The sequence below is a fragment of the Bradyrhizobium sp. SZCCHNRI20481 genome (assembly GCF_032485055.1).
In the GTDB taxonomy this organism is placed as follows: domain Bacteria; phylum Pseudomonadota; class Alphaproteobacteria; order Rhizobiales; family Xanthobacteraceae; genus Bradyrhizobium.
Genome location: NZ_JAUEUE010000001.1, coordinates 335170 through 392840 on the forward strand (window position 1 = coordinate 335170; position 57671 = coordinate 392840).

The 57671-nt window shown below is 65.5% G+C and carries 52 protein-coding genes (2 of these 52 only partly in view); 26 read left to right on the forward strand and 26 right to left on the reverse strand.

Annotated features, from left to right (window positions below):
- From QX132_RS01670 to fabD, 6 genes are all read right to left on the reverse strand, one after another.
- Positions 1–856, reverse strand: partial view of a YicC/YloC family endoribonuclease gene (locus tag QX132_RS01670; RefSeq protein WP_315755823.1) — the 5' portion only. Its footprint begins 32 nt before the window's first position; only the first 856 of its 888 coding nucleotides appear in the window; its start codon is at positions 854–856; the stop codon falls past the left edge of the window.
- A gap of 124 nt (positions 857–980) precedes the next feature.
- The gene (mltG, locus tag QX132_RS01675) at positions 981–2273 is read right to left on the reverse strand and encodes an endolytic transglycosylase MltG (protein ID WP_315755743.1); all 1293 of its coding nucleotides are present in this window, start codon (positions 2271–2273) and stop codon (positions 981–983) included.
- 278 nt (positions 2274–2551) lie between these two features.
- Positions 2552–3817: a beta-ketoacyl-ACP synthase II gene (gene fabF / locus QX132_RS01680; protein WP_316159920.1), complete on the reverse strand. Its 1266-nt coding sequence runs from the start codon at positions 3815–3817 to the stop codon at positions 2552–2554.
- Positions 3818–4037: 220 nt separating this feature from the next.
- On the reverse strand, positions 4038–4277 hold the full coding sequence (locus tag QX132_RS01685) for an acyl carrier protein (RefSeq protein WP_006610957.1): 240 nt from the start codon (positions 4275–4277) through the stop codon (positions 4038–4040).
- A gap of 436 nt (positions 4278–4713) precedes the next feature.
- Positions 4714–5451 carry a 3-oxoacyl-[acyl-carrier-protein] reductase gene (gene fabG / locus QX132_RS01690; protein WP_315739398.1) on the reverse strand — a complete coding sequence of 246 codons (738 nt, stop codon included), beginning with the start codon at positions 5449–5451 and terminating at the stop codon, positions 4714–4716.
- A 33-nt stretch (positions 5452–5484) separates the two neighbouring features.
- Positions 5485–6444 carry an ACP S-malonyltransferase gene (gene fabD / locus QX132_RS01695; protein WP_315777482.1) on the reverse strand — a complete coding sequence of 320 codons (960 nt, stop codon included), beginning with the start codon at positions 6442–6444 and terminating at the stop codon, positions 5485–5487.
- A gap of 372 nt (positions 6445–6816) precedes the next feature.
- Between fabD and rpsF the strand changes: the two genes are divergently transcribed.
- From rpsF to rplI, 4 genes are all read left to right on the forward strand, one after another.
- The gene (gene rpsF / locus QX132_RS01700) at positions 6817–7281 is read left to right on the forward strand and encodes a 30S ribosomal protein S6 (RefSeq protein ID WP_315739396.1); all 465 of its coding nucleotides are present in this window, start codon (positions 6817–6819) and stop codon (positions 7279–7281) included.
- A gap of 5 nt (positions 7282–7286) precedes the next feature.
- Positions 7287–7526, forward strand: a complete 240-nt coding sequence (rpsR, locus tag QX132_RS01705) for a 30S ribosomal protein S18 (protein ID WP_008963441.1) — start codon at positions 7287–7289, stop codon at positions 7524–7526.
- A 132-nt stretch (positions 7527–7658) separates the two neighbouring features.
- Entirely contained in the window at positions 7659–8609 is a 951-nt protein-coding gene (locus tag QX132_RS01710; protein WP_316159921.1) for a hypothetical protein, read from the forward strand.
- Positions 8610–8659: 50 nt separating this feature from the next.
- Positions 8660–9253 (forward strand): 50S ribosomal protein L9, encoded by a 594-nt coding sequence (rplI, locus tag QX132_RS01715; RefSeq protein ID WP_315739393.1) that lies wholly within the window; start codon positions 8660–8662, stop codon positions 9251–9253.
- Between the two features lie 69 nt (positions 9254–9322).
- Here the strand turns inward: rplI and QX132_RS01720 are convergent, their stop codons facing one another.
- Positions 9323–10108, reverse strand: a complete 786-nt coding sequence (locus QX132_RS01720) for a hypothetical protein (RefSeq protein ID WP_315780458.1) — start codon at positions 10106–10108, stop codon at positions 9323–9325.
- A 422-nt stretch (positions 10109–10530) separates the two neighbouring features.
- Here QX132_RS01720 and QX132_RS01725 point away from each other — a divergent pair, with 422 nt between their 5' ends.
- The 4 genes from QX132_RS01725 (at position 10531) to QX132_RS01740 (ending at position 20027) form a co-directional block, all read left to right on the forward strand.
- Positions 10531–11781 (forward strand): cyclopropane-fatty-acyl-phospholipid synthase family protein, encoded by a 1251-nt coding sequence (locus QX132_RS01725; RefSeq protein ID WP_316159922.1) that lies wholly within the window; start codon positions 10531–10533, stop codon positions 11779–11781.
- Positions 11782–12422: 641 nt separating this feature from the next.
- Positions 12423–13931, forward strand: coding sequence for a replicative DNA helicase (locus QX132_RS01730; RefSeq protein WP_315739390.1), 1509 nt, complete (start codon positions 12423–12425; stop codon positions 13929–13931).
- Positions 13932–13976: 45 nt separating this feature from the next.
- Positions 13977–15167, forward strand: coding sequence for an alanine racemase (alr, locus tag QX132_RS01735; RefSeq protein WP_315813224.1), 1191 nt, complete (start codon positions 13977–13979; stop codon positions 15165–15167).
- A gap of 1614 nt (positions 15168–16781) precedes the next feature.
- Positions 16782–20027, forward strand: a complete 3246-nt coding sequence (locus QX132_RS01740; RefSeq protein ID WP_316159923.1) for a hypothetical protein — start codon at positions 16782–16784, stop codon at positions 20025–20027.
- Positions 20028–20362: 335 nt separating this feature from the next.
- Here the strand turns inward: QX132_RS01740 and QX132_RS01745 are convergent, their stop codons facing one another.
- Entirely contained in the window at positions 20363–21253 is an 891-nt protein-coding gene (locus tag QX132_RS01745) for an SDR family oxidoreductase (protein ID WP_316159924.1), read from the reverse strand.
- Positions 21254–21344: 91 nt separating this feature from the next.
- Here QX132_RS01745 and QX132_RS01750 point away from each other — a divergent pair, with 91 nt between their 5' ends.
- The gene (locus QX132_RS01750; RefSeq protein ID WP_315780445.1) at positions 21345–22172 is read left to right on the forward strand and encodes a helix-turn-helix transcriptional regulator; all 828 of its coding nucleotides are present in this window, start codon (positions 21345–21347) and stop codon (positions 22170–22172) included.
- A gap of 79 nt (positions 22173–22251) precedes the next feature.
- Here QX132_RS01750 and QX132_RS01755 read toward each other — a convergent pair whose 3' ends face one another.
- Positions 22252–22485, reverse strand: coding sequence for a cysteine rich repeat-containing protein (locus QX132_RS01755; RefSeq protein ID WP_315798791.1), 234 nt, complete (start codon positions 22483–22485; stop codon positions 22252–22254).
- Between the two features lie 29 nt (positions 22486–22514).
- Here QX132_RS01755 and xth point away from each other — a divergent pair, with 29 nt between their 5' ends.
- Positions 22515–23285 carry an exodeoxyribonuclease III gene (gene xth / locus QX132_RS01760; RefSeq protein WP_315798790.1) on the forward strand — a complete coding sequence of 257 codons (771 nt, stop codon included), beginning with the start codon at positions 22515–22517 and terminating at the stop codon, positions 23283–23285.
- Between the two features lie 245 nt (positions 23286–23530).
- Here xth and QX132_RS01765 read toward each other — a convergent pair whose 3' ends face one another.
- Positions 23531–23824 carry a GlsB/YeaQ/YmgE family stress response membrane protein gene (locus QX132_RS01765; RefSeq protein WP_315712445.1) on the reverse strand — a complete coding sequence of 98 codons (294 nt, stop codon included), beginning with the start codon at positions 23822–23824 and terminating at the stop codon, positions 23531–23533.
- Positions 23825–24172: 348 nt separating this feature from the next.
- Between QX132_RS01765 and QX132_RS01770 the strand changes: the two genes are divergently transcribed.
- From QX132_RS01770 to QX132_RS01790, 5 genes are all read left to right on the forward strand, one after another.
- Positions 24173–25957: an amidohydrolase gene (locus QX132_RS01770; RefSeq protein WP_316159925.1), complete on the forward strand. Its 1785-nt coding sequence runs from the start codon at positions 24173–24175 to the stop codon at positions 25955–25957.
- Between the two features lie 79 nt (positions 25958–26036).
- The gene (locus QX132_RS01775; RefSeq protein ID WP_315777472.1) at positions 26037–27533 is read left to right on the forward strand and encodes an amidase; all 1497 of its coding nucleotides are present in this window, start codon (positions 26037–26039) and stop codon (positions 27531–27533) included.
- A 73-nt stretch (positions 27534–27606) separates the two neighbouring features.
- Positions 27607–27960, forward strand: coding sequence for a hypothetical protein (locus QX132_RS01780; RefSeq protein ID WP_315777471.1), 354 nt, complete (start codon positions 27607–27609; stop codon positions 27958–27960).
- A gap of 317 nt (positions 27961–28277) precedes the next feature.
- On the forward strand, positions 28278–30086 hold the full coding sequence (locus QX132_RS01785; protein ID WP_315777470.1) for an amidohydrolase: 1809 nt from the start codon (positions 28278–28280) through the stop codon (positions 30084–30086).
- Positions 30087–30158: 72 nt separating this feature from the next.
- Positions 30159–31664, forward strand: coding sequence for an MFS transporter (locus QX132_RS01790; RefSeq protein ID WP_315777469.1), 1506 nt, complete (start codon positions 30159–30161; stop codon positions 31662–31664).
- Here the strand turns inward: QX132_RS01790 and QX132_RS01795 are convergent.
- Both QX132_RS01795 and QX132_RS01800 read right to left on the reverse strand, forming a co-directional pair.
- Entirely contained in the window at positions 31661–32449 is a 789-nt protein-coding gene (locus QX132_RS01795; protein WP_410052842.1) for an LssY C-terminal domain-containing protein, read from the reverse strand. The genes QX132_RS01790 and QX132_RS01795 overlap by 4 nt on opposite strands.
- Positions 32450–32729: 280 nt before the next feature.
- A complete protein-coding gene (locus QX132_RS01800; protein WP_315777467.1) occupies positions 32730–33032 on the reverse strand; it encodes a hypothetical protein in 303 nt (100 codons plus the stop codon).
- 252 nt (positions 33033–33284) lie between these two features.
- Between QX132_RS01800 and QX132_RS01805 the strand changes: the two genes are divergently transcribed.
- The 5 genes from QX132_RS01805 (at position 33285) to QX132_RS01825 (ending at position 38903) form a co-directional block, all read left to right on the forward strand.
- Positions 33285–34010, forward strand: a complete 726-nt coding sequence (locus tag QX132_RS01805; protein ID WP_315777466.1) for a sulfite exporter TauE/SafE family protein — start codon at positions 33285–33287, stop codon at positions 34008–34010.
- Positions 34011–34029: 19 nt separating this feature from the next.
- Complete coding sequence (radA, locus tag QX132_RS01810; protein ID WP_315777465.1) at positions 34030–35520, forward strand: DNA repair protein RadA; 1491 nt, start codon at positions 34030–34032, stop codon at positions 35518–35520.
- A gap of 173 nt (positions 35521–35693) precedes the next feature.
- Positions 35694–36320: a CvpA family protein gene (locus QX132_RS01815; protein WP_315739453.1), complete on the forward strand. Its 627-nt coding sequence runs from the start codon at positions 35694–35696 to the stop codon at positions 36318–36320.
- A gap of 59 nt (positions 36321–36379) precedes the next feature.
- Positions 36380–37876, forward strand: a complete 1497-nt coding sequence (purF, locus tag QX132_RS01820) for an amidophosphoribosyltransferase (RefSeq protein WP_315739370.1) — start codon at positions 36380–36382, stop codon at positions 37874–37876.
- Between the two features lie 283 nt (positions 37877–38159).
- Positions 38160–38903, forward strand: coding sequence for an SDR family NAD(P)-dependent oxidoreductase (locus tag QX132_RS01825; RefSeq protein WP_315777464.1), 744 nt, complete (start codon positions 38160–38162; stop codon positions 38901–38903).
- Positions 38904–38964: 61 nt separating this feature from the next.
- Here QX132_RS01825 and QX132_RS01830 read toward each other — a convergent pair whose 3' ends face one another.
- The 3 genes from QX132_RS01830 to QX132_RS01840 are packed head-to-tail and all read right to left on the reverse strand — an operon-like array spanning position 38965 to position 41458.
- On the reverse strand, positions 38965–39267 hold the full coding sequence (locus QX132_RS01830; RefSeq protein WP_316159926.1) for a hypothetical protein: 303 nt from the start codon (positions 39265–39267) through the stop codon (positions 38965–38967).
- A gap of 35 nt (positions 39268–39302) precedes the next feature.
- A complete protein-coding gene (locus tag QX132_RS01835; RefSeq protein ID WP_315755771.1) occupies positions 39303–40544 on the reverse strand; it encodes a patatin-like phospholipase family protein in 1242 nt (413 codons plus the stop codon).
- The gene (locus QX132_RS01840) at positions 40541–41458 is read right to left on the reverse strand and encodes a DUF3313 family protein (protein ID WP_316159927.1); all 918 of its coding nucleotides are present in this window, start codon (positions 41456–41458) and stop codon (positions 40541–40543) included. Before QX132_RS01840 ends, QX132_RS01835 begins: the two co-directional genes overlap by 4 nt.
- A 161-nt stretch (positions 41459–41619) precedes the next feature.
- On the opposite strand from QX132_RS01840, the gene QX132_RS01845 reads away from it, so the two are divergent.
- The 3 genes from QX132_RS01845 (at position 41620) to QX132_RS01855 (ending at position 44870) form a co-directional block, all read left to right on the forward strand.
- A complete protein-coding gene (locus QX132_RS01845) occupies positions 41620–42258 on the forward strand; it encodes a TetR/AcrR family transcriptional regulator (RefSeq protein ID WP_316159928.1) in 639 nt (212 codons plus the stop codon).
- Positions 42259–42359: 101 nt separating this feature from the next.
- Complete coding sequence (locus QX132_RS01850) at positions 42360–43499, forward strand: hypothetical protein (RefSeq protein WP_315777461.1); 1140 nt, start codon at positions 42360–42362, stop codon at positions 43497–43499.
- 144 nt (positions 43500–43643) lie between these two features.
- Positions 43644–44870: an ABC transporter substrate-binding protein gene (locus QX132_RS01855; protein WP_315777460.1), complete on the forward strand. Its 1227-nt coding sequence runs from the start codon at positions 43644–43646 to the stop codon at positions 44868–44870.
- 99 nt (positions 44871–44969) lie between these two features.
- Here QX132_RS01855 and QX132_RS01860 read toward each other — a convergent pair whose 3' ends face one another.
- The 9 genes from QX132_RS01860 to QX132_RS01900 all read right to left on the reverse strand — a co-directional run bounded on the left by QX132_RS01860 (position 44970) and on the right by QX132_RS01900 (position 54544).
- Complete coding sequence (locus QX132_RS01860; protein WP_316159929.1) at positions 44970–46190, reverse strand: PLP-dependent aminotransferase family protein; 1221 nt, start codon at positions 46188–46190, stop codon at positions 44970–44972.
- 136 nt (positions 46191–46326) lie between these two features.
- On the reverse strand, positions 46327–47580 hold the full coding sequence (locus QX132_RS01865; RefSeq protein WP_316159930.1) for a TCR/Tet family MFS transporter: 1254 nt from the start codon (positions 47578–47580) through the stop codon (positions 46327–46329).
- A 29-nt stretch (positions 47581–47609) separates the two neighbouring features.
- Positions 47610–48980, reverse strand: a complete 1371-nt coding sequence (der, locus tag QX132_RS01870; RefSeq protein ID WP_316159931.1) for a ribosome biogenesis GTPase Der — start codon at positions 48978–48980, stop codon at positions 47610–47612.
- An 82-nt stretch (positions 48981–49062) separates the two neighbouring features.
- Positions 49063–49593 carry a hypothetical protein gene (locus QX132_RS01875; RefSeq protein ID WP_316159932.1) on the reverse strand — a complete coding sequence of 177 codons (531 nt, stop codon included), beginning with the start codon at positions 49591–49593 and terminating at the stop codon, positions 49063–49065.
- Positions 49594–49639: 46 nt separating this feature from the next.
- Complete coding sequence (locus QX132_RS01880) at positions 49640–50293, reverse strand: tetratricopeptide repeat protein (protein WP_315739356.1); 654 nt, start codon at positions 50291–50293, stop codon at positions 49640–49642.
- 177 nt (positions 50294–50470) lie between these two features.
- Complete coding sequence (locus tag QX132_RS01885) at positions 50471–52063, reverse strand: class I adenylate-forming enzyme family protein (protein WP_316159933.1); 1593 nt, start codon at positions 52061–52063, stop codon at positions 50471–50473.
- 167 nt (positions 52064–52230) lie between these two features.
- Positions 52231–53055: a 3-methyl-2-oxobutanoate hydroxymethyltransferase gene (gene panB / locus QX132_RS01890; RefSeq protein ID WP_316159934.1), complete on the reverse strand. Its 825-nt coding sequence runs from the start codon at positions 53053–53055 to the stop codon at positions 52231–52233.
- Positions 53056–53057: 2 nt separating this feature from the next.
- Complete coding sequence (locus QX132_RS01895; protein ID WP_315739353.1) at positions 53058–53645, reverse strand: NnrU family protein; 588 nt, start codon at positions 53643–53645, stop codon at positions 53058–53060.
- 302 nt (positions 53646–53947) lie between these two features.
- Positions 53948–54544: a hypothetical protein gene (locus QX132_RS01900; RefSeq protein ID WP_315799121.1), complete on the reverse strand. Its 597-nt coding sequence runs from the start codon at positions 54542–54544 to the stop codon at positions 53948–53950.
- Positions 54545–54707: 163 nt separating this feature from the next.
- Between QX132_RS01900 and QX132_RS01905 the strand changes: the two genes are divergently transcribed.
- The 3 genes from QX132_RS01905 to QX132_RS01915 all read left to right on the forward strand — a co-directional run bounded on the left by QX132_RS01905 (position 54708) and on the right by QX132_RS01915 (position 56804).
- Positions 54708–55436, forward strand: a complete 729-nt coding sequence (locus QX132_RS01905) for an aspartate/glutamate racemase family protein (protein ID WP_315777452.1) — start codon at positions 54708–54710, stop codon at positions 55434–55436.
- A 97-nt stretch (positions 55437–55533) separates the two neighbouring features.
- The gene (locus QX132_RS01910; protein ID WP_316159935.1) at positions 55534–56400 is read left to right on the forward strand and encodes a S1C family serine protease; all 867 of its coding nucleotides are present in this window, start codon (positions 55534–55536) and stop codon (positions 56398–56400) included.
- A complete protein-coding gene (locus QX132_RS01915) occupies positions 56397–56804 on the forward strand; it encodes a helix-turn-helix transcriptional regulator (RefSeq protein WP_315755785.1) in 408 nt (135 codons plus the stop codon). Before QX132_RS01910 ends, QX132_RS01915 begins: the two co-directional genes overlap by 4 nt.
- 42 nt (positions 56805–56846) lie before the next feature.
- Here the strand turns inward: QX132_RS01915 and QX132_RS01920 are convergent, their stop codons facing one another.
- Positions 56847–57341, reverse strand: coding sequence for a GDSL-type esterase/lipase family protein (locus QX132_RS01920; protein ID WP_316159936.1), 495 nt, complete (start codon positions 57339–57341; stop codon positions 56847–56849).
- A 291-nt stretch (positions 57342–57632) separates the two neighbouring features.
- A protein-coding gene (locus QX132_RS01925) for a peptide chain release factor 3 (protein WP_316159937.1) crosses the window boundary here: on the reverse strand, positions 57633–57671 show its end. The gene runs 1581 nt beyond the window's last position; 39 of the gene's 1620 nt are visible here — the last part of the coding sequence; the start codon falls outside the window, past its right edge — the gene reads right to left on this strand; it ends in the stop codon at positions 57633–57635.

The following is a 57671-nucleotide window of genomic DNA, read 5'->3' on the forward strand; positions in this document are numbered from 1 at the left end:
GCTCGACCACGGTCTTCATCTCGAGGCCGATGTTCGTCAGCTCGATGTCGTTCGACTTCGAGCAGGTGGTGTTGACCTCGCGATGGAATTCCTGGGCGAGGAAGTCGAGCCGGCGGCCGACAGGCCCGCCCTTGCCGAGCATCTCGCGCGCCTGCGCGATGTGCGAGGCAATGCGATCGAGCTCCTCGCGCACGTCGGCCTTGGCCGCGATCAGCAGCGCCTCCTGCGCCAGGCGATCGGGATCGAAACGATCGGAGGTCTCGAGCAGGGCTGCCACCTGCTCGGCCAGCCGCGCCTTGATCGCCTCGGGCTTGCGGCCCGGCGATGCCTCCGCCTTTTTCGCCAGCGCCTCGATCTCGTCGACGCGCTGATTGAGGATTTGTCCGAGTGTGTCGCCCTCGCGCCGGCGCATCTCGACGAGATGCTTCAGCGCGGTCTCGAACGCCGCGATCGCCGCCTCCTTGGCGGCCTTGTCCTCGGCCTCGTCACTCTCCGGCTCCGCCACCTCGATCACGCCCTTGATCGACAACAACCCATCGATGCTCGGTGCGACCGCGTCGATCCGGCCCGCAAGCGAGCTCGCCATCTTCACCACCGCAGCCAACACGTCCTCGTTGATTCGCACCGTCGACCCGGTCTCGGTGCGCTTGACCGTGAGATTCGCATAGACGGTGCCGCGCGACAGGACTTCCGTTGCGCGCTTCTTGGCGAAGGCCTCGACCTCGTCCCAGCCCTGCGGCAACCGCACCCGGATGTCCAATCCCTTGGCGTTGACCGACTTCAACTCCCACTCGAACGAGTAGGGACCGCTTGCTCCGTGGCTACGGGCAAAGCCGGTCATGCTCGACAGCGCCATTTCGTCCATGTCTCCGGCACATTGGGAACGAGGACAGACTCAGCCCCCGCCAAAAGTGCGCGAACCTTACGGCCTTTTGGGCAAATGTTAAGCCCGGTTCTGCGCGGCCGACATGCGTGGGAAATTATTGCTGAACGACCGGCGGGCTCGGCTGCGCCGCCCCCTGACGGGCGCCATTGCCAGGTGCGGCCCCCGGTGCAACTCCGCCGGTGGCGCGGTTGGCCGGCGGCTTCTTTGCCGCTGCGGGAGCCCGTGGGGCCGCCGCTCCGGCCGCCGGATCGGCCGCGCCGCCCGCGACGGCAGGCGGCGCCTCGTCGGGCTCGACCGTGTCGTTCTGGGTCTGCCGCTCCATCGCCCTGAGCTTGGCGACGTTCTTCTGGTGCAGGTCGTAGGTTTCAGTGAACGCATGGCCGCCGGTGCCGTCGGCGACGAAATAGAGATCGCGCGTGCGCGCCGGATTGGCCGTCGCTTCCAGCGAGGCGCGGCCGGGGTTGGAGATCGGTCCCGGCGGCAGGCCCTCGATCACGTAGGTGTTGTAGGGCGACGGCTGGGTGATCTCGCTGCGCTTGATCGGACGGCCCAGCGTGCCCTTGCCGCCAACCAGACCATAGATGATGGTCGGATCGGACTGCAGCTTGATCCTCTGCTTCAGCCGGTTGACGAATACGGCGGCCACCCGGCTGCGCTCGTCGGGCTTGCCGGTCTCCTTTTCGACGATCGAAGCCAGCGTCACCAGCTGCTCCGGCGTCCTGACCGGCAGATCCGGACTACGCCGTTCCCAGATCTCGGCCAACACCCGCTTCTGCGCCTGCTGCATGCGCTGCACGACCTGATCGCGGCTGGTGCCGCGCGGGAACTTGTAGGTCTCCGGCAACAACGTGCCTTCGCGCGGAATCTCGCGGACGCTGCCGGTGAAGATCTCGTTTTCGGACAGGCGGGCCACGATCTGCTCTGACGTCAGGCCCTCGGGCACGGTCACCGAATGCTGCACGACCTTGCCTTCGACGATGACGCCGATCACGTCGCGCAACGACGCATTCTTCTGGAACGCATACTCGCCCGGCTTGAGGTCGGAACTGGCCTTCAGGGCATAGACCCCACCAATGAAGATCCACGGATTGACGTCGATCACGCCTTCACGCGCGAGCACGTCGGCAATATCGCGTTTGCCCGCGCGCTGCGGGATATTGACGATCTTGTCCTCCTGCAGCGGTCCTGCCGCTTCGAGGATCTGCCGTCCATAATAGTAGGCCGCGCCCACGCCGAGCATGGCCAGGATGAGCAAGGTGATGATCGCATTGCCGACCACCACGAACGGATTGCGGGCGCGGTCGGAGCGGCGCGGCGGCGGCGGCACGCGTTCCGGCTCCAGCGCTGCGCGCGGGCTGCGGGGTGAGATGGGCGGCCGTTCACTCATCGATGCAACCTTCAGTCCTGTCGCTCTCGTCGTGGCCGTGCGCTCCCCAACGCAAGCGACCTGAAGTCCACGCCCAATTTAACGATTCGTCATGTCGTCATCGAATACGGCGAAAAGGTGTTTTCGCCGGGCCTCACCGCCATGCGCATCCACTTACCGCATCGGCGCCGAAGGCCGACCTGCGAAGGACACGCGAAGTCTTGGGTTCTAGTGTGGCTGCAGTCGGATATCCACGTGACCAAGCGACAATCGGCCCGAGCGGCATCCGTCCTTCCGCACTAGTTCGCCACGCGCCGCAAAACCACCGACGCGTTGGTGCCGCCGAAACCAAACGAGTTCGACAGCGCCACGTTGATCTCGCGTTTGCGAGGCGCATGCGGCACGAGGTCGATCGCGGTCTCCACCGACGGGTTCTCCAGGTTGATCGTCGGCGGAGCGATGTTATCCCGAATCGCGAGAATGCTGAAGATCGCTTCGACGGCGCCCGCAGCTCCCAGGAGATGACCGATCGACGATTTGGTCGAGGACATCGAGATCTTCGACGCGGAATTGCCGAGCAGACGCTCGACGGCGCCGAGCTCGATCTCGTCGCCGACCTGCGTCGAGGTGCCGTGGGCGTTGATGTAGTCGAGATCGGCTGCCGTGATGCCGGCACGCTTCAAGGCGGCACTCATGCTGCGAAAGCCGCCGTCGCCGTCCGGAGATGGCGAGGTGATGTGATAGGCATCTCCGGACAGTCCGTAGCCGGAGACTTCGGCGTAGATCCGCGCGCCGCGTGCCTTGGCGTGCTCATACTCCTCGAGCACGACCACACCGGCGCCCTCGCCCATCACGAAGCCGTCGCGGTCCTTGTCGTAAGGGCGCGATGCCCGCTCGGGCGTCTCGTTGAATCCGGTCGACAGCGTGCGCGCCGCGCAGAACCCGGCCATGCCGATTCGGCAAATCGGCGATTCGGTGCCGCCGGCGACCATGACATCGGCATCGCCGAGCGCGATCAGTCGGCTGGCGTCGCCGATCGCATGCGCGCCGGTCGAGCAGGCGGTGACTACCGAATGATTGGGGCCCTTGAGCCCGTGCTCGATCGAGACATAGCCCGAGGCGAGGTTGATCAGACGTCCGGGAATGAAGAAGGGCGACACTTTGCGCGGACCACGCTCCTTCAGGAGGATCGCGGTGTCGGCAATGCCCGAGAGGCCACCGATGCCGGACCCGATCAACGTGCCGGTGGCGCAGCGGTCCTCTTCCGTTGCCGGATGCCAGTTGGCGTCATCGAGCGCCTGACGCGCCGCAGCCATCGCGAAAATGATGAAATCGTCGACCTTGCGCTGGTCCTTCGGCTCCATCCACCGGTCGGCATTGAAGGTGCCGTCGGAGCCATCGCCGCGCGGCACCTGACAGGCCACCTTGGCGGGAAGATCGGAGACATCGAACGACTCGATCAAGCGCGCACCGCTCTTGCCCTGAAGGATGCGCTGCCAGGTCGTTTCCACACCACAGCCAAGCGGCGAAACCATGCCAAGGCCAGTGACGACAACCCGCCTCATGTTCGTTTCTCCAGACCCGACCTTGAGCGCTTGTGGATCGGCTGACTGCCGTCGCCGCACCTCGGGTCAATTGTTCGAGTAACACGTTCTGGCCAGGCAGCGCGTCCGAATCGTCCGTCGCCGGCCGCCAGATGACGGCTCATCGCGACGCCGCCAACAGCAAGAAACCGGTCGACCGCACAAGACGGATCGGCCGGTTTCGCGCAACTTCGCTAGAGCGTCAGCTCTTGGCGTTCTTCTCGAGGAACTTGGTGGCGTCGCCGACAGTCAGGATCGTCTCCGCGGCGTCGTCCGGAATCTCGCAACCGAACTCTTCCTCGAAGGCCATGACGAGCTCGACCGTGTCGAGGCTGTCAGCACCGAGGTCGTCAATGAAGCTCGCGTTGTCGACCACTTTCTCGGGCTCGACACCAAGGTGTTCGACCACGATCTTCTTAACCCGCTCGCCAATCTCACTCATCGTTCAACCTCGTGCTTGTTCCTTTAAGACCCGACCCCCGGATGATCCGCATCACCCCGGCCGCTAAACTTCCTTCGCGATCGCGCAAAACCAGATTTGCCCCGCAGCGCCCCTTTACCGAAATTTGGCGGACGACTTGCGGTCCGAAAACTTCGGAAACGGGGCCACTCACAAACTCCAATCCACACTCTCCATGAGGCCGGTACGCCTCCGATCCAGAGCGCTCAAACAGAAACCCGGATCAGCAGCACCAGTCGACGGAGGCCCGGCGAACGATGGTAGCTCGCCCCGCCAATATACAGGGTTTGGAAATCCTGCAATGGCGTTCTTCGTGCCCCCATCAGCCGCCCGGTTACCATACACGCGAATCATTGACCACACGGCCCGGTATGGTGGTCGCGACGTCTTTTCGCCGCATTCCGAGCCGCGGCAGAGCCTAGATCATGGCCATGCCGCCATTGACGTGGATGGTCTGGCCCGTGACATAGGCCGCCTCGTTTGAGGCGAGGTACACCGCAGCTGCAGCAATGTCCTCGGGCGTGCCCAACCGCGCCGCCGGCACCTTGGCGAGGATCGACTCGCGCTGCTTCTCGTTCAACGCGTCGGTCATCGGTGTCTTGATGAAGCCCGGGGCGATGCAGTTGGCGGTCACGCCGCGCTTGGCATATTCGGCACCGAGCGTCTTGATCATGCCGATGATGCCGGCCTTGGACGCCGTGTAATTGCCCTGCCCCGGATTGCCGGTGACGCCGACGATCGAGGTGATCGCGATGATGCGGCCGAAGCGCTTGCGCATCATCAGCTTGGTGGCGGCACGCGAGAGGCGGAATGTCGCGGTCAGGTTGACCTTGATCACTTCGTCCCAATCCTCGTCGCGCAGCTGCACGAACAGGTTGTCGCGGGTGATGCCGGCGTTGGCGACGAGAATGTCGACCTGCCCCATGGCCTGTTCGGCGGCCGGTACCAGCGCCTCGACCTCGGCCGTATCCGACAGATTGCAGGGCAGCACGTGCACGCGGCTGCCCAGCTCGCCCGCGAGGGTCTCGAGCACCTCGCGCCGGGTGCCGGAAACGGCCACGGTCGCTCCCTGGGCATGCAATGCCTTGGCGATCGCATTGCCGATGCCGCCGGTCGCGCCGGTGACCAGCGCGGTCCTGCCACTCAGATCGAACATCAAACTCTCCTCAATGCCGCTGCACGCAGCCCCTTACGACGTTTTGGCCGCCGCCAAGGCATCCTTGGCGGCCGCAATGTCCGCCGGTCCGCCGACGGCGACACCGACCGCACCGTCCGCGATCCGCTTGACCAGGCCGCTCAGCACCTTGCCGGCGCCGATTTCGAAAAACCGCGTCACGCCCTGGCTCGCCATATAGGCGATCGATTCGCGCCAGCGCACCGTACCCGTGACCTGCTCGACCAGGCGACGGCGAATCTCGTCGGGATCACTGATCGGCGCCGCGAGCACGTTCGAGACCAGCGGCGCGGCCGGCGCCTTGATGGTGACCCTGGACAGCGCCTCCGCCATGACGTCCGCCGCCGGCTGCATGAGCTTGCAATGGAACGGCGCGGAGACCGGCAGCAGCATGGCGCGCTTGGCGCCCTTGCCGCGCGCGATCTCGACCGCGCGGTCGACGGCGGCCTTGTTGCCGGACACCACCACCTGCCCTCCGCCATTGTCGTTGGCGGCCTGGCAGACCTCGCCCTGGGCCGCCTCGTCGGCGACAGCCACGGCGGCTTCGTAATCCATCCCGAGCAGCGCGGCCATGGCGCCGACGCCCACCGGAACGGCCTTCTGCATGGCGAGACCGCGCGTCCGCAGCAGGCGGGCGGTGTCGGCGATGGTCAGGCTGCCGGCAGCCGCGAGTGCCGAATATTCGCCGAGGGAGTGGCCGGCGACGAAGGCCGCATCACGCCCGACCGAGAACCCCGCCTCGGCCTCCAGCACCCGCAAGGTTGCCATCGAAACCGCCATCAGGGCGGGCTGGGCGTTCTCGGTCAATTGCAGGGTTTCGGCCGGGCCTTCCCAGATGAGGGCGGTCAGCTTCTCGCCGAGGGCGGCGTCGACCTCCTCGAACACGGAGCGGGCGACCGGGAAGGCGTCCGCGAGCGCCTTGCCCATGCCGACGGCCTGGGACCCCTGCCCCGGAAAAGTGAATGCTGCCGTCATGGCCGACCCCTGAACGTTCCAAAATCCCTGGAATTGAGTAGCTTTGGCCGGAAAGACACTGGCAAAGGCCGGGATGTCAAGCGCGTGACGGGCGCAATTCGACCACTTTCCCTTGCCTTGGCGCCGAAAATCGGTATAAGGTCCGCCATCCGTGGATCCCGAGCCGGGAGCTGAACGGACGGTCCCAGCAAATTAACCTTGCTCGATCCTGGGGATGTATCTCCTCCAGGATGTCCAGGCGACTTTGATGGGGCAGGGCCAGTCGGCCCGTCGTCCCGTGTTCCCGCCTTCTGAGCTGACGTCTGCGAGTCCTTTCCACAAGGGCTCGAAGGGCTTGACGCCGAGATCTGCGCCAACATGGAAAGGACAGCCATGCCTCTTTATGAGCATGTTTTTCTCGCGCGTCAGGACGCGAGCACCCAGCAGGTGGAAGAACTGACAGCCCAGATGACCGGCATCGTCGAAGGTCTCGGCGGCAAGATCACCAAGACCGAGAATTGGGGCGTTCGCTCCCTCACCTACCGCATGAACAAGAACCGCAAGGCGCACTTCGTGCTGCTCAACATCGACGCGCCTTCGGCGGCGATCGCCGAGATCGAGCGTCAGGAGCGGATCAGCGAGGACGTGATCCGTTACCTGAGCGTCCGCGTCGACGAGCTCGAGGAAGGTCCGTCGGCGATGATGCGCAAGGCCGATCGCGACCGTGAGCGCGACGACCGTGGCGGCGGCTTTCGCGGTGAGCGCGATGGCGGCGGTTTCCGCGGTGATCGTGGCGACCGTGGTGATCGCGGTCCCCCGCGCCGTCCCCGTGACGAAGAAACTGCGGACGAGGAGTAAGATCAATGGCTGAAGCCCCCGCACGTCGCCCGTTCTTCCGCCGCCGCAAGACCTGCCCGTTCTCCGGGCCGAACGCGCCGAAGATCGACTACAAGGACTCCAAGCTGCTGATGCGCTACGTGTCCGAGCGCGGCAAGATCGTGCCGAGCCGCATTACGGCCGTCTCGGCAAAGAAGCAGCGCGAGCTCGCGCGCGCCATCAAGCGCGCCCGCTTCCTCGGCCTGCTGCCCTACGTCATCCGCTGATTGCGGACCTCGGACCGGCGGCCCCGCGCCGCCGGCTCCTCTCGTTGAATTCTCATAAGGCTTCCGGGTCGTCCGGTCGCCGATGGTTGGGGCCATCACGCCTCTAACCGCTCGAAGGGAGCGGGACAGCTGATGATCGGAACGCTTCTCATCGCGCTCGCGGCAGGCGCTGCCTCCGCGGTCATGTTCGCCTCGACCGGGTCGGGCGTGATGACGGCGCTCGTGCTTGCGCTGCTCGCGCCCGTGCCGCTGCTGGTCGCCGCAATCGCCTGGGGCCGGATTTGCGCTGTCATCGGCGGTCTCGTAGCAACCGCTTGCGTGCTGGCCATCTTCGGCTTCGATCGCGCTCTCGCCTTTGCCGTCTCCGTGACGCTGCCGGCCTGGTGGCTCGGCCACCTCGTCCTGCTCGGCCGTCCGACGACCAGCCCGTCCGGCCAGGATGGCATCGAATGGTATCCGCCCGGCCATATCCTGCTGTGGATCGCGGTGATCGCGGCGCTGATCGCCGCGTTCTCCTTCGGCACCGACATGACGGCCACCAATCAGGGTCTCAGGCGGCTGCTGTCGCGCGTGCTCGGCAATACCGTCACGTCGACCGACGCGGTCGACATTCCCCGGCTGATCGAGCTCTTGGTCTTCATGGCGCCGCCCATGGCCGCGATGATCATGACCACGATCCTGTCGCTCAACGTTCTGGCAGCCGCAAAGATCACGGCGATCTCCGGCCGGCTGATGCGCCCATGGCCGCGCCTGCGCGATACCAAGCTACCGCTGATGACGCTTCCGGCGCTGTTTGCGATCATCGCCTTCTGCTTCCCAGGCGGACTGATCGGCATGTTGGCGCGGATCGCCGCCGCAGCGCTGCTGACCGCCTATGCGCTGACCGGCTTCGCGGTCCTGCATACGCTGACCTTGCCACTGCGCACCCGGCCGCTCTGGCTCGGCCTCGCCTACGCGCTGATGCTGACCTTCATCTGGCCGATCCCCATGCTGGCGATGATCGTCCTCGGCCTCGCCGACGCCGCCTTCGACCTCCGCCACCGTTTCGGCCCGCGGCAGCCGCCGCCTTTGCCGGTGCCGTAAAAGGTTCAACCTCACACCAACCGCTTCCGAACATTACAAGGAGAACATCGATGGAAGTCATTCTGCTGGAACGTGTCGCCAAGCTCGGCCAGATGGGCGAGATCGTGAAGGTCAAGGACGGGTTCGCCCGCAACTTCCTGCTGAAGCGCAAGAAGGCGCTGCGGGCGACGGCCGAGAACAAGGCCAAGTACGAGGGCATGAAGGCCGATCTCGAGGCCAACAACATCAAGGCCAAGGGCGAGGCGGCCAAGGTCGCCGAGAAGATCGACGGCCGCGACATCGTCATCATCCGCCAGGCCTCCGAATCCGGCCAGCTGTTCGGCTCGGTCTCGGTGCGTGACATCGTCGCCGCGCTGGCCGCCGACGGCATCACCGTCAGCCGGCCGCAGGTCTGGCTCGACGCCCCGATCAAGACGATCGGCAAGCAAACGATCACCATCGCGATCCACCCGGAGGTCGAGACCTCGGTGACCGTGACGGTCGCCCGCAGCGCCGACGAGGCCGAGCGCATCAAGCGCGGCGAGGACATCTCGACCCGCCAGGAGGACCGCGACGCCGCCGCCGAAGCGATTGCCGCCGCCGGCGAGTTCTTCGATCCGGAGGCCCAGGACGAGGGCGCTGCCGGCGAGCCCGCGCAGCAGTAAGCGCGCTCAGCCCATTTGCGGAAAAGCCCGGCTCAACGAGCCGGGCTTTTTCATTTTTTCATTGTCGTCTCACCGCGAGGGCGAGGACGGAACCGAGGGATCCGACGGCACCGACTGGGTCGTGGCCGGCGCCGGCGTCACCGGTGGGACCGGATCGGCCCGCAGCGCCGGGGCGGCGTCGCTCGATCTCGCCGGCTCGACCCGCGGCGGCTCGGAGCCGGCGGCGCTGTCCTCGCGCGACGGCGACGGCCGGGTCGCACCGGTCGGCTCGCCGCGCGTCTCCTCCGCAGCCGAGCCCTCCTGGGCCGGCTTCTTGCGCTTGCCGAGCCTGCCCTTCTTCGCGGGCGCGCTGCCCTCGCCATCGGCCGGCGCAGCGGTTGGATCCGCTGCCGCGTCGGGCTTCGCCTCGGCCGGCGCGGAGCGCTTGGAGTGATGACCCGAACGGCGGCGCGGCTCGCCTGGGCTGGCAGCAGCATCTGCGGCGGCTGGCTTCGCCTCCGACGGCTCGGTGGCGGCCGACCGGGCGCGGCGCTCGGACCGCGTCTCCTTGCCGTCCTTGGCCGAATGGCCCGTGTAGCGCGCATCCGCAGCGCCGTTCGCAATCAGGTAGTTGGCGAGCACGCCGGCCATCTCGGGGCTCGTCGTATAATGCTGGCGCAGAAACCCGGGCAGCGAGCCGGCCGAGGTGTTCTTGACCAGGCCGCGCGGCGACTTGTGGCAGACCACGCAGGTCCCGTTGTAGATCTGCGCAGGACTCTTGCCCGCATCGAGATTTTCCTGCGCAACGGCGGCCCCCGCAAAGCCCAAGCAGAACACCGCCACCACCGTCGCCAAATTGAGCGCTCGGCCCACCATTCTCATTCTCCAGCTATGGTTTCGCCCACACGGCGCCGCCCCCGCGCGACATCCGCTGCCGTGTTTCCTCTCGCTATCAGCCGAACGTGACAGCGGACGTTGCGGTCGCTCCACGCCCTCGATGGCGATTCCTTCAGACCTCGTCCGGCGGTCAGATGCCGGACACCGGCCAAAAGGCCGGCGGCCGCGGCCTTTTTAACGGATTGCGGAGCGAATGAAAGCGCACAGATGTTCCTGCGCTGAGATGTCCATCGATCAATGACATGACGGAATATCGGCGTTGTGTTCATGGCAGTGGCGTCGGCTTGTGCCCGCTGGGTAACATAACAAGGTGATGATAGGGAACCAATCGGTTCTCGATGCGTCGAGTGCGACGGCCGGGAAAGTCAACAACTCACGGGATGGCTCGTTGGGTGGTGTGGATGGACCGTTTGCTGCGAAGTCTGTTGAGTAGCTTCATTTGCCGTGGGTCGATCAGCTTTACGACCGCCAGCGGCACGACGTTCAGCTGCGGGGATGGAACCGGTGTTCCCGTGGCGGCCCGATTCCTGACCCATGAAGCCGAGCGCCGGCTTCTGGCCAATCCCGAGCTCGCGCTCGGCGAGATCTATATGGACGGCTCGTTCGTGGTCGAACGGGGATCGATCGCGGATCTGCTGTCGATCGTGATGAGCCAGCCGGCCGTGGTGCCCGACTGGGCAAAACCGCAATGGTGGCTGCGCTACCTGGCCCGCCATCTGCGCCAGCTCAACGTCAGGGGACGCGCGCGCCGCAACGTCGCCCATCATTACGATCTCGACGGCCGGCTGTATTCGCTGTTCCTCGATGCCGACCGGCAATATTCCTGCGCCTATTTCGAGACGCCGGACGCGACGCTGGACGACGCCCAGCTCGCCAAGAAACGTCATCTCGCAGCCAAGCTGCTGATCGGCCGCCGCCATCGCATCCTCGACATCGGCTGCGGCTGGGGCGGGCTTGGACTTTACCTGGCCGAGATGTGTGATGCCGACGTGACCGGCGTGACGTTGTCGGCCGAGCAGTTGCAGGTCGCCGAAGCCCGCGCGGCCGAACGTAGCCTCTCCGCCTCCGCCCGCTTCCTGCTGCAGGATTATCGCGACGTGCCCGGCACCTTCGACCGCATCGTCTCGGTCGGCATGTTCGAGCATGTCGGGGTCGCCTTCTACGACACCTTCTTTCGCCGCTGCGCCGAGCTGCTCGCGGACGACGGCGTCATGCTGCTGCATTCGATCGGACGCTCCGGGGGGCCGGATGCGACCAATCCATGGATCGCCAAATACATCTTCCCCGGCGGTTACATCCCAGCCCTCTCGGAGGTGCTGCCGGCGATCGAGCGCGCCGGGCTGCTCGTCTGCGACATCGAGATCCTGCGGCTGCACTACGCGGAGACCCTGAAGGCGTGGCGCGAACGCTTCATGGCCCGGCGCGACGAGGCCGTGCAGCTCTATGACGAGCGCTTCGCGCGGATGTGGGAGTTCTACCTGGCGATATCGGAGATGGCGTTCTGCAAGCAGAACCTGATGAATGTCCAGATCCAGCTGACGAAGCGCCAGGGCATCGTGCCGATGACGCGCGACTACATTCCCCGTGAGGAGACGCGGCTGCGGGCGCGCGAGCGCGGCAGCCGTCCGGCGCTGCGGATGGCAGGGGAGTAGCGCGCGCGGCCCGGGACGACAGCGGAGGGCGGCGTCAGTGCGATGGTCTTGCAGAGACGGATGCCCGCATTCGCTCGGCAGCGCCCCGCCGGGCTCGGGTTCAATTTTGAGACGCGCGGTGGACAGGTTGCGTCTCGCGCGCGAGATCATGCCCATCCGACTCAAATTTTCAAACAAATCGTGCGGTCTGTGAACTGGCTCACAGACCCCGGGAAAGCCTGGCCGTAGTGTCCCCGCATGTCCCAGAGCCCCACCAGAGCCATGTTGGAACCGCAGACCGACTTCAGCACCGACTACGCGCTGATTGCCGCCGGCGTGGGTGCCTCCCTCCTCGCCCTCCTCTATCTGCTGCTGGTCTGACGTCCCGCGCGGATCCGCTGGCGGCCGTGGCGCGCCTGGGCGTGCCGGCTCCCGTTCCCATATCGCAGAACTGTCGAACGATCGCGTTCCCTGATTGCAGCGGCGCGTCGCTCCCGCCTGCGCGGCGTTGAGTCCCGCCGGTTCCGTCAAGCGCGACATCTGGCGAGTCCGGATTCATCCACCAGATTTACCGGACGGTGAATAGCGCTCAGCTTTCGCTTCCGCTTCGCGCGCGACTGGCGCTTTATCCCCTCCTCTTCAAAGCTGCTAAACACGCGGTCATGGCACTCACCGATTCGAACGTTCACAAGCTGGCGCCGACTGACGCAGCAACGCCGGCCTATCGCAGCGCTCCTCACAACATCGAGGCGGAACAGGGTCTGCTCGGCGCGATCCTGGTCAACAACGACGCGTTCTATCGCGTGTCGGACTTCCTCGAGCCGAAGCATTTCTTCGAGCCGCTGCACCAGACCGTGTTCGAGACCGCGTCCAGCCTGATCCGGATGGGCAAGGTCGCGACGCCGGTGACCTTGAAGACGTTCCTGCCCGCCGACGTCGACATCGGCGGCATGACCGTCGGGCAGTATCTGGCGCGGCTCGCGGCCGAAGCGACCACGATCATCAACGCCCAGGACTATGGCCGCACCATCTACGACCTGTCGTTGCGCCGCGATCTGATCGGCATCGGCGAGGACATGGTCAACGTCGCCTATGACGCGCCGGTCGACTTCGCGCCGCGCAACCAGATCGAGGACGCCGAGCGCCGGCTGTACGAGCTCGCCGAGTCCGGACGCTACGACGGCGGGTTCCAGAAATTCTCCCAGGCGCTGACGACCGCGCTCGACATGGCCGCCAAGGCGTTCCAGCGCGACGGCAAGCTGTCCGGCATCTCGACGGGCCTGCGCGATCTCGACGCCAAGATGGGCGGCCTGCAGCATTCGGACTTGATCATCCTCGCCGGCCGTCCCGGCATGGGCAAGACCTCGCTCGCCACCAACATCGCCTACAACGTCGCCCAGGCCTATGTTCCCGAATTGCAGCCCGACGGCACCTATCGGGCCGCCCAGGGCGGCGTGGTCGGGTTCTTCTCGTGCGAAATGAGCGGCGAGCAGCTCGCCACCCGTATCATCGCCGAGCGCAGCGGCATTCCGTCGAGCCACATCCGCCGCGGCGGCATCACCGAGGCCGATTTCGAGAAGCTGCGCGAGTGCTCGATCGAGCTGCAGTCGCTGCCGTTCTATGTCGACGAGACCGGCGGCATCTCGATCGCCCAGGTGATGGCGCGCGCCCGCCGCCTGAAGCGCCAGAAGGGCCTCGACCTCCTGGTGATCGACTACATCCAGCTGCTGTCGGGCTCGGGCAAGCGCGGCAACGACAACCGCGTGCAGGAAATCACCGAGATCACCACCAGCCTGAAGGCGCTGGCCAAGGAGCTCAGCGTTCCCATCATCGCGCTGTCGCAGCTGTCGCGTCAGGTCGAGAATCGCGAGGACAAGCGGCCGCAGCTGTCGGACCTGCGTGAATCCGGCTCGATCGAGCAGGACGCCGACGTGGTGCTGTTCGTGTATCGCGGCGAGTACTACCTCGCCGCCAAGGAGCCACGCCCCGGCACCGAGGAGCACCAGAAGTGGCAGATGGAAATGGATCTGGCGCTCGGCAAGGCCGAGGTGATCATCGGCAAGCAGCGCCACGGTCCGACCGGCACGGTTGAATTGCACTTCGACGCCTCGGTCACGCGCTTCGGCGACCTCGCCCATGACGGCCTGCCGCCGCAGCATCACGACTATTGACCGTGTGCTGTTGAACCGGGACGCTGCACCGCGTAAAAGCGCGACATGAGCGTTCCCGATCTGAAACCCGCCGCTGATCAGCCCGCCCCCGGTCCTGAGGAGGTCCAGGTGCCCGCCAGCGCCACCGGCGTGCTGACGATCGATCTCGACGCGCTCGCCGCCAATTGGCGCAAGCTGGAAAAGACCGCGGTGCCGGCCGAATGCGCCGGCGTGATCAAGGCCGACGCCTATGGCTGCGGCATCCCGCAGGTGGCGCGCACGCTCGCGGCCGCCGGCTGCAAGACCTTCTTCGTCGCGACGCTCGCCGAGGCCAAGGTCGCCCGCGCGGCCCTGCCCGACACGGCCGCGCTCTACGTGCTTGACGGCTTCTTCCAGAACACCGGCGACGACTACGCTGCGATCAACTGCCGCCCGGTCATCGGCGAGCTCAACGAGCTCGCCGAATGGGACATCTTCTGCCGCCGCACCGGCTGGAAGGGCGGCGCCGCCGTTCATGTCGACACCGGCATGAACCGGCTCGGCCTCACCCCGATCGATGCGCAGGGCATGATCCCGCGCATCCAGAGCGGCGACCACGGCATCACGCTGGTGATGAGCCATCTGGCCTCGGCCGAGCAGATCAACAGCCCGTCGAATGCGCGCCAGCTCGCGACGTTCCGCGAGGTCGCCAGCGTCTTCACCGGCGTGCCCGCCGCGCTTGCCGCCTCCTCCGGCATCTTCCTCGGCGCCTCGTTCCAGTTCGACATGGTCCGCCCGGGTGCAGCGCTCTACGGCGTCAACCCGACGCCGGAGGCCGACAATCCGATGCAGCCGGTGGCCGAGATCAAGGCGCGCATCGTACAGTTGCGCGACCTCGCCCGTGGCGACACGGTCGGCTATGGCGGCACCTGGACGGCGCGCCGCCCGACAAAGATCGCGATCCTCTCCGCCGGCTATGCCGACGGCTATTTCCGCGCGGCGAGCTCCAACGACGGCACCCGCGGCGCTGACGTCATCATTGCCGGCCAACGCTGCCCGATCGCAGGGCGCATCTCGATGGACCTGATCGCGGTGGATGTCACCGACCTGCCGCCGAAGGCCGCCCGCCGCGGTCACTTCGCCACGCTGCTCGGCGAGGGCATCACGGTCGACGAGCTCGCGCATCATTTCGGCACCATCGGCTACGAAGTCCTGACCAATCTCGGCCGGCGCTATCATCGCATCTACAAGGGCGGCGCGGCGACAGCGGAAAGCTGATCGCGCGCAGCAACGCTCTCTGTCTGACGTGCACCCAGCTGCTGCCACATCGTCATTGCGAGCGCAGCGACTTGTCCGCCGTAGCTCGAAGAGCGAAGGCGGAAGCAATCCAGAGTCCCGCACACCACCCTGGATTGCTTCGCTGCGCTCGCAATGACGGTGAACTGACATGAGCCATCGTTCTCGCGGCATGTAACGCCCGAGGCTTGCATCTCGATGTCACCCTCTTGCAGAACGAGGGCGCAGGGAATGCCGGGTGCTGGCCGCAACCCATGGCCCGCCTGCAGAAAAAAGCAGGCGGCAGTCACCACAGGTCCAGCCGGTCAACCGGCATTCCCTGCGCGATGGCTTTACGTCTTATGACGTACTCTCCCCGGGGACCGGGCTGTCTTGCCCCCGTGACCGGCGGATCATCATCACCACCGGCGTAGCATCAGCGTCGGGATGCCAGGACCATACGTTTTCGACGTGCGCCTCGTGTCGTTCGTCCGCACGGCCAAGCCATGCTGCGACCCAAAGCGCCCACCGCATCCCACCCCGCGTGCCGTGACGATCGCGATACGCCCCTCGTGCCGAGGCGGGACGGCGACAGAGAAACACGATTTCTGCAAAAACGAAAGAAAAATATCTTCTGCGAAAGGACTGGACAGGGCGAGTCGCGTTGAAATTGCAGGGAAATCTGACGTACCGGAGCACGGAGATTAGCGGTCGGAAGTTCCGCTGACGCATTGAGCAGGTATCTCCGGCGTCGAACAACAATGCCCACATTTTCTTGCAGCGCACCCATGCTAGCGTCTTACCTAGACTACCCGAGTCTTGATATTGACGCATACTAAGGCAGGCGGCAGTTTTCTGTTTTGTCTGAAGATCGCTTTTATTTAGGTGTAAACAATGCGCCGGCTTTTACGCGCTTGGACGATTGGCTCCTTGCTGACCTTTGGATGCGGACTCGTTGGAAGTTCGTCCTTCGCCCAAGGCTCCCGAGACTTCATGAATATGTTTGGCGCGATTATGCAGTCGGCGATCGCCCAAGCGACTCAGGCAGAGTGGAGGAAACTTCCACCAACCACCCTGACATGCGTAGATGAGACCCTCCGTCAGCGCGGCATTAGCGTCCAGGTGCTAGCAAACAACGGCGTATCTCCATCCGACACGAGACTCTACGACGTATTGACGACCTGCCGCTCTCAAAGTGATCTGCGACAAGCAAACACCCGCTGGCAGCCGGCACCAGAGCCAGGTCGGATCAATCCGGACCCGACGCAATCAGCACCGTCCGCGGGACTTCCATCAAAGTACAGGGTTGACAAGATCCCGTTGGGGAGCACCATTTCGTCTGACTCGGCCTTCTATAAGGAATACCAGTGTCGGCCGAGCGACCAGTTTTCTGGTTTCACGTGGTGTCAAAAGCAGCGAACCGAGCGCGCCCCGCGAGGAGAGTATCTCTCGTCGTACAGTATGTTGCACACCGAAAACGGACGAGTTTACTACCTTAATCGCTCTCTGGATCCTGCCTTCTTTGACCCCGGAGAGGTCAGCAGCGACATCGAGCGGTTGTCGCGGACCTACGGCGAGCAACCGCGGATCCTTCCCAGGCCTCAGCATACCGTTGGAGTGAGCGGCGTCATCGCCTATTGGGGCAATGTCATTCTTGAGCCGCTGAATGCTACCGCCATTGCGACGGTTGCTTCGGGACGCAGTCCCGGTGGCATGCTCGTGGATTTCGCCGGCAACTACCAGGAATCCATACGTCAAGATCTTCCAATATATAGGGTCGCCGGCGGACCCGGCTTTGTCTGGGCAGAAAGCCATGATGCCAATGGGCGTGGACGGCTCCGCTTTTTTGCAATCGATGCGTCCACTCTGTCCGCGCCATCGACCAAGAGTCCACAGGCCAATGCTGACCCGTCGCCTACGCCCGATCCATGGAAGGATTGCCAGTCTTCCGACACCGAGACGCGCCTCGCAGGCTGCACCAGGGTGATCGACGCAAAAGGTCCCGACCGGGTCCGCCTTGCGGACGCCTTCGATGGCCGCTGTTCCGCCTACAACCAAAAGCAGGCTTTTCAACCCGCGCTGTCCGACTGCAAGACTGCCATCGATCTCAATCCGAAATACTCTTACGCCTACGCCAATCTTGGCGCGGCATATCTGGGCCTCAATGACTCTGCTGGCGCTCTCTCGGCCTTGAACAAGGCGATCGCGCTGAAGACAAACTTCATTTGGTCTCGCCTCAGCCGAGCAAAGGCACTCGAGGCCTCCGGTGCGAACACCGAAGACGCACTCAGAGACTATCAGTACGCCCTGCTGATAGATCCGACAAATCAGGTCGCCAAAGACGGCGTGGCAAGACTGATGGCGGACCCGACATCATCAAAAGATGACGCCGAGTCCTGTTTTGGCGCCCCGAACGAACGACCAGTTTACATCGCCGCGAGCGCAGCCGCCTCGTCTGCAACGACGCTGGAAATGGCTATCTCGGCCATCTCTTCGAGCACCCAAACCTATCGTGCCAAACTGGACGCCCAACTGCTCAAAATCGACCGGCTGACCCGAGACGTCGAGGCAGCCGATAGACAACAGTCGGTTCTCACAGGGCCGCCCGACGAACGCAGGAAGATTGTGAATGACGTCCAAAGGCTCAGTGATTCCGTCAGCGAAAGCCAAGCCCGGCTGAATGCCCTATCCGGAAAGATTTCCGAGCGCGAGGGCGAGCTCAAGACGGGGCCGTCCAAAGCGCGGCAAAAGGAAATCACTCGGGAACTGGCGAAGCTGCGGTCCACGTTGGCGGCCGCTGAGCAGGAACTGAATCAAAAGACTTCGGAGCGTGACGACGCATCTGTACGGGCTCAGCAGCGAGGCGCCGACATCGCCAAGGCTCTGGTGCGGTTGGAGGCGATCCGCGCCACCAAAGACGGCGCCGAAAGCTGCGCACGCCAAATCAAGGCCGGCATCGACGTGCTCGACCAAAAGGCAGACGAGATCCGACAGAAGCAAAGGGAGGAGACCGCAAAAGCTCTGCAGGTCAGCGCTGAAAGTCTGCTGAGCGATCTATCCGAGTTCGCGAAAAAGAATGCCAGTCTCGTGCCTCTTGAAGTCGGGCCGCTCGTCGCGGCATTGAAAGGAGCGCTCAGCACCAGGGATCCAGTCAAAACTTCGGACGCGTTTTCCACCTTGCAACGCCGCCTCGACGAAATTCCGGAGTTCAAGCCTTTTCGAACGTCTAGGGACGAGGCACGCGAGGAAGCTGCGAGGGCGGAACTGGATCAACTTTCGGATACGACGCGAACCATGGCGGACTTTGTTGAGAGCTACGCAAAACGAAATATCACGTCGGATAACGCGCAGGATCTCATCAAGCTGAAGGGCCGCCTTTCGGAAGCACTCGTCAGGCCGGAGACGGACGCCCTCAAGCAGACTATTTCAGATTCCGAGCAAGAGTTGGGGCGACTGCACCTCGAACAGGAATACCGCGACTATCGCACCAAACATCCAATTCAGAGCCGGAGCTCCATCCCAGCGGCAACCGGCCGAAACCGGCTTCTCGTCGAGGGACCTCTCGATGAAACGTTGATCCTCGTGAACGAAAGCGGCCAAGCGGGCGTCGTGCGAAACATGCGAGGCGACCTTGTGTTCGATCGAGGTAGCGCAACATTGTGCTTCCTTCACGAGAACAACCTGGACGCCTTCGGCATGTCGGAGCTGAAGGGTAAGGTTGTCGAAAAAGGTGCCCGTACCGTCGGCGTCTCAGCTTCCCCATGTGAGGCGGATAGCCTGGGGCGCTACGATCTGGTCGCGGTCAACCGGGGCCTCTTTGCGACTCTCCCGGCCAAGGTCGCCAGCGCCGTTCTAAAGGCAGTGGACAGGGGTGCTTTCGCGCTGCTTGGCAGTGTCAGCGAGCGCGAGTTGCAGAACGCGAGGAACGCAGACAGCATCAAGAGCCTGCAATTGGAGAACGATCTGCAAAGAAAGGCGATCGACGGCTTCGGTCTTGTCTCCATTGCGAACGGAACGTCGGTCGTATGTCAAACGGTCGCTGATCGGGAGAAAGCTCATGAGAGTCTCATCGAACGCGCATCCGATCGACTGCAGGTTGAGCTAGGGTCCTCCCCAAAGGTGATCTCCACGTCGATCGAGAGCGCCTTTGTATCGGCGAAGCGCGGTCAGTGTGGAGCGATCTACGGCGCATCCAAGGATCTGCGAGAGTTGATTGCGGGCTTGCAGCGGGACAAGCTCAACTATCACGTTCTGCCGATCTGGTTGACGCCCGCCGACGTCGAGGCCGAGGCGAAAAACGTCGCAGAAGCCGAAGCCAGATCATTGCGCGAAAAGCGACAGTTGGAGCAGAAGAAAAAGGACGACCAGTACCGTGAAGAACTCCAGAGTAGACAGTCTGACGCCGAAAAGCGCGACCGCCAGGAAAGGCTTCAGAAGGAGAGCGGAGCGTTAGCACGAGGACTGCAAGAGCTCATCACGGATCATGTCAAGGAATTCGCAGCACAGGGCAGCGAACGCGATGACAAGACCTATGTGAGGCAATGGTGGCCCGCACTGGCAACGTGGTATCGGGAAAGGATCGCGGGCAAGTGGGAATTGGAGGACGTCTCAAGTGAGTTGCGCGACTACGGAACCGTAAAGTGGAAGAATCGGATTCTTGAGGCCGGATTTGTCGCGCTCACATTCAAGATGAAGAACAGGGGACTCGGTGAGCATGAGCAGAAGTGTTTCACCGTCGGATATGTGGCGGACCGCGAATTTGAAGTGGCGCGAGACCCCATTGCTGTCCCCTGTGAAGACGAAGGTGCAGTCAGCAGGTATAAGCTCGCGCTCGAATTCTCAAGTAAGTGGCTTGCCAACTGAGCCAAAGCTCCCTCGCGGCTTTCAGCCGGGCGTTATCCGTGCTGGAGCGAACTCCGCCCGCTCCAGCACCAGATCGTAGCCGGGTTATTGGCCGAGGCCGCCAGGCTCGACGTTGCCTGGCGATGAACGCGCCTGGATCGCTGTCTCTTCCTGGCTTGTCGGGCAAGAGCATCGTTGTCCACTCTGGGACGTCCGTGACGCAACGACTACACGACTCAACGTCGGGTGCTGGGCTTTTCAATCTCAGATTGGCAAAGAACTCTTAACGGCCAACAGCCGGCAGCCGCACAGATCGTGGCGGAGCGCGAACGCGCGCCGACAGTCGCGGCCGGCGCTCACGGCTTGAAATAACCCGGCTGGCCGATGTCGGCGATCAGGCCGATGCCCTCGGGCGTCCAGCCCAGGCGCTGCTGTGTCAGGATGCTGGAGGCCGGCATGTCCAGGCCCGCGAACATCGCCAGCGGTCCGTAATAATCGCCCGCCTCGTCCTGCCTGATCGAAACGACCGCCACGTTCAGCGCGCGGCCGATCACCTCGATGACCTCGCGCATCGGGACGCCTTCCTCGCCGACGGCGTGGTAGATCGCGTCTGCAATGCCCTTCTCCAGGGCGAGCCGGTAGATGCGGGCGACATCCGATCGGTGCGCCGCGGCCCAGCGCTCGGTGCCTTCGCCGACATAGGCTGCGCGGCCCTTCTGCCTCGCGAGCTCCACCAGATAGGAGATCAGCCCGGCCTTTCCGGGCGCGCCGTGCACCTGCGGCAGGCGGATCGCCATCGCGCGCACGCCACGCGATGCATAGGCCAGGCCGGCCTGCTCGGACACGCGCGGGACATGCGCTGACGACTCGCGCCGCATGTCTTCGGTGACCACCACGTTGGCCGCAACGAGCCCCGTTCCAGAGGTGACGATGAACGGCTTGTTCGTACCGGCCAGCACGTCGCCCATGGCTTCGATCGCCGCCTTGTCGATCGCGCCGTTCTCCGCGAATTTGGCGAAGTCGTGGATGAAGGCGAGATGGATCACGCCGTCGGCATCCGTCGCGCCGCGCTTCAGGCTGTCGAGGTCCTGCAGCGAGCCGCGATGAACCTGCGCGCCCAGTTGCTCGAGCGTGCGGACGTTCTCGGCGGAGCGCGCGAGGCCGATGACCTGATGCCCGCCGGCGATCAGCTCCTTCGTGGTTTCGGAGCCGATGAATCCGGCGGCGCCGGTGACGAATACGCGCATGAGACACACTCCCTGTTCAGACCGCCGGGATATTGCTAGGCTGCTCATGCGGGTAAAGTCGTGACTTTATACGGGTATAATCGCTAACAGGATGACGGACGCTAACCCTCTCGGGACCTATCTCAGGGATCGCCGCGCCAAGCTCGATCCGACCGCCTTCGGCCTGCCGCTGCAGCGGCGGCGAACGCCGGGGCTTCGGCGCGAAGAGGTGGCGCAACGCGCCAATGTGAGCGCCACCTGGTACACCTGGCTCGAGCAAGGGCGCGGCGGCGCGCCCTCCGCCGACGTGCTGGACCGCATCGCTCGCGCCATGATGCTGACCGACGCCGAGCGCGAGCATCTGTTCCTGCTCGGTCTCGGCCGGCCACCCGAAGCCCGCTATCACGCGATCGACGGCATCTCACCCCGTCTCCAACGCGTGCTCGACACGCTGGAATACAGTCCCGCCTTCGTTCGCACGGCGACATGGGACATCCTCGCCTGGAACAGGGCGGCTGCGGCTGTCCTCACCGACTACAGCACCCTGCCGGAGGACCAGCGCAATGTTCTGCGCATGATGTTCCACGACAGCCGTGTCCGCGCAGCACAGCCCAACTGGCAGGCCGTGGCGCGCTATGTGGTCGCGTCCTTCCGCGCCGACGTGGCGCGCGCCGGTGCGGCCCGCAATGTCCAGTCGCTGGTCGATGAGCTCTGCGCGACGAGCCCGGAATTTGCGGCGATGTGGCGCGACAACGACGTGCAGGGACGGCATGGCGATGGCGTGAAGGTCCTGCAGCATCCCATCGCCGGATCGCTCTCGCTGGAATTTTCGGGCTTCGCCGTCGATGGCCGGCCCGACCTCACCATGGTGATCTACAATCCCGCGACGCCGGCGGATGCGGACAAGATCCGCGCGCTCGTGACGTCACGACCGAAATAGCCACACAACCGCACTCGGCTCGCGCGCCTCGCTCGCCAGCGTCGACCGGGGGATGCGCGGAAGCGCGACGTCCCCGCGGCTAGTCCTTCTTCGCGGCGTCGAGCACCTTCTTGCAGGCGTCGGCGAGCTGGGCATAGTTGCGCGTCAGGCAGGCGATGATGCGGCCGCCGCCGGGGAGCACATCGCTGCAGAACCTCGCGTAGTCGACCTGACACGCGGCGCGCTGCTCGTCGGTCGGCAGCAGCTGCGCGCGGGCCGCATCCGCAAGGCCCAGCAACAGCGTGAACAAAATGGCGATTGCGAGCTTGGACATCAGGCCTTCCCCTCAATGCAACGGGCATCATGAAGATCGCGACCTTCAACATCAACAATGTCCGGCGGCGTCTCCCCAACCTGCTGCGCTGGCTGGGCGCGGCCAGGCCCGACGTCGTCTGCCTGCAGGAGCTGAAATGCACCCAGGCCGATTTCCCCGTCGATGAGATCGCCAAGGCCGGCTACAGCGCGGTGTGGCAGGGGCAGAAGACCTGGAATGGGGTCGCGATCCTCGCCCGCAAGGCCGAGCCGGTGCTGACGCGCACTGCCCTGCCCGGCGATATCAGGGATCGCGAGGCGCGCTACATCGAGGCCGCCGTGCGCGGCATCGTCGTCGGCTGCATCTACTTGCCGAACGGCAATCCGCAGCCGGGACCGAAATTCGACCACAAGCTCGCCTGGTTCAAGCGGCTGCACAAGCACGCGGCTGATTTCATCAAGGACGACCTTCCGGTCGTGCTCGCCGGCGACTACAATGTCGCGCCTGATACGCTCGACATCTACCCGACGAAGTCATGGGACAAGGATGCGCTGGTTCAGCCGAAGAGCCGCGCCGCCTACAAGACGCTGGTCGATCAAGGCTGGTGCGACGCGATCCGCACCCTGCATCCGGAGGCGCCGATGTTCACCTTCTGGGACTACAAGCGCAACCGCTGGCCGCGCGACGCCGGCCTGCGGCTCGATCACCTGCTGCTGAGCCCGAAACTCGCGCCGCGCCTTAGCAAGGCCGGCGTCGACCGCTTCATCCGCGGCGAGGACGGCGCCAGCGATCACGCGCCGGCCTGGATCGTGCTGAAATAGTCCGAAGGTCGAGAAGGGTACCCCGCCGAGCTGCGTTCATCGGAGATCACTCTGGCCGATCGCGCCCCGGTGAATGTGACGTCGACTGGGAGCGTTACGCCGCGCGCCGTCAGGCCCGTCCCGCATCCATGATCGCGTGCGCGAGCCGCGCCGGATCGGAGAAGCACAGCTCATGGGCTTCGGCATCCGCCCGCGCGACTGGCGGGCGGAGACCGCGCGTCACTCCGGCTGTCGACCGCCTGCGGTCAGCGCGGACTCCGTTCGCGAGCCGCGCCCCACAACCAGATTGCCGCCAGCAGGACAAGCGAGCCGACGAACGCCGCGACGACGTCGCGCAGCGAAATGACGATGCTGCCCATGCCTGGAAACAGCCCAAACAGGTTGAACAGGACACCACCAATGAGGGCGCCGACGCATCCCAATCCGATGTTGGTCAGAAGCCCGAAACCTGCTCGGCGGCGCTTCACCAGGATTCCGGCAAGGCCGCCGCCAATCAAGCCGACGACGAGCCAAGTCCCTGCATGTGCCAGTGTGAACATTCTTCACTCCGTCGGTCTGCCGTCGCCCCTCAGTTGGAGCATCACGGCCAGAATCGTGCACTTGCAGGTTACATCGATTTCGTTGCCATCAACTGAACTCTGCAGCTCGGATGAGTTCGTAACCCAATCGCAAGCTGGTCGATGCGCAGGCCGGCGTCCACCGAAATGATAGTCATTCGAATCCAATCGTCTCGAACACGCGCGGCTGATGCGAACGCTTCGCACGCAAAGGGCTACGTAGTTCCCCCGAGTTCATACAATCCTCGGAATCGGGAAGAATGCGTTTCCCGCAGAGCGTGCAAGGGTGAATGTATGTGCATCGCATGCAACTGGGCAAGATTTCGTGGTTTGCTCAAGCCTGATTTTGACACCGTCAACGAGGCCGAGCCGTCACGACGCCGGTTCCTACAGACAGGCGCGGCGTTCGCTGCGGCCGGCGTTGCCTCGGTGTCCGCTCCGGCGAACGCCGAGGCACGAACCATCGGCGGCAAGGCCGACATCGTGTTTCGCAACGGCCCGGTCTACACCGTGAACGGCGGCCGGGAATGGGCCCGCGCGGTCGCCGTCAAGCAACAACACATCGTCTATGTCGGCGATGACGCGGGCGTCCGGTCCTTCATCGGCCCAAAGACCCGCGTCGTCGATCTCGCCGGCAGGATGCTGCTGCCCGGTTTCGTGGAAGGACACATCCATCCGATAGCGGGCGCTGTCGTGACTCGGGGTGTCGATCTTCAATACGACACAAGGGAGGAGATGCTCGACGCCCTGAAGGCCTATCGCGCCAAGCTGGGCCAGGCCGGCATCGTCCGCGGCTTCGGCTGGCGCTATAACGCCTTTCCGCCGACCGGCCCGCGCAAGGAGGATCTCGATCAGATCTGGCCGGACACGCCGGTCTTTCTCGTCGGGATCGATGGCCATTCAGCCTGGGTCAATTCCAAGACGCTGGCGATTGCCAAGGTGACCAAGGCGACCAAGGATCCGTTGCCCGGCTACAGCTACTTCGAGCGGGACCCGGCCTCGGGAGAGCCGACCGGCTATCTGGTCGAGCCACCGGCGATGTTTCCGGTCCTCAACGCGGTCTCGCCGTTCACGCCCGGCTATATTGCGGACTCGCTCGCACAGTGGCTGCCGAAGGCGTCGGCGGCCGGCATCACCAGCGTGTTCGATGCCGGACTGCTCGTTCTCCCCGAGGAGACCGGCTACAAGCTCTATCAGGACCTGGAGCGCAAAGGGAAACTGCCGTTCCGTGTGGTCGGATCGACCTACCACAACAATCCGGCGATCGACCCCGTGCCGATCGCGAAGGCCCTGCGTCGACGCTTCAATTCCGAACTGGTGCAGGCCCCCGTTCTCAAGCTCAACATCGACGGCGGCGAAGCCCAACGGACCGCCGCATTGCTGGCCCCCTATAGCGACGATCCGAGCACGAGCGGCGAGACGCTGGTCCCGCCGGATCAGTTCAAGGACATCATCCGCCGCGCCGACAGGGCGGGCCTCAATATTCACATCCATTCCTACGGTGATCGCGCCAACCGCCTGTCGCTGGACGCGTTCGAAGCCGCGATCAAGGTCAATCCGCCGCGCGATCGCCGGCACACGCTGGCGCATCTCATATTTGTTTCGCCTGACGATCTGCCGCGCTTCGCCAAGCTCGGCGTCACCGCGCAGTTCTCCGCCCAATGGTCGGTGGCGGATGCCTATTGGCAGGGCGTGATGCGGCCGCGCGTCGGCGCGCGCGCCGAGCAGGCGTTTCGCACCGGCTCGATCCTGCGTCATGGCGCCAACATCTCGCTCGGCACCGATTGGCCGGCCGCCGGCTATTACAGCACCTACAAGCCGCTGGATGCGATCGAGATCGCGACCACGCGGCGGGAGTTGAACAAGCCGGATCAGCCGGCCTTGGTGCCGCTCGACGAGCGGATCAGCCTCGAAGAGGCGATCCGCGCCGCCACCATGGGCCCGGCCTATCAGCTCGGGCTCGACCAGAAGGTCGGTTCGATCGAGGTCGGCAAGCTCGCCGATCTGATCGTGCTTGAAAGAAACCTGTTCGAAGTCGCCCCGCACGATATCCACAACACAAAGGTGCTGATGACCGTCATGAACGGTCAGGTCAGGCATGAACAGCGAAGCTGAATCCAGCGACGTCTCGGACCGTCACCTTCAGGGCCACATCGACAAACTCAGACCGATTCCCGGAAATACGGAGGCGTATATGATTGACAGAAGAACGCTCATCAAAGGCGCGGGAGCGGCGTTGGTCGCGTCCGGACTCGATTTGCCGGCCGCGCGCGCCGAGTCCGCCGATCCGCTCTGCTATGCGTCGGTCGCCGATCTCATCGCCATGTTCCGGGCCCGCAAGGCGTCGCCGGTCGATCTCTTGAAGGCGCAGATCAAGCGGATCGAAGCCTACAACACGAAGGTCAACTGCATCACCTACGAGCATTTCGATCAGGCGCTCAAGGAGGCCAAGCTGTCCGAGGACCGCTATCGGCGTGGCACCGCAAGGCCGCTCGAAGGGATCACGGTGGCCATCAAGGACGAATTCTCCAGACCGGGCTGGCGGATCACACAGGGCTCGCTCCTCTTCAAGGACTCGCCGCCCGCAACGGAAAACTCGGCCATCACCGACTCGCTCGAGGCCGCCGGCGCCGTCATGCCATTCCAGACGACCGTGCCGGAATTCTACCTCTTCCTCGGCGCGTCCACCCGCGCCTGGGGCACGACACGCAATCCGTGGAATCTCGAATACTCTCCGGGCGGGTCGTCGGCGGGATCGGGCGCGGCGCTGGCCGCAGGCTTCACGACGCTCGCCATGGGCTCGGACATGGGCGGCTCGATCCGAATTCCCGCCTCACAATGTGGTCTCTATGGCTTCAGGCCGCCGTTCGGACGCGTGGCTGGTGGGGAAATCCCGTTCTCGACCTCGGGCCCGATGGCGCGGCGCTTCGACGACCTCGTCCGCCTCCAGAACGCGATCGTCGGTCCGTCCGAGCGGGTGATGGCCGCGATGCGCCCTCGCCTCGACTATCCCACCCGTTATCCGCGCCTTTCCGGGTGGCGCATCGCCGTGGATTGGGGCGCCGGCATTGCGGACGTCATACCGTCCGTGAAGGCTGCGATGCTGAGAGGAATCGAGGCGCTGCGCGCCGCGGGGTGCACTGTGGACGAGGTCGACTGCGGCTTCACGAAGGCCCACAAGATGGTCTTCATCCGTGGGCTGATGTCGACGTCCATCGGCACTGCGATCGAGATCTCGAATGCGCATCGCGATCAGCTCTCGCCCTACATGACCGAAATGCTCGACCAGGTCGGCGCGGTCGGACCGCGCCAGGCCGAAGAAGCCGAAGAGCTGCTGCAGCGGCTGCACCGCCAGGTGCAGCAGCGCGTGTTCGGCAAGGGCTACCGCATTCTGCTCATGCCGACCATGGCAACGCCTCTGGTCAGGGCCGACATGTTCAAGAGCAAGGAAAACAAGGTCGACCCGTGGGTGGGCACCGGTCTGGGCTTGGCGCTGACGTGGCACTGGAATCTGCTCAACCGCTATCCGGTCGTCGATGTCCCGCTCGGCGTGGTCGAGGACCGCATGCCCTCGGGCATGCAGGTGATCGGCCAGACCTACACCGATCTCGACACGTTCCAGTTCGCGTCGAACTGGTCTCGCCTGCGGCCGTCACTGTTCGCCGGCGGGCAATTTCCGACCTTCGCCTGACTCCATAGCGGCCGGAACGGTGCAGATGCGAGACAACGGATGCGAGAGCAGCGCTTCGACAGTGAGGTCGGCCATGACTCCGAGAATTTTTCGACGAGCGGTTCTCCTGTTCCTGATCTCAGCGCTGTACCCAGGCGCCGGCGCCTCGGCACAGCAGAGGACGCCATCGCTCGAAGATCTCGCCAAGGCGGCGCAAAACCCGATCGCGGATACGATCAGCGACGGGCTGGAGAATATCGCCATGCCGAACACGGGTGCGTACCGGCAGACGGCTGACGTTCCGGTCGGCGCGGGAATAGGCAAGCTCTTCATGGTCGACAAGCAGCCGGTCAACGCCGAGATCGGTGTCTACTACAATGTGCTGAGGCCGGACCTGGCATCGCGGTGGCAGTTTCGCGCCAACCTGGCTTTCCTGTTCCCGAAGTGACGGTGCTCGGGACCAGGCATCGGTGGGATCGATGACCTCCACGGCATGAATGACACCCTCGCGCTCGGGCGACGCATAGACGATGAGTCGTTGCGGCGGTCCTCCTTTTCTCTGTCTGAAAGCATTCGATTTGAAGTTTATCCATCAACAGGAAACGAAGACTTCAGTATGCGTGCTGGCGCTCGACGCCGCCGAGATTGACTTGATCGTTGTCAATCTTGGCGGGTGCTGAGTGAAGTAGTTTCAGCGTCTGACTCGGCAATCGTGCAGCTCACCCGGAGCGCGGAATTTTCGGAGCAGGACTTCGGAGCAGGACAATGTGCATTGCATGCGGCTCAGCCATCGGTTCGCTGTTTGCGGCATCGAAGTCGGAGCGCGGCGGACTGACCCGTCGCCAGATGGTCGCGACCTCGGCTGCGGCCGCGGCATTCGTCGCTGCCTCGGCTCCGGCCTGGGCCGCCTCCAGCAGCACGACCATCTTTCGCGGCGGGCGCGTCTACACGGTGGACGACTCCCTGCCCTGGGCCCAGGCCGTCGTCGTCAAGGGAGACACGATCGTCTACGTCGGCGACGACGCAGGCGCGATGAAGTTTGCCGGACACGGGGCTGACGTCATCGACCTCAAGGGGCGCATGCTGATGCCGGGCTTCGTCGAGGCGCATTGGCATCTTTGCACGCTGGCCTTCGCCCGCGGCGCCTGGGTCAACGAGGAAGATCCCGAGCGCATCTACGCGATCCTGCGCGACTACGCGAAGACGCACTCCGACGAAAAGTTCATTCTGGGCTTCGGCTGGATCGCTGGCGCGTTTCCCGCCTCGGGTCCGCGCAAGGAGCCGCTGGACGAGATCTTCCCTGATCGGCCGGTCCTGCTCGTCAGTTGCGATCTGCACGCCTACTGGGTCAATTCCAAGCTGCTGGAGATGGCCGGCATTACGAAGGATACCCCGCGCGACGTCGTGCCCGGCTCCTCCTGGTACGAAAAGGATCCCAATGGCGTGCCGACCGGGTTCATTTCGGAAGTGCCTGCGCTGTTCGCGGTGCTCAAGGCGCTGGAAAAGCACGGCATCGAACCATTCGGCCTGAAGTCGACCGCCGCCGCGATCGAGGAATGGCAGCCCAGGCTGGCAGCCGCCGGCATCACCACCTTCTTCGATGCCGGCTTCAGCGCCTGGCCGACCGAGCAGCATCACGGTTTCGACATGCTGGTCGAGCTCGAGAAGCGCGGCAAGCTGTTGCAGCGCGTGATCGGCAGCCTGTATCACAATGATCCCAGCGTCGATCCGCTGCCGATTATCCGGGCCTATCGAAAACGTTATCGCACACCGCTCGTCAAGGCGGACGTGCTGAAGCTCATCGTCGATGGCACCGAGTTGAGCCGCACGGCCTATCTGCTGGATCCCTATGCCGGAAGTCCGGATTGGCGCGGCGAAACATTGTTCCCGTCGCCGGTGTTGAACCGCATCCTGCGCCAGGCGCATGCCGAGGGAATCGATACGCACCTTCACGCCGTCGGCGATGCCGCCGTCCGCATGAGCCTGGATGGATACGAAGCCGCCTTTGGCAAGAACGGCCCTGGCAACCGCCGTCATACCATCTGCCACGCGTTCCTCACCGCGCCATCGGACATTGCGCGCTTCAGAAAGCTCGGCGTGATCGCGAATACGCAGATCCAATGGGGCGTGCCGGATGCCAGCCAGCGTCGCGTCCGCGAGATCTACGGCGACGAGCGCTGGAGCCGCATGTACACCTTCAAGACGTTCATCGACGAAGGCGTCACGGTGTCGTTCGGCATGGATGCGCTGGCGACCGGCTCGAAGGTCGTCGTCAAGCCACTCGAGGCGTTGCAGGCCGGCCATACGCGTCAGGAGCCGGGCAAGCCCGACGGCCTGGTCCATCCGCCCGCGACCGAACGCCTGGGCCTGCCGGACCTCATCCGAGGCTACACCATCAACGGAGCCTACCAGCTTCGCATGGAGGACAAGATCGGCTCCATCAAGGTCGGCAAGCTGGCCGATCTGATCGTGCTCGAGAACAATCTGTTCGATGTCGGGCCGCACGACATCGGCAAGGTCAATATTCAGCTGACGATGATGAACGGCCGGATCACGCATCGTAGTGGAATCTGAGCGGGAGCGGTGAACGTGCTCGAGACGACGAACGCGCCGAATGAACAACGGGTTGCGCAGGCGAGCGCGCCGATGTCGAAACGTAATCGCTGGCTCATCCTCCTGACCGTCTCCAGCGCGCTGGCGCTCGTCGTGATCGACATGACGGTGCTCTATACGGCGCTGCCGAGCCTGACCCATGAGCTGGCTGCAACGGCCTCGGAGAAATTGTGGATCGTCATGGCCTACGGGCTCGTCGTCGCCGGCCTGCTTCCCGGCTTCGGCTCGCTCGGCGATCGCGTCGGGCACAAGAGGACGTTCGTAGCCGGCCTCATCGTCTTCGGACTGGCCTCGGTCGTGGCCGCCTATTCGCCGACCGCCATGGCCCTGATCGGCGGACGCGTCCTGCTCGCGATCGGCGCCGCGCTGATGATGCCGGCGACGCTGTCGATCATTCGCATCACCTTCTCCGATGATCACGAACGGGCGCTCGCCATCGCGATCTGGGGAGCCGTTGCGTCCAGCGGGGCGGCCGTCGGCCCCTTGGTCGGCGGTGTCCTGCTGGAATATTTCTGGTGGGGCTCGGTCTTTCTGATCAACGTGCCGCTCGTCGTGCTGGCGCTGATCGCCGGCCTGCTGCTGATTCCTGCACCGGCCGATCGTGCTGAGCGCGACTGGGACCTCCTCGGTTCAGTGCAGGTGATGGCCGGGCTGATCGGCTTCGCCTACGTCGTCGAGGAGCTCGGCAGTCGCCAGTCTTCCTATGTCGTCCTTGCCGGCACGGCTGTCGCGACGGTCATCATGTTGACGGTGTTCGTACGCCGTCAATTGCGTCTCGAGAATCCTTTGCTCGACTTCACCCTGTTCCGAAACGTCGAGTTCACGCTCAGCGTGATCACCGCGATCGTGGCTTCACTCGCCATTGCGGGGACGGAGCTCGCGATCAGCCAGCGCCTGCAACTCGTCCTCGGCTATTCGCCGCTGCAGGCGGCATTGTACATCCTTCCGGCCCCGCTCGGTGCCTTCATCGGCGGGCCGCTCGCGAGCCTGATGCTCCGTCGCGTCCGAGCCGCCACCACGATGTCCGGCGCGCTGTTGATCGCAGGCATCGGCGCGGCCGGCTACCTGCTCTGCTACAACGCCAGCCTGGCGCTGCAACTGATCTGCATCGCGGTCAATGGTCTAGGGCTAGGAGCATCCATCGCCGCCGCCTCCAACGCTGTGATGAATCACGCACCTGAAGGCCGCGAAGGCATGGCCGCGTCGATCGAGGAGGTGTCGTTCGAGCTCGGCGGCACAATCGGCATCAGCATTTTCGGAAGCATTCTATCCGGAGTCTATACGGCGTTCATGGTTCTGCCCGACGGCCTCGGCATTCCCGCCGTTGCGCGCGACAGCATCGACGAGGCGCTGATCGCCGCCGAGCGGCTGCCGACCGAGCTCGCTGCCCTCGTCACCTCGCACGCTCATCGCGCCTTCGATCAGGCGTTCCTGACTGTCGTCTGCGTTGCGATGGTCGTCCTGCTCTGCACCGCCTTCCTGGTCCGGCCCCGAGCAGAGCGAACGACCTCGAACGCGGCTCGTCAGCAAGTCCACTAGGCCGGCGACGAAGACCCCTCATGCGCGTCGGCATTGGCGGCGATCACCACGCTCGCCAACGCGATGTCGCCGTCCGATACGTAGTGATTGACCCGCTCGGGCAGACTCCGGCCGGCCTTATAGAGCTCGACGGTCTCGATCGATCGTGTTCTGATCAATTCGGCCATGATGTAGTCCCGCTCCGCATTCGCATCCGGATCGGTGGCGTGCGTGATCTGAAAGGTCAGTCGGGTGAGCGACAGGCCCGTATCCTTCGTGCCGGCACCGACCCAGAGGACGGACTCATCGGCCGCAGGCGTGTCGGTCGTTAACCAGAAATCGCCAGCGTTCCAGCTCTTCTCGGCGTGGGCGAGGTCAACGGCCCAGAACCGGACGTGATGACGCTTTCGCGGACTATTGCCGATGGCTTTCTGAAAGCCGATATCCTGGCCGCGACCGAACAGATAGAGGGTGCTGAAAGGAGCAGTGGGGTACGGCCTGGCGAGGACGAAGGCGCGGACCATGGCGCACGAGCTTGCCAGCCCCAATCGGTCCGCCTCGCACCAACCGATCGCAGCAAAGCTCGCGCGGAGCTGTCGAAGCGTGCCGATCAGGGCGAGATTGACGGGGTCGCCGGGCAATCCATCGCCGGTGATCGTGTAGCTGGGCACCCTCCGACTCTGAAGGATCCTGAGACTCAATCGGATCACGCGTGGCAGAACGACATAGGCCGCGATTGCGTAGCTGACGCCGACGGCGGCAATCCAGGGCAGCCTGCGGTCCGCCGTCTCGAACACCACGAACACGATCAGCCAGACCGTGAAGATCCCGAGCCCGGCGACCAGCACGCGTTGCATGAGGCGTAAGAGCAGTCGCACTGGATCGGTCCGGTGAAAACGAGGTGATCAGCAATCGCGTTTTCGGTAGGGTGTCCGATCTTCTCTTCGTTGGCAACACCGCACGTGAAGGCACGAGGCGGCCCGGTCGCCGGCGCTATGACGAGGTTGTCCGCCCTGGGTTGCTCGACATTCGTCTGCGGCGGCACGCAGCCCCGAGCCAGCCCAAAGACAGCCGGACTGCGCGTGCTTACGCCGACAGCCGCTCGGCGTTGGCCGCGACATAATCCCGATAGAGATCGACGACCGCGGCCGGGCTCGCGCCGGCCATCAGCTTCGCCGTCGCCTCCAGGGCTGCAGCGATCTTTTCGCTGACCATCAGCTCCGCCTCCTCGCCCGCATCGGCTTCGCCGCGCGCGATCTTTTCCAGCCGGAGCCGGATGACCTCGCCGGCTTCCATGGCCAGCATCGCGGCCGTGAACCAGGGGAACTCCGCATCGGCGGTTGCCGTCAGGGACGGCCGCATCTGCAAAGACATCGGGGTTTTGCTCATCGTCATCGTCCGAGAACATCAGCGGACGTGCGAGGAATACGCTTCAACTTTTAATGATGCGGACGCACAATCATCGACGATTTCGAGTCGACACGAACCGCCGATTAACCACACGGCGCAGCTTCTCCCCGTCATTTGCGCGCGGAGCGAAACAATCCAGAATCCCTCCGTGGAGACAGTCTGGATGGCTTCGCTCCGCCGCTCCGCTCGCTATGACGTGGGGATAGAGCTCGTCTGCTGGAGGCGACAATCTTGGGCTTCCTGTTCGTGCTCGCGATAGGCCTCGTTGCCGGCACCTTGTCCGGCATCGTCGGCACCGGCTCGTCGATCATGCTGATGCCGGTGCTGGCGTACGAGTACGGCCCGAAGGAGGCCGTGCCGATCATGGCGGTGGCCGCCGTCATGGCCAACCTGTCGCGCATCCTGGCATGGTGGCGCGAGGTCGACTGGCGCGCCTGCGCAGCCTATTCGGTCACCGGCATTCCGGCCGCCGCACTCGGCGCGCGCACCTTGCTGATCCTGCCGTCGCAGGCGGTCGATATCACGATCGGCCTGTTCCTGATGGCGATGGTGCCGGTACGGCATTGGCTGACGCGGCACGACCTCAAGGCCAACCTCTGGCACCTCGCGCTCGGCGGTGCGGTGATCGGATTTCTGACCGGCATCGTGGTCTCGACCGGGCCGCTCAGCGTGCCGCTGTTCCTGTTCTATGGGCTGTCGAAGGGCGCCTTCCTCGCCACCGAGGCTGCGAGCTCGCTCGGGCTCTATGTCTCGAAATCCATCACCTTCCAGCGCTTCGGCGCGTTGACGCCGGACATTCTGCTCAAGGGCCTGATCGCCGGCGGCTCGCTGATGGCTGGCGCCTTCGTCGCCAAACGCTTCGTGCTGCACATGAAGCCCGATGTGTTCCGCGTGGTGATGGATGGCATCATGCTGGCCGCGGGCCTAAGTATGTTATGGAACGCCACCCACTCCTGACGGCACCGATTCTCACCTCATGGCCAAGACCACGCTCTCCTTCGTCTGCCAGAACTGCGGCGCGGCCTATTCGCGCTGGCAGGGCAAATGCGAGGCCTGCGGCGAGTGGAACACGCTGGCGGAGGAAGACACGACGGGCGCGACCTCCGCGCCGGTGTCGCTGCGCTCCAAGCGCAAGGGCCGCACGTTCCAGCTGGAATCGCTCACCGGCAAGAGCATCGACGCGCCGCGGCTGTCGTCGGGCATGACCGAGCTCGACCGCGTCACCGGCGGCGGCTTCGTGCGCGGCTCGGTGCTGCTGGTCGGCGGCGATCCCGGCATCGGCAAATCGACGCTTCTGACCCAGGCGACCTCGATGCTGGCGCGCGCCGGCCATCGCGCGGTCTACATTTCCGGCGAGGAAGCTGTCGCCCAGGTGCGGCTGCGCGCCGAGCGCCTCGGGCTTGCGGATGCGCCGGTACAACTGGCGGCTGAGACCTCGGTCGAGGACATCATCGCGACCCTGTCGGAAGGCGGCGTGCCGCGACTGATCGTGATCGATTCGATCCAGACGATGTGGACCGACACCGTCGAATCGGCGCCGGGCACGGTTACCCAGGTGCGCGCCTCGGCGCAGAAGCTCATTCGCTTCGCCAAGAAATCCGGCGCCGCCATCATCCTGGTCGGCCACGTCACCAAGGACGGCCAGATCGCCGGCCCCCGCGTCGTCGAGCACATGGTGGACGCGGTGCTGTCGTTCGAGGGCGAGGGCTCGCAGCAGTTCCGCATCCTGCGCGCCGTCAAGAACCGGTTCGGCCCGACCGACGAGATCGGCGTGTTCGAAATGACCGGATTGGGTCTGCGCGAGGTCACCAACCCCTCCGAGCTGTTTCTGTCCGAGCGCGATCTCGGCAGCCCCGGCACGGCGGTCTTTGCCGGGATCGAGGGCACCCGCCCCGTGCTGGTCGAAATCCAGGCCCTGGTGGCGCCGACCTCGCTCGGCACGCCGCGCCGCGCCGTCGTTGGCTGGGATCCGAGCCGGCTGTCAATGGTGCTGGCCGTGCTGGAGGCGCATTGCGGCGTCAAGCTGTCGGGCCACGACGTCTATCTCAACGTCGCCGGCGGCCTGCGCATCAACGAGCCGGCGGCGGATCTCGCCGCGGCCGCAGCTCTGGTCTCCTCGCTGGTCAACGCGCCGCTGCCGCCCGATGCGGTCTATTTCGGCGAGATTTCGCTGTCGGGCGCGGTCCGCCCGGTGGCGCAGACCTCGGCGCGGCTGAAGGAGGCCGCCAAGCTCGGCTTCGGCCGCGTCGTGCTGCCGGAGCGCGCCCGCGGCGAGGCCGGCGGCGATGCCGGGCTCAGCCTCAATACCGTCGGCGGATTGACCAGCCTGGTCGCCGACATCGCCGCGCGAGGCACGCCCCGCGCCCGCCACGACGGCAGCCGGGACGAGGGTGAGCAGGGCCGCCGTGGCCCCAGCCATGCCGAAAAAAATGCCACACCAGCGAGATTCCGCCGCCAGGACGGCTAGCCGGACCGTGACGTTCGCGTGACTCGCCGCTATACAACGCCGCAACCGGGCGCCCACGCGGGATGGTGCAGCGTCCGGACTTGCCGGGGAACCCTGCTCTCCTCCGCCTGGAGGGGCGGTCCTCCGTCAATTCGAAGCGAACCTTGGACCTGACAAGCGGACCTGAGCAGCCGATGCCGATAACGATCCTCGATCTCATCCTGCTCGGCGTGATGCTGGTGTCGGGGCTGCTCGCGATGGTCCGCGGCTTCATGCGCGAGATCCTGTCGATCGCCGCGTGGGGCGCGGCGGCCCTGGTCACGCTTTATTCATTCTCGAAGCTGCTGCCGACCGCCAAGACCTATTTCAACAACGATACCGTCGCCAGCGTCGTGGTCGTTGCCGGTACTTTCGTGGGCACCCTGCTCATCGTCTCGGTGATCACGGTCAAGATCTCCGACATGATCCTCGATTCGCGCATCGGCGCGCTCGACCGCACCCTGGGATTCCTGTTCGGACTGGGCCGTGGCCTCCTGATCGTGGTCGTCGCCTTCCTGTTCTTCAGCTGGCTGGTGCCGGACAAGCAGCGTCCGGACTGGGTCACCGGGGCCAAGTCCCGCGTGGTCCTGCAGGGAACCGGGGATTGGCTGATGTCGCTCTTGCCTGATGATCCCGAGAACACCATTTTAAAGAAATTCAAGAAGAACAAGCCGGACGACGACCAGACTGACACCGAGTCGCCCGGAGTGGGCGGCGATGGGTACAGCAAGCCTGCCCGCGACAGCTTGAAGAAGCTGATCGAGAAACCCGCGGCCAAGTGAGCCTAGCCCAGAAGAGAGGCGCGATGGACCAGCACCACGATTCTTCCGGCGAAGCCCAAATGGACTCCCACGCGGATCTGGACTTCGGACCTCAAGCCTACCTCAGAGACCCAGACCTTGACGGAGACACGCTGCGCGAAGAGTGCGGCGTGTTCGGCATTTATGGGCACAATGACGCCGCCGCGATCACCGCGCTCGGCCTGCATGCGCTCCAGCATCGCGGCCAGGAGGCAGCCGGCATCGTCTCCTACGATGGCGCGCGCTTCCACAGCGAGCGCCGCCTGGGTCTCGTCGGCGACACCTTCTCCCGCCGCGAGGTGATCGAGCGCCTGCCCGGCAATGCCGCGATCGGCCACGTCCGCTACGCCACGACCGGCGCGACCATCCTGCGCAACGTGCAGCCGCTGTTCGCCGAGCTCAATGCCGGCGGCTTCGCGGTCGGCCACAACGGCAACCTCACCAACGGCCTCACCCTGCGCCGCGAGCTGGTGCGCGCCGGCGCCATCATGCAGTCGACCACCGACACCGAGGTGATCCTGCATCTCGTCGCGCATTCCCGCCGCACCAACTTCATCGATCGCTTCATCGAGGCGCTACGCGCGCTCGAAGGCGCCTACTCGCTGGTCTGCATGACCAACAAGAAGCTAATCGGCGCCCGCGATCCCCTCGGCATCCGCCCGCTGGTCTATGGCGAGCTCGAAGGCTGCCCGATCCTGGCGTCGGAGACCTGCGCGCTCGACATGATCGGCGCGCGCTACATCCGCGACATCGAGCCGGGCGAGGTCGTGATCTTCGACGAGACCGGCGCGCACAGCCACAAGCCGTTCCCGCCGAAGCCGGCGCGTCCGTGCGTGTTCGAATACATCTATTTCGCGCGGCCCGATTCCGTGGTCGGCGGCCGCTCGGTCTACGAGGTGCGCAAGGCGTTCGGCGCGCAGCTCGCGCGCGAGAGCCATCCCGACGTCGACGTCGTGGTGCCGGTGCCGGACTCCGGCGTGCCGGCGGCGATCGGCTACAGCCAGCATTCCGGCGTGCCGTTCGAGCTCGGCATCATCCGCAATCACTATGTCGGCCGCACCTTCATCCAGCCGACCCAGGCGATCCGCGAATCCGGCGTGCGCATGAAGCACTCGGCCAACCGCGCCGCGATCGAGGGCAAGCGCATCATCCTGATCGACGACTCGCTGGTGCGCGGCACCACTTCGCGCAAGATCGTGCGCATGATGCGCGACGCCGGCGCCACGGAGGTGCATTTCCGCCTCGCCTCGCCGCCGATCCTCTACCCCGACTATTACGGCATCGACCTGCCGGACCGTGGCGGCCTCTTGGCGGCGACGCATTCGCTCGAGGAGATGCGCGAGCTGATCGGCGCGGATTCGCTGGCGTTCCTGTCGATCGACGGCATGTACCGCGCCATGGGCGAGCCGGCCCGTGATCCGGCCGCACCGAAATACTCCGACCACTGCTTCACCGGCAGCTATCCCACCCACCTCACGGACCAGGCGATGGTCGAGTCGACCCAGCATCAGCTGTCGCTGTTGGCCGAGGCGAGCTGAGGTTCTTTCCACACGCAGTCATTCCGGGGCGATGCGCAGCATCGAACCCGGAATCCCGAGCTTGCTGATCCCCGTATCATCTCCAGATTCCGGGTTCGAGGCCTGCGGCCTCGCCCCGGAATGACGATGCGTCGTGAGCTGTCGTCCCGGCCAAAACCGGGACCCATCATCGCCAGCCGTCATTGGCGGGCAGGACTAGCCACAGACAGCCAACTCCCTCATAACCGCCGCGGAGTATGGGTCCCGGCTTTCGCCGGGACGACGACGTCAGAGATTTGCGACCATGACCCTTCCCCTCGCCTCCCGTATCGCTCTCGTCACCGGCGCCTCGCGCGGCATCGGCCATGCGACCGCCCGCGCGCTCGCCCGCGCCGGTGCGCATGTCGTCGCCGTTGCCCGCACCCAGGGCGGGCTGGAGGAGCTCGACGACGAGATCCGGAAAGAGACCGGCAACGGTGCCACCTTGGTGCCGCTCAGCATGACCGATAGCGACGGCATCGCTCGGCTCGGCGCCGCGCTGCACGAGCGCCACGGCAAGCTCGACATTCTCGTCGGCAATGCCGCCGTGCCCGGCCCGTCGTCGCCGCTCGGCCATATCGACCTCAAGCCCTGGAACGACGTCGTCGCCGTCAACCTCTCCGCCAACTTCCAGCTGATCCGCTGCATGGAGCCGCTGCTGAAGGCCTCCGACGCCGGCCGCGCGGTGTTTCTCACGTCAGGCGCCGCCCACAAGGCCCAGGCCTATCTCGGCCCCTACGCCGTCACCAAGGCCGCGCTGGAGACGCTGGCACGGGTGTGGGCGCATGAGACCGAGCGGACGCCGCTGCGCGTGAACCTGTTCAGCCCGGGCCCGATCCGGACCCGCATGCGCGCCACGGTGTTCCCCGGCGAAGATCCGATGACGCTCGAAACGCCGGAGCAGGTCGCCGAGTTCATCGTGCCGATGTGCCTGCCGTCGTGGACCGAGACCGGCAAGCTCTACGAGTACAAGACGCGCACCCTGAAGAGCTTCCAGCCGCCGGCGTAGCCCTGCGCAACCACCGTCATTCCGGGGCAAGGCCGCAGGCCTTGAATCCGGAATCTCGTTACTATCTTGCGGTCGGATTGGCGGCAGCAGAGTTTGCCGCGGAAGGCTTGGCCGCCGCAGCCTTGTCCGCAGCCGGCGCCTGACGATCGCGCACTGCCGTCAGCTCCTTGCGCAGCTTCTCCTGCTGCTCCGGCGTCAGCACCGGGCGCTGGTCGTCATGCGGCACGTCGTTCACCGGGAGATAGTTGTACGTATTGCCGTACTGCGCCGTGTCGGACGATGGCGTCGTGCCCGAGGTCGCGCAGCCGCCGAGCAGCACGGACGTCAACAGCGCCGCACTCCCCAGCGCCGAACGCAAGGTCACGTGTCGCGCAAATGGCAAGCAGGTCTGACGGAAGTTCATCGCGCGGCCGCGGCCATGGTGCGCGTGGTCCCCTGCGCCGTGATGCCGTGCTCGTTGGACTGCAGCCCCGGCAGGCTCTTCACCCAGGGATAGCCGCGCTGGCCCATGTCGTGGCCGCGATCGAACAGCGCAGTCATGTAGGTGCGATCGAACGGGCCGTCGGCCTTGACCTGGAAATCGGCCGGCACGCTGGCGAGGTTGAAGTCGATGCCGTTGAACTTCGCCACCGAGTAGATGCGGTAGATGTCGCCGATGCCCTGGTTCTTGATCAGGGTCGACAGCGAGCGCTGCGTCACCGAGAGCACGTCGGCGCCGACGCTGTCCCATTGCGGATCGATGCGGGCGTTACGGATGACGTAGAGATGTGCGCCGCTCACGCTCCTGCGCGGGCCGCGGCCGGAGACGAGGCGCAGCACCGAGGGACCGATGAACACCTGCCGGGTGACACCGCCGTCGACATGCAGCTCGTCGTAGTCCTTGTCGCCGATCCGCACCTTGATGCGAACCGGGGCGAAGGCGCCCGGCACGGTCGCGGAGGCCAGCAGCACCTGACGGAACAGGGCAATCGCCTCTGGCGTATCGGCTGCTGCGATGCGGCCCATGTCCCACAGCACCGGACGCTGCGCATCGAGATTGGTGGTGCCGACCAGCAGCACCCGGCCCTTGCTGCTCTCGCGCGCGACGTCGCGGAGAAACTCGCGATCGACATATTTCTCGATCAGCCGCGACAGCGGCGTGTTGTCGGCCAGCGCCGAGCCCTGGAGCAGGCCGGGAATGTTGACCGTGAAAATGTCCTTGCGCTCATAGGCGGTGAAGATCTCGCGCAGCTTGTCGTCGTGCTCGCGCCCCAGGAAGACGAACGGCGCGATCAGCGCGCCGGAGCTGACGCCCGTCACCATGTCGAACGACGGCCGGTTCCCGGCCTCGCCCCAGCCGGCCAGAAGCCCGGCGCCGAACGCACCGTTCTCGGCGCCACCGGAGATCGCGAGGAAATTCAGCGGACGCGAGATCGGGATTTCGGCCGACGCGCGCGACATCGCGGCCTCGGCAAAGCGCGGCGCCGGCTCATCACCCCAGTAGCGGACGTTGCGGAAGCCGACCGGGTCGGCGCTGACGGCAGCCGCTTCCGGCAGCGCGTTGCGCGGCATGATGGCTGCGCAGGCCGCCAGCAGCAGCGACGCGGCGAACGCGAGCAGGATACGCGGGACAAGCGCGCGGAACGAGGCGGCAGACTTCATCGCGACGCTTGCTGCTCCACGCTTGCGATCTCCGGCGACGGCTGCGGCGCGTCGGGCCTGGCCTCGTCGGCGCCCTTATCAGTCCAGCCCGGCGGCAGGCCCAGACCGGCACCGACAAAGCCCTTCAGGCCGGGGAAGCGTCCGTACTGCTCACATGCGGCATATTTGGGAGCGCCACCCAGCTTGGCCGGCACACTCGACACCGAAGGCAGCGAGGCCAGCGACGGGACGCCTGAGAACGGCGACTCGCCGGTCGACACCAGCTTGGCGAAGTCGGCGCCGAACTCGGAAGCGAGGTCGTAGGCGTCGCCGTCATTGGCCATCCGCGCATTGGAGACCGAGTTGGCGCCGCGCGCCCACACCATCGCGGCCTTCTGAAAGCCGGCAAAGTCGCGCGCCTCGGCCTCGACGGACAGCGTGCCGAGCCCGACCGGCAGCCGGGGCACCGGCACGGGAACGCCCGGCAGCGCGACGCTCTTGGCGATGGACGCCGCCTGCGAGGCTGCCGATGCGGTCGCGTTGGTCGCCGTGGCATGGGTGACGGTCGCCTTGACCGTCAGATCCGCCTCCTCGCGGGGTCCGACGATCTGGAATCGCTCGCTGAGACGCAGGCACATTTCGCGGCTGATGACGTTGGCCACCAGCTTGCGCTCGTTCTCGTCGAGGGCGATGTCGGGACGCGGCGGAAACGCGGTCGGCTCGATCCGGATCGTCTTGGCCTCGAGCAGCTCCTTCTTGTTGGCCTTGATCTGCGCGCGCGTCACCAGGCCGTTGGCATCGGCGAGGCGATCGTAATTCTTGAGCGAGCCGGCCCGCTCGAGCGGAGCAGTGGCGCAGCCGGCCGTTGCCAGCGCCAGGGAAATCAGGGCCGTCGACTTCAGCGGAGCGAGACGCATCGTAGCGGAGAGACCCATTGATAGATAGCTCACTCTAATTAAGTCTCACAAGCAGCAGCGCTTGTCCAACTAAACTAGATCCAATTCTCTAGATTAGAGCGGCGAGAAATATTATTTTATATTACAAGCAGTTGGCGGAAACGACGAATGTGGCGAGAGTTGGCCCGACGGGACGCGCGATGAGAAAGGTCGATCCGGTCAAGCACGAGCAGAAGCGCCAGGGGATTCTCCAGGCCGCCCTGTTGTGCTTCGTCAGGAACGGATTCCACGGCGCCAGCACCACCGACATCTGCGCTGCGGCGAAGATCAGCCCGGGCCACCTCTATCATTACTTTCCCAGCAAGGAGGCGATGATCCAGGCGCTGGTCGAGCAGAATCTGAGCCACGCTGCATCGCGCCTCCAGGCAATCCTGGCCTCGCCCGACGTGATCGACGCCCTGGTGCAAGAGCTCGAGAGCGCCAGCATTCACCAGCCGCAGGCCCAGGTCCTCAGCGCCGAGGCCTTGGCCGAGGCCTGTCGCAATGCCGACTTTGCCGCCATCGTCCACGCGCATGCGCGCGCGATGCGGGCGCTGCTGGTCGACTTCCTCACCAAGGCACAGGGCCGCGGCGAGGTCGATCCCCGCCTCGATCCGGAGGCGACCGCGAACCTCCTGTTCGTGATCGTCGACGGCGCACGTGCGCTGCCGATCCGCAATCCGGCGGTCGATATCAAGCAGAGCAGTGAGCATCTGCGGCTCATGCTGACGCGCTTTTTGCGGCCGCCCAAGTTGCCGACGCCGCCGAAAAAGGAAGCTGTGGAGCAGGCGCCCGTCTGAGCCTGCCGATCGGCGTGCCCCCGCGCGATTGACACCCCGCCATGCCCGCGATTGACTGCGCTCATAAGCGGATGACCGCAGCACATATCGGGGAGGACGGCATGACGCGAGCACGACGCGGACGCGCGACAAGGCCTGCCCTGGTCATTCTGCTGTTCGCCGTTGCGGCCGGCAACGTCCTCTTCTCTCGCGGCACCAGCGCCGCAGCGGAGGTGCCCGCGTTCGCGGTCGAGCCGTCCTGGCCGAAGCAGCTCCCCAACAACTGGATCCTCGGCCAGGTCGGCGGCATCACGGTTGATCACCAGGGCCACATCTGGGTCATTCACCGGCCGCGCTCGCTGACCGACGACGAGAAAGGCGCCACGCTCAATCCGCCGCGATCGAAATGCTGCATGCCGGCGCCCCCGGTGCTCGAATTCGATACCGACGGCAATCTCTTGCGCGCCTGGGGCGGCCCGGGCCCGGGCTATGAATGGGTCGGCCGCGAGCATGGCATCGAGGTCGACGAACGCGGCTTCGTCTGGATCGGCGGCAATGCCGACAATGACAACGCCATCCTGAAGTTCACGCTCGATGGCAAGTTCGTCGCTCAGATCGGAACGATGGCGCCGAGCAAGGGCTCCAACGACACCACCCAGCTCGGCAAGCCCGCGGAGACAGCGATCGACAAGGAGGCGAACGAGATCTACGTCGCCGACGGCTACGGCAACCGCCGCGTCATCGTGTTCGATGCCACCACCCTCGCCTACAAGCGGCATTGGGGAGCCTACGGCCATGTCCCTGATGATGCCAAGCAGCCACCGTATGATCCCAAGGCACCGGTCGCCCAGCAGTTCGGCAATCCCGTGCACTGCGTGAAGATCGCCGACGATGGTCTCGTCTATGTCTGCGACCGCATCAACGACCGCATCCAGGTGTTCAGGAAGGACGGGACATTCGTGACCGAATGGTTCTTCGAAAAGAACACGCTCGGCAATGGCGCGGTGTGGGACATCGCGATCTGGCCGGATCCGAAGCAGACCTACCTGCTGTCTGCCGATGGCGAGAACAACGAGATCCGCATCATCAGGCGGGATGACGGCAGCGTGGTTGGCAGCTTCGGCCACAATGGCCGCAATGCCGGCCAATTCCATTGGGTGCACGCGATGGCTGTCGACCGGCAGGGCAACGTTTATACCGCCGAGGTCGACACCGGTAAGCGCATCCAGAAATTCCGGCTGACCTCGGACGCCCTGCGTTAACGCTCAAGCGAAACGCACAAACCTTGCGCGCGTCTCGCGCCTTTTGGCGCATTGCCGCAACTCACAAGACCGGCTATCCAGGGAGACCGACGGCAAAGGGCGCCCAAGAAGCCCCGCCGTGACACGACACCAGGGAGGACTTCGATGACGACGTCTCATACGCGGCGGATGGCCGCGTTGCTTGCTGCCACCACGCTCAGCTTTGCCGGCTCCGCCTTCGCCGACGACAAGGTCGTCAAGATCGGCGTGCTCAACGACATGTCCAGCCTGTATGCCGACATCGGCGGGCCCAACTCGGTCGCAGCCGTCAACATGGCGGTCGAGGATTCAGGCCTTAAGGCCAAGGGCTGGACCATCGAGGTCATCAGCGGCGACCACCAGAACAAGCCCGACGTCGGCGTCAACATCGGCCGGCAGTGGATCGACACCCAGAAGGTCGACGTGATCATGGACACGCCGAACTCCGGCGTGGCGCTGGCCGTCTCCAATCTGGTCAAGGAGAAGAACTCGATCCTCCTGAACTCCGGCGCGGCCACTGCCGACCTCACCGGCAAGGCCTGCAACGCCAACACGATCTCCTTCACCTACGACACCTACATGCTCGCCAACGGCACCGGCAAGGCGCTGACCAAGGCCGGCGGCGACACCTGGTTCTTCCTCACCGCGGACTACGCCTTCGGCCATGCGCTGGAGCGCGACACCTCCGCAGTCGTGACCAGCAGTGGCGGCAAGGTGCTCGGCTCGGTCAAGCATCCGCTCAACACCGCGGACTTCTCGTCCTTCCTGCTGCAGGCGCAATCGTCGAAGGCCAAGGTCATCGGCCTTGCCAACGCCGGCGGCGACACCACCAACTCGATCAAGCAGGCTTCCGAATTCGGCATCGTCCAGGGCGGCCAGAAGCTCGCCGCGCTGTTGTTGTTCGTCAACGACGTGCATGCGCTCGGGCTCAAGGTCGCGCAGGGCCTGACCTTCACCGAGTCGTTCTACTGGGACCTGAACGAGCAGACCCGCGCCTGGTCCAACCGCTTCCAGAAGCTGTCACCGAAGGGCACGATGCCGTCGATGACGGTGGCCGGCGTCTACGCCGGCGCGCTGCACTACCTGAAGACCCTCGAGGCACTCGGCGGCAATCCGCATGACGGCGCCAAGGTCGTGGCCAAGATGAAGGAGATTCCGACCGACGATCCGCTGTTCGGCAAGGGCCCGCTGCGCGCCGACGGCCGCCGCCTGATCCCGGCCTATCTGTTCGAGGTCAAGAAGCCCGAAGAGTCCAAATATCCGTGGGACTACTACAAGCTGATCGCCAAGATCGCGCCCGAGGATGCCGCCAAGCCGCTCGAGGCCAGCGAGTGCCCGCTGGTGAAGAAGTAGGCCGATAGCTCCGATGCGGGATGCGGTGGATTAGCATCGCGTCCCGCCAGTGCCGCTGCGCAGACGATACGACATTCGCTGCGCAGAATCACGTCATCGTCAGCGCAGCAGACTCGCGAGGCGGCCGATGCCTTCCTCGATCACGGCTTCCTCGGGCAGCGAATAGGACAGGCGGATCGTGTTGGTGCCGCTGCCGTCGTGGAAGAAGGCAGCCCCGGGAACGAACGCCACCTGGGCCTGATTCACGGCCCGGTCGAGCAAGGCGGCACCGGACACGCCGTCCGGCAGGGTGAGCCAGACGAAGAACCCGCCGTCGGGGCGCGTCCACCTAGCTTCTGACGGCATCTGTGCCTCGAGTGCCCTCAGCATCGCATCGCGCTTGAGCCGATAATGCGCGCGCGCCCGTGCAATCAGCCCGGCATGCCCTCCGTCTTTCACGAGCCTGTGCATCACGATCTGATTGATCGCTGACACGTTGAGGTCGCTCGCCTGCTTGATGAGGACGAGACGGCTGATGATGGCGCGCGATGCACAAACCCAGCCGATGCGCAGGCCCGGCGCGACCGTCTTCGAGAACGTTCCGAGATGGATGACGCGGGAAGCATCGAGCGAGCCGCGGCGACGGACGTCCAACGACTGCAGCGACGGCATCTCGTCGCCGTCGAAACGCAAGGCAGAATAGGCGCTGTCCTCCAACACCGGCACGTCCAGCTCGCCGGCGAGATCCAGGACATCGGCGCGCGCCGAACGCGACAGCGTCTCACCGGTCGGATTGGCAAAGTCCGGCACGACATAGACGAACTTCACGCGCGCCCCCGCAGCTTCTTTCGCGGCTTCGTCCGCGTAGGAGGCCGGGGTGCGGTTGGCAGCGCGTGGACCGATCGAATCGTAACGCGGCTCGTAGGCCGAAAAGGCCTGCAGCGCGCCAAGATAGGTGGGAACGGTGACGAGCGCCGTATCGCCGGGCGTGAGCAGCAGCTTGCCGAGAAAATCGAGCGCCTGTTGCGATCCCGCGGTGACGAGGATGTTGTCTGGCGAGGCCGCTATGCCCTGCGCGGTCATGTACTCGGCGATCCACTGGCGAAGCGGACCGTAGCCCTCGCTGACGGCATATTGCAGAGCAGCGGAAGCCGCGTTGGGCGATGCCAGCGCATCGGCATAGACCTGCGCCGCCGCTGCTACAGGAAACAGCGCGGGATCGGGGATGCCGCCGGCGAACGAAATCATGCCGGGCCGCTCCAGCACCTTGAGCAGCTCGCGGATCTCCGATGCCTTCATGCGATCCGCGCGGCGCGCGTAGACGGGCTTCCAGCTCACCAATATTCCTCCCGTGATCCGGCTATTTATGTCAGTATTATTGACCTATTTTGAAGCGTGTGCAATCCCCGTCCCGCGAGAGCGCGAGAGCTGCATCGGTGGGGTCAGGGGATGAGAACCTTCAGGCCGGCGCGCTACTCTAGCTGCTCTTTGCCGAGGACAGCGTCCGCACCGCAATCAGGAGAGCGACGATCAGCAACGCCGACGCCAGCAGGAACGGCGCGCCGGGTAGATGCGCCGGCGCGGCCGCTCCGATGAAATAGGCAAAGGTCAGCGTGAACAGGAAGGGACCTGCGAGCTGGGCCACGCTCTGCACGCTCGACGTCGCGCCCTGTAGCTGGCCCTGCCTGTCCGGTGGGACGAGGCGGGTCATCAAAGCCTGCATGGCCGCGCCCGAGACGCCCCACAGCGCCATCACGGGAATGCCGAGCCAGCTCAACGGCCCGGTCGGCGCAAGGCCGAAGATCAGGAAGCCCACCGTCCCCGCGGACAGGCCGAGCATCAGCGCGCCGCGCTCGCCGAGCAGGCGGACGATCGGCCCCACCGCCCCGCCCTGCACCACCATGGCGCAGATGCCGACCATCGCCAGCGTCAGCCCGACCGTGCGCGTATCCCAGCCATAGCGATAGGTCGCGTAGAGCACGAAGGTCGACGGCAGCACGACATGAGCGAGCTGGGTGATGAAGTTGACGACCGACAGTCCGCCGAGGATGCGATCCGAGCGCAGCAATTGCAGCGCGCCGAGCGGGCTCGCGGCTCGCCATCGGAACGGACTGCGCCGCTTTGACGGCAGCGATTCCGGTAGCACCAGCAGTCCGTACAGCGCGTTGGCGAAGCTGAGCGCGGCTGCAGCCCAGAACGGCAGCCGCGGGTCGATGTCGCCGAGCAGGCCGCCGGTGGCAGGACCGAGCACGAAGCCCGCGCCGAACGCCGCGCCGATGCGCCCGAAGATCGCCGCACGCCGGTCGGGCGGCGTCAGGTCGGAGATGTAGGCGAAAGCCGTCGAGATGCTGGCCGAGGTGACTCCGGAGATCAGGCGCCCCACGAACAGCCACGCGAGCGACGGCGCCAGCGCCATCAGCACGTAGTCCGCGGCCAAGCCGAAGTTCGACAGCAGGATCACCGGCCGCCGGCCGAAGCGGTCGGACAGGCTGCCGAGCACCGGCGAGAACACGAACTGCATCAGCGCCCAGGCGGTGCCGAACAGGCCGAAGATGCGGGCCGCCTGCGCAGTGTCGTTGCCCACGAAGCTCTCGATCAGCTTCGGCAGGATCGGCATGATCAGCCCGAGCGCGAGCATGTCGAGCAGGATGGTGACGAAGATGAAGGCGACGGCGCCGCGGCGTGGGGCCGTCGCATCTTCTGTCGCGACGCTCGGCGGGCTTGCTTCCATGGCCGGACCGCTTCCGCTGACGCAACTGATCAGTTCGGCCGCTTGCGCTTGTGCGCGAACGGGTTGGCCTTCTCGCGCAGCGTGATGCGCACCGGCGTGCCCGGCAGCTCGAAGGTCTCGCGCATCGAGTTGGTGAGATAGCGCAGGTACGATTGCGGGATCGCGTCGGCCCGCGAGCAGAACAGCACGAAACTCGGCGGCCGCGCCTTGGTCTGGGTGATGTAGTTCAGCTTGAGCCGGCGGCCCGACACCGCCGGCGGCGGGTTGTCGGCGATCGCCTGCTCGAACCAGCGGTTCAGCGCCGCGGTCGGCACGCGCCGGTTCCAGATCGCGTAGGCTTCGATGATCGCCTGCATCAGCCGGTCGATGCCTTCGCCCATCAGGCCCGACACCGCCACGATCGGCGCGCCCGCGACCTGCGGCAGCCAGTGGTCGGCATCACGGCGCAGCATCGAGATCTGGCCGGGGTTGCCGTCCATCAGGTCCCATTTGTTGACGGCGATGACCAGCGCACGCCCCTCGCGCTCGATCAGGTCGGCGATGCGCAGATCCTGCTCCTCGAAGCGGTTCTGCGCATCCATCATCAGCACGACCACCTCGGCGAAGCGCACCGCACGCAGCGCATCGGCCACCGACAGCTTCTCCAGCTTCTCCTCGATGCGCGAGCGCCGGCGCAGACCTGCGGTGTCGAAGATGCGGAAGCCGCGGCCCTTCCACTCGATTTCGACCGCGATCGAATCGCGCGTCGTACCGGCCTCGGGACTCGTGAGCAGCCGCTCCTCGCCGAGCAGGTGGTTGATCAGGGTCGACTTGCCGGCGTTGGGACGGCCGACGATCGCGACCCGGATCGGCCTGTTGGCGCGCTCCTCGTCGGTCTCCTCGTGCTCGTCCTCCTCATCGTCCGTGGGCGGCACGAGCTTGCTGACGGCGTCATAGAGCTCGCCCATGCCCTCGCCGTGCTCGGCCGAGATCTGGATGGGATCACCGAGGCCGAGCGCGTAAGATTCCATGGCGCCGAGCTCGCCATGCTTGCCCTCGCTCTTGTTGGCGAGCAACAGCACCGGCTTGTCGGCGCGGCGGGCGAAATCGGCGAAGGCGCGGTCGGCGGGCGTCAGGCCGATGCGGGCATCGATCACGAAGAACAGCGCGTCGGCGAGCGCGATCGCGGTCTCCGTCTGCTCCTGCATGCGCGCGGTCAGCGAGCCCTTCGGCCCCTCGTCGAGGCCGGCGGTGTCGATGATCGTGAAGTTGAGATCGAACAGCTTAGCTTCGCCCTCGCGGCGGTCGCGCGTGACGCCCGGCATGTCGTCGACGAGCGCCAGCTTCTGCCCGACCAGACGGTTGAACAGGGTCGACTTGCCGACATTGGGCCGGCCGATGATGGCGATGGTGAAGGGCATGATGATCCGTGCGCGTGAGCGCGCAGCTTTAGCGCATTCGGCCGCAAAACCGAACGGGCGATCCGCCGATTCGCAGGTGAGATTAACGGCTGAAGGAGCCGCTCGGCATCGGCGCCGGGAAGCCGCCGCCGGATCGCTGGGCCGCCGGCGGCTGCGCCGGGGCAGCATCATCCGGCGGTGGTGCCGTGGTGCGGCGGCGCACGATCTTCTTGGGCTTCGGTGCCGGCGGAACGGCGGCAGCGCCCTCCTCGACCGCGGCAGCCTCGCCATCCTGCGGATCGGCCGTCGTCGGGTTGTTCACGGCCGCCTGCCGCCGGCCCTTTCTACCCTTGGGCTCCTCCACCGGAGGCGCCGGCGGCGTAGCCGCCTGAGCGCCCGGGTCGGTCATCGGCTGCTGCTGCGCACCCTTGTAGAGTTCCTTCGGCACGCCCTGCTCGAGACCCGGCACGCCCTCCGGGAACACCGGCTTGCGGTCGCCCGGCAGCTTCTTCTTGGTGTCCAGGAAGTCGAGCATGTCCGAGGGGTCGAAACTTCCCCCGCTCGCGCAGCCGCCCAGCACGCCGGAAAGCGCAATGAGGACCGTCAGGGCAATGGCACGTTGGGGGCGGCGCATGATCGTCGTTCCAATCAACTCGGTTTCGCCGTCGCGAGGTCCGCGATCAGCTCTTGGCGACTGCAGGCAACAGCGCCTGCAGCGCTTCGGCGCGCGAGCGCAGGCCCGGCGGGGTCTCACCATCCAGCGCAATCATGTCGAGCCATTGACGGGCCGCCGCGGCATCATTGGCCTTCCACGCCGACAGCGCCAGCAATTCGCGGGCGGCGTGGCGGAACGGGGCGCCGGGCGCAGTTTCGCCTTCGAGGCGCTGCTTGAGGTCGGCGTAAGGCGCCGTATCGGCCAGCAGGCCGGCCGCGCGCAGCCGCGCCATCGACTGCTGCTCGGCCCCGATGCTGCGGTCGGCGGCGAGTTCGTCATAGAGCTTCACGGCAGCCGCCTTGTCGCGCATCGCGGCCTCGGCGGCCTGGTGGAAGCGGGCCAGCATGCGGTATCCCGATGGGGCCGTGGCCGCGACATCCGCAAAGGCCTTCTCCGCCTCGGCATGCTTGTTCTGCTCGGAGAGTTCGAGGGCCTTGTTGAAGGCCGAGCCCGCTTCGGCCGCCTTCTGACCCTCGAGATACTGGTAGCCGCGCCAGCCGCCGACGCCGGCGATGATCAGCACGGCAATGGCGATGATCAAGATCGAGTAGCGGTCCCACAGCTTCTTGAGCTGTTCCCGACGGACCTCCTCGTCTACTTCATCAATGAATTCAGACACCTAAGGACATCCCGTCAGGTTCGCTGCGAGCGCGCGCGCATGGGTTTGAAGTGCCGCGCGAGCGGCCCGTTGCCCGCGCGCCGGCGCCGATACCGCATCGGCATGGCGGTGGCAAGGCGAGTCCAGCCGAATCAAGGCGTTACTCCCCGGTTCTGCCACAAGGTCCGAACGCGGCTATCACGCCGTCAAGGCTTCGCGCAACTGCCGTTTCATCACCTTGCCGTTGGCGTTGCGCGGCAAAGGGTCCGCGGTCACGGTCAGGGTTTCCGGGACCTTGTAATCCGAGACCCGCTCGGCGCACCAGCTGCGCAGCGCTTCGGCGCTCATCGGCTCGCGGGTCACGACCACCGCGTGCACCCGCTCGCCGAGCACCGGACATGGCCGGGCGATGATCGCGCTCTCGACCACCGCCGGGTGGCTCGCCAGCACCGATTCGACCTCGGCCGAGTAGATCTTCAACCCACCGCGGTTGATCATGTCCTTCTGCCGGTCGAACACCCGGACGAAATTGTCGGCATCGATCGAGCCGAGGTCGCCCGAGTGCCAATAGCCGGCAGTGAAGCTCTCGGCGGTGGCCCTGGGATTGTTCCAGTAACCCTTGATGACCTGGCCGCCGCCGATCCAGATCTCGCCGATCTCGCCACGTGGCAGCTCTCGCCCCTGCCCGTCCATCACCAGGATGCTGGCGCCCGGACACGGCAGCCCGACGCTGTCGATCTGACGGGCGGTGAGATCAGGCGGCATCAGGGTCGCCGGCGAGGTGGTCTCGGTCGAGCCATAGGCGTTGACCAGCCGCAGGCCGGGGACCTTGGCTGCGAGCTTCTCGATGGTCGCGACCGGCATCGGCGCGCCGCCGAAGCCGCCGATGCGCCACGACGACAGGTCATGACTGTCGAAGTCGCGCTGCAGCAGGCAGAGATTGTACATCGCCGGGACCATGACCGTGTAGGTCACGCGCTCGCGCGCCGCGAGCTTCAGATACTCGTCGGCCTTGAACTCCGGCATGATGATCAAGGTGCCGGCGCAGCGCGCCATGCTGGTGATGTTGGCGACGACGCCGGTGACATGGCCGAGCGGCACGGCGGCGATCGAGCGGTCGGCGGGCGTCAGCCCCAGGCACGCCTCGTAGATCATCGAGGAGTGCACGATGTTGCAATGGGCGAGCATCGCGCCTTTCGGCCGGCCAGTGGTGCCGGAGGTGTAGAGGATCATCGCAGTGTCCTCTTCTGTCACCTCGACGTGATTTTCGTGCGCAGCATGATCGGCCAGCGCTGCAAAATCCGACCGCGCCGGACGATCGTCGACGGCAATGCGCCCCGCCAGCTCCTGCGTTTCCGCAGCGGCCGGCAACCGGTCCGCCAACGCCGCCTCGTGCAGCAGCAGCCGGGCGCCGCAATCCTTCAGCACATAGGCGATTTCCGGGGTCTGCTGCCGGGTCGACAGCAGCACCGTGATCAGCCCGAGCTTGGCCGCAGCAAACAGCGTGAGCACGAATTCCATGCGATTGCCGAGCAGCACCGCGAGCCGGTCGCCCTTCTGCAATCCCCTCGCCTGCAGCCCGCCCGCGATCCGCGCCGCAGTCGCCATCACCTCGCGCCACGACAGCCGCACGGCCCCGTAGACCAGCGCCTCGCCGTCGCCGTTGCGCTCCACCGCTTCTTCGACCATGGCCCAGACGTTTGCGGGCCGCTCCGTGAACAACGGAACCACGCGATCGCCGAAACGGGCTTCGCGCCGCATCGGCGGCGTTACATAGGTCGACCAGTCCATGGAGTTTCCCCGAGCTTGGCTTCTTGTCGTTGTTCGCCGCGATGCGGACCAGCCTGAAACATAACCAAGGGATGACGCGCTTGGCTATCTCCGCCAGCGCCGGAGATTCATCCCGTGACGCCGCGCGCACCACCGCGCCAACGGGCCGACCAAGCGAGAGGCGCCCATCAGGTCTTTGACCTCATTCCGTAGACATGTTCCGCCGCCGGAAACGCACGGGTACGCACGTCGGCCGCGTAGCGTTCGATCGCCTCGTCGATCGCCGGACCGAGATTGCCGTAGCGGCGGACGAATTTCGGCGCCCGCGGCGACAGGCCGAGCATGTCCTCCAAAACCAGCACCTGGCCGTCGCAGGCGACGCTGGCGCCGATGCCGATGGTGGGGATCGCGATCTGCTGCGTGATCTTGCGCGCCAGCGGCTCGGCCACGGCCTCGATCACCACCGAGAACGCGCCAGCCTGTGCGATCGCCGCAGCGTCGTTCTCGATCGCAGCCCAATCCGCCTCGTCGCGGCCCTGGGCCCGGAACGAGCCGAGCGTATTGATCGATTGCGGCGTCAGGCCGACATGGCCCATCACCGGAATGCCGCGCTCGCTGAGGAAGGCCACCGTCTCGGCCATCCGCGCCCCGCCCTCGAGCTTGACCGCGCCGCATTGCGTCTCCTTCAGGATCCGCACCGCCGCATGAAACGCCTGCTCCTTCGACGCCTCGTAGGAGCCGAACGGCATGTCGACCACCACCAGCGCCTGGCGCGAGCCGCGCATCACGGCGCAGCCCTGCAGGATCATCATTTCCAGCGTCACCGGCACAGTGGTCTCGAAACCGTGCATCACATTCCCGAGGGAATCGCCGACCAGGATCACATCGCAATGGCGATCCACCAGCGCCGCGGTATGGGCGTGGTAGGACGTCAGCATCACGATCGGCTCGCCGCCCTTGCGGGCGCGGATCTCGGGAGCCGTCTTGCGCCGGACGGTCGACTGCACCGACATCGCTAACCTCCGATGACAGGAATGCCGAGCACGACAGGATGGAACGCGAAGGCCAGCGCGGCATAGACGATGATGCCGACCACCACCGCGATGACGTCGTTGCCGATGCCGCCGACCGGAATCGGCGGTCCGCCGGCATCAGCGCGGCGCTTCAGCGAGATGCGGTCGAACACGGCCCAGGCCAGGATCGAGCCGAACAGGATGATGCCGCCGAGGTCGCCATTGCTGAGCAGGTGGCCGAACGCCCACAGCTTCACGCCCGCCAGCATCGGGTGCTTCAGCACGGTGTAGATGCGGCCGCGGATATAGGCGGCGACGATCATGATCATCGCCGGCAGCATCAGGGCGAGATTGATGTGCTTGAGCGCCTTCGGCGGCGTCCAGACCTGGATCCAGCCGCCGCCATGGCGGTACTCGGCAAAACCCCAGACGATCAGGGCGAGGCCGGCAAGGGCCACGACCGTATAGACGAGCTTGTAGGTGCTCTCACCCAGCCGCGCGATGACCTGCGCGCGCGCCCCGCGCCGGGTCGTGAACACATGGGCGCCGAGAAACAGCACCAGCCCCACCACCATCACCAGAAGTCCCACGGCGTCCCCCTTCGCATGCACACGACCTGTGCGTGGGCATCGGTATCATTTCCGGGGGCGGCCTCGCAACGTGGCGCGGAGACCGTCTGCAAGCCGCACGCTGCCGATTCGCCATCACACGTCATCATTCCGGGGCGACGCGTCAGCGTCGAACCCGGAATCCCGAGATTGGTTTGCGTTCTTCGCAACCATATTGAGATTCCCCGCTGCGCAATCGCCCAGCTGAGGTTCGCACGCGTTGCGTCCGTCCCGAATGATCGGTGGGTGGGGGGGCGCGCCGTGCGAGACGGCGCGGCGGGGCGCTATTGCCGCTCCGACGTGTTCTTCAAATCCCGGTTGTCGACATAGCGGATCGCGATCGGCCGCCCCGCCAGCGCGCCGCCGAGGCCTTTTGTGAACTTCAGCGGCAGGCAGCCGTCGAGCGAGGCATTGATCGCCTTCAGATAGGTCGCGCGCGTGTCGGCCGGCGCGCCTGAGGTCACGAAGGTCACGCGCGGCGGTGAGATCATCTCGCCGGTCCGCTTGAAGCTGAAGCGCACCGTCATCTGCATCCCGGCGCGGGCGCTGTCCTCCGGCGGCGGCGTCCAGCACGCGCGCAGCGCTGCGAACAGATCGCCGATCGTGTCGAGATCGTGATCCGGCTTCTGATATTTGGCTTCCTGATCCTTGGCGGGCCAGCTCTCGATCGTGAGTTGCAGGTTCTGGCCATAGGGATAGTTCATCTCGGGAATACAGGGCCACGGCCCGAAGACGCTGCAGAACGACGGCGTGCACGGCTGCTCGTCGAGCACGCTGCACGGCGTGTGCGCGAACGGCACCGGATTGATCTGCTGGCGGCGCGCGTCGGCGGCGGCCGGAGCGGCCACCATCAGCAGGAGGAGCACGACGACACGGAGCATGGGACTCTCGGAGTGGGATGAAATCCAAGTTGGATCCCGATCGCAGAACTCGCAAGCTCAATCCCGTTCACGTCTGCGCGTTCCCGCATCGCGAACGGCCCTCGACCGTAACAGCGGAACTCGGCTAGAACACGGCAGGATGCGACAACAAACGGACGCGACGATGAGCCACAGCGAGACCGTGATCAACGTCATCAACCCGAACATGACGGTGACGATGACCGAATTGATCGCCAAAGCGGCCCAGGCCAGCGCAAGCCCGTCGACGCGGATCGTCGGCCGCACCGCGCGGTTCGGCGCCGCCTCGATCGAAGGCCATTACGACGAGGCGATTGCCGCGGTCGGCATGCTCAAGGAGGTCGAGGCCGGAGACGCAGAAGGTTGCCACGCCCATGTAATCGCCTGCTTCGGTGATCCCGGCCTGCTTGCCGCGCGCGAATTATCGGCTGTGCCGGTGCTCGGCATCGCTGAAGCGGCGATGCATGCGGCGAGCTTCGTCGCCACCCATTTCAGCATCGTGACCACGCTGTCGCGCACCAAGGTGATCGCCGAGCACCTCGTGCGCAATTACGGCATGGAGCAGCATTGCCGCAGGGTGCGCGCGGTCGACGTTGCCGTGCTCGACCTCGACAAGCCCGAGGCCAATGTCCGCGGCACGCTGCTCGGCGAATGCCGGGCGGCGCTGCGCGAGGACGGTATCGGCGCCATCGTGCTCGGCTGCGCCGGCATGGCCGATCTGGCGCACGACCTCTCCACCGAGCTCGGAATTCCCGTGATCGACGGCGTCGCCGCAGCGGTGCGCTTCGCCGAGGCGCTGGTCGGACTCGGGCTGAAGACGTCGAAGCACGGCGATCTCGCCTTCCCGCTGCCGAAGGCGCGGACGACGCTCTGACTTCAACTTGTAGCCCGGATGAGCGCAGCCTGCCCACCTGGGGAGTTCCGCAACGACCATCGACGCGCCACATTGGGATCAACCCATGGAGCCGTCGATGCCCGATCTGTCCGCCCTCTCCTCACTGTCCTCCGCGCTGGCCGCCGCTGTTGCCGCCGCAGCGCCATCACTGGTCTCGGTCCATTCGCACCGCTCGCGCGCCACCGGCTTCGTCTGGAAGCCGGGCCTCGTCGTCACGGCGGACGAGACGCTTGCCGAGGAGGGCGAGATCGTGCTCGCCTTCGCCGACGGCACGACGCGCCCGGCCGCGATCGCCGGGCGCGACCACACCACCGACATCGCCCTGCTCCGCTTCGACGGCGAGGCGGCACAGGCTGCGCCGCTCGCCGGCGACTTGCCCGCGCTTGGGGCGCTTGCGGTCGTTGCCGCCGCCGATCAGGGCGCGCCGGTCGCTGCGCTCGCAATGGTGTCGAAATCCGCCGGTCCGTGGCGCAGCCTGCGCGGCGGCGACATCGATGCGCGCATCGAGCTCGACATCAGGCTGCGGCACAGTTCCGAAGGCGGCCTCGTGCTCGACGCTGCGGGCCACGCGATCGGCATGGCCGTGCGCGGCCCGCGCCGGACGCTCGTGATACCCGCGGCCACGATCGAACGGGTCGCCGCGAAGCTCGAGACGCATGGTCGCATCGCTCGCGGCTATCTCGGCGCCGGCCTGCAGCCGGTCCGGCTCGATGACGGACTCGGTGCGATGATCATGAGCCTCGACAAGAGCGGCCCGGCCGCGGCCGCCGGCCTGCGCCAGGGTGACGTCATCACCGCTCTCAACAAGGAGCCGTTCAGGGGCATGCGCGCGATGATGCGCGAACTCGGTCCGGACAGCGTCGGCGCCGTCGTCGAGGTCGCAGCGCTGCGTGCTGGCGAGCCGGTGCAGTTCGCCCTGACCATCGGCGAGAGGCCGGCGTGAGCGAGGAGGCGCGCGCGCCGATCAGGATCGCGATCGCGGTCGACGATGCCGAACTGGCCGACCGGCTGGCGGCGCTGCTCGGCGATGTCACGGGCCTGACGCTGGTCGCGCCCGGCGAGAGCGCCGACGTCGCCGTCGCGCCGTTGCATGGCAGTGATGAGGCTCGCAGCGGCGACGACAGGATCGACGGCGCCGCGACCGATGATTTTCAGCTCACCGCGCGCGAGCGCGACGTGCTGGCGCTGATGGCCGAGGGTTGCTCCAACAAGGAGATCGCGCGCAGCCTCGGCATCTCCGTGCACACCGCCAAATTCCACGTCGGCTCGCTGCTCGACAAGCTCGACGCCACCGGCCGCACCGATGCGGTCGCGCATGCGGCAAGGCGGGGGATCATCGAGCTGTGAGACCGCAGGCCGGCGCGGCGCGCTTCACGACCTCGCGGCGAGCTACTTCCGCAAGCCGCTCATCACGCGCGGCAGCAGCGATGCGGCCAGCATGCGATAGCCCTCGGGGGTCAGATGCACACCGTCGACCTGATGCGGCAGGCCACGGAACATGCCGTTCTCGACCATCACGACCTTGATGCGGCGCTGCGCGGCCTTGGCCATGATGGCGCTGATGCTGCTGGCGCGCTGATCGCCGGCACCTTTGCGGGCGTCGTTGCCGCCGGGCTGCAGCACCAGCACGCGGGTTGATCCATCGACCGCGCTGTCGAAGCGGGACAGCATCCCGGCGGTGGTATCACCGTTGATGCCGGCGTTGGCGACGCTCACCCGAACGCCCTTGCCGTGGAGCATGGCCTCGAGCTGCGCCGGAAAGTCCTCGCCGCGATTGACGCCCTTGCCGTAGGTGTTGCTGGCGCCGAGCGCGACGACCTCGGCCGCATCAGCCGTTGCGATCGTCGCCGACGCAAGTCCACACACAGCGAACAGTGCAATCATCTGTCGCCGCACAAGACGGCCAATCGATCCCGCCGGCATTTCCTTCTCCCTCGCCTGTTTATGAGAGAAAGACTAGCGCGCCGATGACCTGACGAAAAGTGCGCGGCGTTACGGGTATCATCCCACAGCAGGAGCGAGGCTCACTGTGAGGAAGCGCATGTCTTTCGCGTCGCGATTCCGGGGCGCCCGCAGGGCGAGCCGGGATTCCATCGGGCGGCGGAACAAGAGGCGAAATGGATTGCGGGCTCATCGCTGCGCGATGGCCCGGGATGACGAGAGAGTGCCGGGCGGCTACGCCTTCTTCTTCACGTCCTTGACGTTGGAGAACAC

Bases quoted from the DNA above. Each gene is read 5' to 3' on its own strand.
- mltG (WP_315755743.1), bottom strand. From the start codon at position 2,273: ATGAGTGAACGGCCGCCCATCTCACCCCGCAGCCCGCGCGCAGCGCTG.
- fabF (WP_316159920.1), bottom strand. From the start codon at position 3,817: ATGAGGCGGGTTGTCGTCACTGGCCTTGGCATGGTTTCGCCGCTTGGC.
- QX132_RS01685 (WP_006610957.1), bottom strand. From the start codon at position 4,277: ATGAGTGAGATTGGCGAGCGGGTTAAGAAGATCGTGGTCGAACACCTT.
- fabG (WP_315739398.1), bottom strand. From the start codon at position 5,451: ATGTTCGATCTGAGTGGCAGGACCGCGCTGGTCACCGGCGCGACCGGC.
- fabD (WP_315777482.1), bottom strand. From the start codon at position 6,444: ATGACGGCAGCATTCACTTTTCCGGGGCAGGGGTCCCAGGCCGTCGGC.
- rpsF (WP_315739396.1), top strand. From the start codon at position 6,817: ATGCCTCTTTATGAGCATGTTTTTCTCGCGCGTCAGGACGCGAGCACC.
- rpsR (WP_008963441.1), top strand. From the start codon at position 7,287: ATGGCTGAAGCCCCCGCACGTCGCCCGTTCTTCCGCCGCCGCAAGACC.
- QX132_RS01710 (WP_316159921.1), top strand. From the start codon at position 7,659: ATGATCGGAACGCTTCTCATCGCGCTCGCGGCAGGCGCTGCCTCCGCG.
- rplI (WP_315739393.1), top strand. From the start codon at position 8,660: ATGGAAGTCATTCTGCTGGAACGTGTCGCCAAGCTCGGCCAGATGGGC.
- QX132_RS01720 (WP_315780458.1), bottom strand. From the start codon at position 10,108: ATGGTGGGCCGAGCGCTCAATTTGGCGACGGTGGTGGCGGTGTTCTGC.
- QX132_RS01725 (WP_316159922.1), top strand. From the start codon at position 10,531: ATGGACCGTTTGCTGCGAAGTCTGTTGAGTAGCTTCATTTGCCGTGGG.
- QX132_RS01730 (WP_315739390.1), top strand. From the start codon at position 12,423: ATGGCACTCACCGATTCGAACGTTCACAAGCTGGCGCCGACTGACGCA.
- alr (WP_315813224.1), top strand. From the start codon at position 13,977: ATGAGCGTTCCCGATCTGAAACCCGCCGCTGATCAGCCCGCCCCCGGT.
- QX132_RS01745 (WP_316159924.1), bottom strand. From the start codon at position 21,253: ATGCGCGTATTCGTCACCGGCGCCGCCGGATTCATCGGCTCCGAAACC.
- QX132_RS01750 (WP_315780445.1), top strand. From the start codon at position 21,345: ATGACGGACGCTAACCCTCTCGGGACCTATCTCAGGGATCGCCGCGCC.
- QX132_RS01755 (WP_315798791.1), bottom strand. From the start codon at position 22,485: ATGTCCAAGCTCGCAATCGCCATTTTGTTCACGCTGTTGCTGGGCCTT.
- xth (WP_315798790.1), top strand. From the start codon at position 22,515: ATGAAGATCGCGACCTTCAACATCAACAATGTCCGGCGGCGTCTCCCC.
- QX132_RS01765 (WP_315712445.1), bottom strand. From the start codon at position 23,824: ATGTTCACACTGGCACATGCAGGGACTTGGCTCGTCGTCGGCTTGATT.
- QX132_RS01775 (WP_315777472.1), top strand. From the start codon at position 26,037: ATGATTGACAGAAGAACGCTCATCAAAGGCGCGGGAGCGGCGTTGGTC.
- QX132_RS01780 (WP_315777471.1), top strand. From the start codon at position 27,607: ATGACTCCGAGAATTTTTCGACGAGCGGTTCTCCTGTTCCTGATCTCA.
- QX132_RS01785 (WP_315777470.1), top strand. From the start codon at position 28,278: ATGTGCATTGCATGCGGCTCAGCCATCGGTTCGCTGTTTGCGGCATCG.
- QX132_RS01790 (WP_315777469.1), top strand. From the start codon at position 30,159: ATGTCGAAACGTAATCGCTGGCTCATCCTCCTGACCGTCTCCAGCGCG.
- QX132_RS01800 (WP_315777467.1), bottom strand. From the start codon at position 33,032: ATGAGCAAAACCCCGATGTCTTTGCAGATGCGGCCGTCCCTGACGGCA.
- radA (WP_315777465.1), top strand. From the start codon at position 34,030: ATGGCCAAGACCACGCTCTCCTTCGTCTGCCAGAACTGCGGCGCGGCC.
- QX132_RS01815 (WP_315739453.1), top strand. From the start codon at position 35,694: ATGCCGATAACGATCCTCGATCTCATCCTGCTCGGCGTGATGCTGGTG.
- purF (WP_315739370.1), top strand. From the start codon at position 36,380: ATGGACTCCCACGCGGATCTGGACTTCGGACCTCAAGCCTACCTCAGA.
- QX132_RS01825 (WP_315777464.1), top strand. From the start codon at position 38,160: ATGACCCTTCCCCTCGCCTCCCGTATCGCTCTCGTCACCGGCGCCTCG.
- QX132_RS01835 (WP_315755771.1), bottom strand. From the start codon at position 40,544: ATGAAGTCTGCCGCCTCGTTCCGCGCGCTTGTCCCGCGTATCCTGCTC.
- QX132_RS01840 (WP_316159927.1), bottom strand. From the start codon at position 41,458: ATGGGTCTCTCCGCTACGATGCGTCTCGCTCCGCTGAAGTCGACGGCC.
- QX132_RS01845 (WP_316159928.1), top strand. From the start codon at position 41,620: ATGAGAAAGGTCGATCCGGTCAAGCACGAGCAGAAGCGCCAGGGGATT.
- QX132_RS01850 (WP_315777461.1), top strand. From the start codon at position 42,360: ATGACGCGAGCACGACGCGGACGCGCGACAAGGCCTGCCCTGGTCATT.
- QX132_RS01855 (WP_315777460.1), top strand. From the start codon at position 43,644: ATGACGACGTCTCATACGCGGCGGATGGCCGCGTTGCTTGCTGCCACC.
- QX132_RS01865 (WP_316159930.1), bottom strand. From the start codon at position 47,580: ATGGAAGCAAGCCCGCCGAGCGTCGCGACAGAAGATGCGACGGCCCCA.
- der (WP_316159931.1), bottom strand. From the start codon at position 48,980: ATGCCCTTCACCATCGCCATCATCGGCCGGCCCAATGTCGGCAAGTCG.
- QX132_RS01875 (WP_316159932.1), bottom strand. From the start codon at position 49,593: ATGCGCCGCCCCCAACGTGCCATTGCCCTGACGGTCCTCATTGCGCTT.
- QX132_RS01885 (WP_316159933.1), bottom strand. From the start codon at position 52,063: ATGGACTGGTCGACCTATGTAACGCCGCCGATGCGGCGCGAAGCCCGT.
- panB (WP_316159934.1), bottom strand. From the start codon at position 53,055: ATGTCGGTGCAGTCGACCGTCCGGCGCAAGACGGCTCCCGAGATCCGC.
- QX132_RS01900 (WP_315799121.1), bottom strand. From the start codon at position 54,544: ATGCTCCGTGTCGTCGTGCTCCTCCTGCTGATGGTGGCCGCTCCGGCC.
- QX132_RS01905 (WP_315777452.1), top strand. From the start codon at position 54,708: ATGAGCCACAGCGAGACCGTGATCAACGTCATCAACCCGAACATGACG.
- QX132_RS01910 (WP_316159935.1), top strand. From the start codon at position 55,534: ATGCCCGATCTGTCCGCCCTCTCCTCACTGTCCTCCGCGCTGGCCGCC.
- QX132_RS01920 (WP_316159936.1), bottom strand. From the start codon at position 57,341: ATGATTGCACTGTTCGCTGTGTGTGGACTTGCGTCGGCGACGATCGCA.